Annotated in this window: 41 protein-coding genes, 3 tRNA genes and 1 pseudogene; 15 read left to right on the top strand and 30 right to left on the bottom strand. The window is 41.7% G+C overall.

All coding sequences use genetic code 11. The annotated features are described in order from the left end of the window. Positions 1-28: 28 nt before the first annotated feature. Together BM613_RS11960 and BM613_RS15130 are read left to right on the top strand one after the other, a co-directional pair. Positions 29-1248 (top strand): annotated as a pseudogene (locus BM613_RS11960) (IS256 family transposase). Further along, the gene (locus BM613_RS15130; RefSeq protein WP_181363114.1) at positions 1191-1346 is read left to right on the top strand and encodes a hypothetical protein; all 156 of its coding nucleotides are present in this window, start codon (positions 1191-1193) and stop codon (positions 1344-1346) included. The pseudogene BM613_RS11960 and the gene BM613_RS15130 overlap by 58 nt, the downstream one beginning before the upstream one ends. A 223-nt stretch (positions 1347-1569) precedes the next feature. Here the strand turns inward: BM613_RS15130 and BM613_RS11955 are convergent, their stop codons facing one another. After that, on the bottom strand, positions 1570-4560 hold the full coding sequence (locus BM613_RS11955; RefSeq protein ID WP_109430053.1) for an AAA family ATPase: 2991 nt from the start codon (positions 4558-4560) through the stop codon (positions 1570-1572). 476 nt (positions 4561-5036) lie between these two features. On the opposite strand from BM613_RS11955, the gene BM613_RS11950 reads away from it, so the two are divergent. From BM613_RS11950 to BM613_RS11935, 4 genes are all read left to right on the top strand, one after another. After that, positions 5037-5351: a hypothetical protein gene (locus tag BM613_RS11950; RefSeq protein WP_109430052.1), complete on the top strand. Its 315-nt coding sequence runs from the start codon at positions 5037-5039 to the stop codon at positions 5349-5351. Positions 5352-5389: 38 nt separating this feature from the next. Further along, on the top strand, positions 5390-5572 hold the full coding sequence (locus tag BM613_RS11945) for a hypothetical protein (protein WP_109430051.1): 183 nt from the start codon (positions 5390-5392) through the stop codon (positions 5570-5572). Between the two features lie 7 nt (positions 5573-5579). Beyond that, positions 5580-6218 (top strand): hypothetical protein, encoded by a 639-nt coding sequence (locus tag BM613_RS11940; protein WP_109430050.1) that lies wholly within the window; start codon positions 5580-5582, stop codon positions 6216-6218. Positions 6219-6286: 68 nt separating this feature from the next. Beyond that, positions 6287-7423, top strand: coding sequence for a tyrosine-type recombinase/integrase (locus BM613_RS11935; RefSeq protein WP_109430049.1), 1137 nt, complete (start codon positions 6287-6289; stop codon positions 7421-7423). Positions 7424-7560: 137 nt separating this feature from the next. Here the strand turns inward: BM613_RS11935 and BM613_RS11930 are convergent. The 8 genes from BM613_RS11930 to BM613_RS11895 all read right to left on the bottom strand — a co-directional run bounded on the left by BM613_RS11930 (position 7561) and on the right by BM613_RS11895 (position 12765). After that, positions 7561-7637: transfer RNA gene (locus BM613_RS11930), tRNA-Pro, on the bottom strand. A gap of 23 nt (positions 7638-7660) precedes the next feature. Continuing rightward, a tRNA-Leu gene (locus BM613_RS11925) sits at positions 7661-7743 on the bottom strand. A 9-nt stretch (positions 7744-7752) separates the two neighbouring features. Then, positions 7753-7828, bottom strand: a tRNA-Lys gene (locus BM613_RS11920). Positions 7829-7893: 65 nt separating this feature from the next. Continuing rightward, on the bottom strand, positions 7894-9177 hold the full coding sequence (locus BM613_RS11915; RefSeq protein ID WP_109431413.1) for an adenylosuccinate synthase: 1284 nt from the start codon (positions 9175-9177) through the stop codon (positions 7894-7896). Between the two features lie 143 nt (positions 9178-9320). Then, positions 9321-9917 carry a hypothetical protein gene (locus tag BM613_RS11910; protein WP_109431412.1) on the bottom strand — a complete coding sequence of 199 codons (597 nt, stop codon included), beginning with the start codon at positions 9915-9917 and terminating at the stop codon, positions 9321-9323. 6 nt (positions 9918-9923) lie between these two features. Continuing rightward, positions 9924-11261 (bottom strand): replicative DNA helicase, encoded by a 1338-nt coding sequence (dnaB, locus tag BM613_RS11905; protein ID WP_181363113.1) that lies wholly within the window; start codon positions 11259-11261, stop codon positions 9924-9926. 29 nt (positions 11262-11290) lie between these two features. Then, positions 11291-11743: a 50S ribosomal protein L9 gene (rplI, locus tag BM613_RS11900; protein WP_109431410.1), complete on the bottom strand. Its 453-nt coding sequence runs from the start codon at positions 11741-11743 to the stop codon at positions 11291-11293. A 110-nt stretch (positions 11744-11853) separates the two neighbouring features. Beyond that, the gene (locus BM613_RS11895; RefSeq protein WP_181363112.1) at positions 11854-12765 is read right to left on the bottom strand and encodes a DUF2232 domain-containing protein; all 912 of its coding nucleotides are present in this window, start codon (positions 12763-12765) and stop codon (positions 11854-11856) included. 136 nt (positions 12766-12901) lie between these two features. On the opposite strand from BM613_RS11895, the gene BM613_RS11890 reads away from it, so the two are divergent. After that, a complete protein-coding gene (locus BM613_RS11890; protein WP_109431408.1) occupies positions 12902-14716 on the top strand; it encodes a two-component system sensor histidine kinase NtrB in 1815 nt (604 codons plus the stop codon). A gap of 111 nt (positions 14717-14827) precedes the next feature. Here the strand turns inward: BM613_RS11890 and rpsR are convergent, their stop codons facing one another. The 8 genes from rpsR to BM613_RS11850 all read right to left on the bottom strand — a co-directional run bounded on the left by rpsR (position 14828) and on the right by BM613_RS11850 (position 20627). Next, a complete protein-coding gene (gene rpsR / locus BM613_RS11885; RefSeq protein WP_109431407.1) occupies positions 14828-15058 on the bottom strand; it encodes a 30S ribosomal protein S18 in 231 nt (76 codons plus the stop codon). Between the two features lie 32 nt (positions 15059-15090). After that, complete coding sequence (locus BM613_RS11880) at positions 15091-15579, bottom strand: single-stranded DNA-binding protein (RefSeq protein WP_109431406.1); 489 nt, start codon at positions 15577-15579, stop codon at positions 15091-15093. Positions 15580-15611: 32 nt separating this feature from the next. Further along, positions 15612-15899: a 30S ribosomal protein S6 gene (rpsF, locus tag BM613_RS11875; protein WP_109431405.1), complete on the bottom strand. Its 288-nt coding sequence runs from the start codon at positions 15897-15899 to the stop codon at positions 15612-15614. A gap of 175 nt (positions 15900-16074) precedes the next feature. After that, positions 16075-17172: a redox-regulated ATPase YchF gene (gene ychF / locus BM613_RS11870; protein ID WP_109431404.1), complete on the bottom strand. Its 1098-nt coding sequence runs from the start codon at positions 17170-17172 to the stop codon at positions 16075-16077. Positions 17173-17510: 338 nt separating this feature from the next. Beyond that, a complete protein-coding gene (locus BM613_RS11865) occupies positions 17511-17741 on the bottom strand; it encodes a DUF3892 domain-containing protein (RefSeq protein ID WP_109431403.1) in 231 nt (76 codons plus the stop codon). 31 nt (positions 17742-17772) lie between these two features. After that, positions 17773-19806, bottom strand: coding sequence for a molybdopterin-dependent oxidoreductase (locus BM613_RS11860; protein WP_109431402.1), 2034 nt, complete (start codon positions 19804-19806; stop codon positions 17773-17775). A 1-nt stretch (position 19807) separates the two neighbouring features. Further along, positions 19808-20002, bottom strand: coding sequence for a DUF951 domain-containing protein (locus BM613_RS11855; RefSeq protein WP_109431401.1), 195 nt, complete (start codon positions 20000-20002; stop codon positions 19808-19810). 28 nt (positions 20003-20030) lie between these two features. Beyond that, entirely contained in the window at positions 20031-20627 is a 597-nt protein-coding gene (locus BM613_RS11850; RefSeq protein ID WP_109431400.1) for a hypothetical protein, read from the bottom strand. Between the two features lie 17 nt (positions 20628-20644). Between BM613_RS11850 and yyaC the strand changes: the two genes are divergently transcribed. Continuing rightward, complete coding sequence (yyaC, locus tag BM613_RS11845) at positions 20645-21367, top strand: spore protease YyaC (RefSeq protein WP_109431399.1); 723 nt, start codon at positions 20645-20647, stop codon at positions 21365-21367. Positions 21368-21432: 65 nt separating this feature from the next. Here the strand turns inward: yyaC and BM613_RS11840 are convergent, their stop codons facing one another. The 13 genes from BM613_RS11840 to rpmH form a co-directional block, all read right to left on the bottom strand. Then, entirely contained in the window at positions 21433-21933 is a 501-nt protein-coding gene (locus BM613_RS11840) for a DUF4446 family protein (protein WP_109431398.1), read from the bottom strand. Positions 21934-21948: 15 nt separating this feature from the next. Then, the gene (locus BM613_RS11835) at positions 21949-22674 is read right to left on the bottom strand and encodes a DUF554 domain-containing protein (protein WP_109431397.1); all 726 of its coding nucleotides are present in this window, start codon (positions 22672-22674) and stop codon (positions 21949-21951) included. A 70-nt stretch (positions 22675-22744) separates the two neighbouring features. Next, positions 22745-23605, bottom strand: a complete 861-nt coding sequence (locus tag BM613_RS11830; RefSeq protein WP_109431396.1) for a ParB/RepB/Spo0J family partition protein — start codon at positions 23603-23605, stop codon at positions 22745-22747. After that, positions 23602-24360, bottom strand: a complete 759-nt coding sequence (locus BM613_RS11825) for a ParA family protein (RefSeq protein WP_109431395.1) — start codon at positions 24358-24360, stop codon at positions 23602-23604. The genes BM613_RS11830 and BM613_RS11825 overlap by 4 nt, the downstream gene beginning before the upstream one ends. A 179-nt stretch (positions 24361-24539) precedes the next feature. Next, complete coding sequence (noc, locus tag BM613_RS11820; RefSeq protein WP_109431394.1) at positions 24540-25373, bottom strand: nucleoid occlusion protein; 834 nt, start codon at positions 25371-25373, stop codon at positions 24540-24542. A 150-nt stretch (positions 25374-25523) separates the two neighbouring features. Next, positions 25524-26282 carry a 16S rRNA (guanine(527)-N(7))-methyltransferase RsmG gene (gene rsmG / locus BM613_RS11815; RefSeq protein WP_109431393.1) on the bottom strand — a complete coding sequence of 253 codons (759 nt, stop codon included), beginning with the start codon at positions 26280-26282 and terminating at the stop codon, positions 25524-25526. Then, a complete protein-coding gene (mnmG, locus tag BM613_RS11810) occupies positions 26275-28161 on the bottom strand; it encodes a tRNA uridine-5-carboxymethylaminomethyl(34) synthesis enzyme MnmG (RefSeq protein ID WP_109431392.1) in 1887 nt (628 codons plus the stop codon). Before mnmG ends, rsmG begins: the two co-directional genes overlap by 8 nt. Before the next feature lie 31 nt (positions 28162-28192). After that, positions 28193-29572 carry a tRNA uridine-5-carboxymethylaminomethyl(34) synthesis GTPase MnmE gene (gene mnmE / locus BM613_RS11805; RefSeq protein ID WP_109431391.1) on the bottom strand — a complete coding sequence of 460 codons (1380 nt, stop codon included), beginning with the start codon at positions 29570-29572 and terminating at the stop codon, positions 28193-28195. A 184-nt stretch (positions 29573-29756) separates the two neighbouring features. Next, positions 29757-30413: an RNA-binding cell elongation regulator Jag/EloR gene (gene jag / locus BM613_RS11800; RefSeq protein ID WP_109431390.1), complete on the bottom strand. Its 657-nt coding sequence runs from the start codon at positions 30411-30413 to the stop codon at positions 29757-29759. Further along, the gene (locus tag BM613_RS11795) at positions 30410-31123 is read right to left on the bottom strand and encodes a YidC/Oxa1 family membrane protein insertase (protein ID WP_109431389.1); all 714 of its coding nucleotides are present in this window, start codon (positions 31121-31123) and stop codon (positions 30410-30412) included. Before BM613_RS11795 ends, jag begins: the two co-directional genes overlap by 4 nt. 63 nt (positions 31124-31186) lie before the next feature. After that, positions 31187-31396, bottom strand: coding sequence for a membrane protein insertion efficiency factor YidD (yidD, locus tag BM613_RS11790; RefSeq protein ID WP_109431388.1), 210 nt, complete (start codon positions 31394-31396; stop codon positions 31187-31189). A 46-nt stretch (positions 31397-31442) separates the two neighbouring features. Continuing rightward, positions 31443-31811 carry a ribonuclease P protein component gene (rnpA, locus tag BM613_RS11785; protein ID WP_181363111.1) on the bottom strand — a complete coding sequence of 123 codons (369 nt, stop codon included), beginning with the start codon at positions 31809-31811 and terminating at the stop codon, positions 31443-31445. Between the two features lie 92 nt (positions 31812-31903). Then, a complete protein-coding gene (rpmH, locus tag BM613_RS11780) occupies positions 31904-32038 on the bottom strand; it encodes a 50S ribosomal protein L34 (protein ID WP_109431386.1) in 135 nt (44 codons plus the stop codon). A 512-nt stretch (positions 32039-32550) separates the two neighbouring features. Here rpmH and dnaA point away from each other — a divergent pair. The 7 genes from dnaA (at position 32551) to gyrA (ending at position 41210) form a co-directional block, all read left to right on the top strand. Beyond that, positions 32551-33903, top strand: coding sequence for a chromosomal replication initiator protein DnaA (dnaA, locus tag BM613_RS11775; protein WP_109431415.1), 1353 nt, complete (start codon positions 32551-32553; stop codon positions 33901-33903). A gap of 148 nt (positions 33904-34051) precedes the next feature. Continuing rightward, entirely contained in the window at positions 34052-35194 is a 1143-nt protein-coding gene (gene dnaN, locus BM613_RS11770; RefSeq protein ID WP_109431385.1) for a DNA polymerase III subunit beta, read from the top strand. Next, positions 35191-35415: an RNA-binding S4 domain-containing protein gene (locus BM613_RS11765; protein WP_109431384.1), complete on the top strand. Its 225-nt coding sequence runs from the start codon at positions 35191-35193 to the stop codon at positions 35413-35415. Before dnaN ends, BM613_RS11765 begins: the two co-directional genes overlap by 4 nt. Then, complete coding sequence (gene recF / locus BM613_RS11760; RefSeq protein WP_109431383.1) at positions 35405-36490, top strand: DNA replication/repair protein RecF; 1086 nt, start codon at positions 35405-35407, stop codon at positions 36488-36490. The genes BM613_RS11765 and recF overlap by 11 nt, the downstream gene beginning before the upstream one ends. Positions 36491-36495: 5 nt before the next feature. Further along, positions 36496-36735 carry an extracellular matrix regulator RemB gene (gene remB, locus BM613_RS11755; RefSeq protein WP_181363110.1) on the top strand — a complete coding sequence of 80 codons (240 nt, stop codon included), beginning with the start codon at positions 36496-36498 and terminating at the stop codon, positions 36733-36735. 47 nt (positions 36736-36782) lie between these two features. Continuing rightward, positions 36783-38702, top strand: coding sequence for a DNA topoisomerase (ATP-hydrolyzing) subunit B (gene gyrB / locus BM613_RS11750; protein ID WP_281267859.1), 1920 nt, complete (start codon positions 36783-36785; stop codon positions 38700-38702). A 36-nt stretch (positions 38703-38738) separates the two neighbouring features. Next, the gene (gene gyrA / locus BM613_RS11745; protein WP_109431381.1) at positions 38739-41210 is read left to right on the top strand and encodes a DNA gyrase subunit A; all 2472 of its coding nucleotides are present in this window, start codon (positions 38739-38741) and stop codon (positions 41208-41210) included. The last annotated feature ends 295 nt before the right edge of the window (positions 41211-41505 follow it).

Here is a 41505-nt window from a genome sequence, read left to right as displayed (position 1 = left end):
AGTACTCACTCACAGAAGGAGAATCCAAATGGCTCAACCTCAGTTTACGATAAATCTCGATCTTTTGCAGTCCCTTTTTCAAAGTGATCAGGGATTGCCGCTTCTCTTACAGCATGTATTGAATCAGATCTTGCAGATGCAAGCCAGCGAGCAGCTTCAAGCAGAGCCTTATGAACGTTCGGAGGACCGCACCGATCATCGCAACGGAAGCTATACTCGATCGCTTACGACGCGCGTCGGCACCTTGAAACTTCACGTTCCGCGCCTTCGCAACGGGCAGTTTTCTACCGAACTGTTTTCACGGGATCAGCGTTCCGAACAGGCGCTGATCCTGAGCCTTATGGAGATGGTGGTGCAAGGCGTTTCGACGCGTAAAGTGACAGAAATCACGGAAGAACTGTGTGGCACCTCCTTTTCCAAGTCGCCGGTGTCGGATCTATGCAAGCGCCTTGATCCGGCGGTGCAAAGCTTCAATGAGCGTGACTTGTCAGAGCGAACGTATCCGTTTGTATTGGTGGACGCGATCGTCCTCAAAGTGCGAGAAAATCGACGGATTCGGCAAATGAGCATGATGGTTGCCGTCGGCGTCAATGATCAAGGGTTTCGGGAAATCCTCGGTCTGCGTGTTGGTGATAAGGAGTCGTATGCGAATTGGCATGACTTCTTTGGGTGGCTGAAACAGCGGCAACTGCGAGGTGTCGATCTTGTCGTATCGGACAGTCACGTGGGGCTTGTTCAGGCGGTTCAAACGCAATTCATCGGATGCACCTGGCAACGCTGCCAAACTCATTTTACGCGCAATATCCTTGATCAGGCGCCTAAGACGCTGATGTCTGAAATTCAGCAGCAGGTGCGGGCGATTCTCACGGCGCCTGACGAGGAGACAGCAAGGACGCTGTTAAACCGTGTGCTCGAAGAATACGGCGAGAAGGCACCCAAGGCGGTCAAGGTGTTGGAAGAGGGGTTTGAGGATGCAACGGCAGTATTGGCGTTGCCCGAACCGTTGCGTCGGAAGTTGCGGACGACGAACAGCGTGAACGGTTAAACGAGGAGATTCGCCGTCGTGAGCGAGTCATTCGCATCTTTCCCAATCGAGAGTCTGCGCTTCGTTTGCTAGGAGCGTTGCTGATGGAGATTGATGAGGGATGGTCGTCCCATCGAAAATACCTCGACATGGATGGATATGCTTCGTGGTGCAAAGAGCAGCAGGAGAAATGGAGGCAGAAGGTCGAGGCGGAGGCATCATGAAGAGCTTCCACCTTGCGCTTGGGATGGCCAGGGTTAGGCGAAAAGCGCAGCGTCCCTTGCAGGATGCGGTACGCTGGCTGATCCAGACGGAACCTTAATGAACACGTTGCGCTTGGGTCCCGTCTGGCCGGACAAACCAAACCGCATCCATGCAAGGGCGGAGCCACACGAATCGCAAGATGAACGGAAGAGCTTCAAGTCGTCGGAAGGCGATGAAAAGGCAAGGCACCCCGTCGACAAAGGGAAAACGAAATTACACCACATTTAGGACTTGATCCAAAAACCCCTTGCCCTGACTATCCTCAGCAATCTGCAAAACGCTCATACAACAGTTGCGAATTTTTCTCTCGCAATATAACGAATGGTACGAATCAAGACGGCATGGTCAGAATGGAAATCTTTTTCGTTTAACGTGCGATCATCCAAATAATCATAGCTTGAGCTTTTTCCTGTATATTCCTCAAACTCACCTTCTAGCAAATTTGTAATCACCTTTACCGATGAACGAGCACGACTTATAGCTGTATAATACATTTCTTGACTAGCAAAATATTTGTTTCGCTCTTTTTTCTGTGTACGAGCCAACAACACCATTCCATTCTCATACTCCTTGCCTTGACTTGATTGTATCGTGATTGCATATGCATGTTGGATTGTATCCGTGTATCGAAGTAGCTCAGAATGCCGAAAAAGGCGAATTCCTTTTCCATTTGACAACTCTACAGCAATCATTGCCTCATCATAATACTCATTGACAAACGGCGCATATTGAACGCGCCCCCCCATAAATACTTTCATTGTACCTTCTTCACCATTCAAAGAATTGAACCTTTCGTCATCATTGTGTTTGCGATTTCGCTTAATTACAACTTGATCACCCTCTGCAAAAATATAACCGCCAACACGAATTCTATTGATTCCACGCTTGCCTGTGCGATCTAACTCTTCCAAAACCCATTGATTTACCAGACGGCGGATTTTGTGTACATTGACAAGTACTTTTGTGCCAGATAACACAGCTTGTACAATCTCATCCTTGCGATCCTCAAAATCTTTGACAAAGTCTTCTCCGTGATTTTTAAACCCCTTGCGAACACGAAAATTCTTAGTCAGAAAAAACAATTCCACACCCGGTAAGTTTTCCAAAGCACCAAATTTATGACCAAATGCGCCAATCTGATTTGTATCCCCAAAGTTTAAAATCCGGACATCTTCGGGCAAACTCATATAAAGAAGTGCCTTTTTATCAGGAGTCAAACGTTCGTATTCGTCGATAATCACCAATTCAATCTCTGAAGCAACGTTATGAAAATTATGAGCATAGACTGTTTTTCTAGCACGGCGGCGCATCCCCAAAAAAGCATCTACCGTTTGAACGGATTGACTATACCGCGCATCCAACTCACTACGTAGTTTTTGGGCAACAGACGCTGTATATGAAAGAACTGCAACCTTTTTAGGGTCAAAAGGCGTATAGTTAAGAAAGTTAACTAGCGTGAAAGTCTTTCCAGAACCAGCATCTGCCTTCACCACAATTTCTGAATGGAAAAGCGCATCGTTCATGATTTTCAATTGCTCATTAGTTATCTTGGGTACATGATCATATCGTCCTGAAAGATATTCAACTCCCGCAACCTCTTTGCCCTCTTTAAACCCCTCTTCAGAGAAATATGCATACCACGTCCAATCTAAGCCAGCGCGATAGGCGGCATAACGTTTAATGAACTCTACATATTGCGTTTCTCGCAAAGCAAAAAAAAGTTGTTCTTTTGTAAGATGCGTATACGCAGTTTCACACATGTCTTTAAAGAAAGCATCCTCATATTCCTCCAAAACCTGTTTCCAAATTTCTTTGGCTTTCTCATTTTGGGAAAGCCAAAGAGTATAACTCTCTGTAATCGAATCCACTTCTTCTCTAAATTGCATCTTTATTTCTATTTCACTAGCACCGCGGTCAATCATGCGGGAGAGAACGGGCGTCTCACTCTCTACATCTATCCCACGAACATTGCCAATCCTATCTATGATATTTCGACGTTTGGTGAACCCCGCAAAAACAAATCCACTCTGTTTTTTAATTCTGTGGAAGGCGTGCACTTTGATCTCGTTATCCGAAACGAAATACACAGACTTCCCCCTAACAACCCCTTTTTCGGTATGACGATGACCAAAAATGCCGATCGAAGCGAGACGCTGAATATCCTCTATGTCGGTTTTCGCCTGATATTGCCCCAACTTCACCATATAATCAGAGAGTGCGTTTGCATCAGAACGGTTCACGCTTTTCACATCATACACTTGCATCGTTTCACCAGAAAACCTAGATTTCTCAATAAAATAAGAGAACACAGGGTAATTAACGAGCGCATGCACGTGCAAATGACCGCCTTTTCCCACTTCCCACGTGCCAATATAAGCGAATTTCGTGATCTTCTCGTTGACATGATTTTTTGTCTCGTTCTCAATTTCTAAAGCACGCACCCCTTCTTTGTTCTCGTTGTGAGCTAAAATCAGATCATTCATCACATAACGAGAAATCGCTGAACTAGAAGAAGGAAATTTATACTCGTCATAATCACTCAGACGTGAAAAATAATCAGCAACCTTAAAACGAACGTTTTCCAGCGCTTCCCCCAACTTTTTATAGCCTTTTAAGTACGCATACCGCTCTCGTAATTGGTTTACAATCACATCAGGAGCCGTCTCGTTTTGATAACTCTCATCTAAAAAAGCATCTACCTCTGCATAGGCAGCTTGTACATCCAAAATCAGACGACGCTTATGAATTGCAAACGCAATCGCTGAACGTGCTACACGTCGAAAGTTCGTGATATACTCATATCTGATGACTTGATCGATCCACCGTAACCACTTTAGATAATATTGCTCATCCGTCTTTTTCGCATTCTTATCACGAAACCTTTTTCTTCCAAGGTAATATGAAAATTTCAGATTCTTCATCTGTTCCACAACAGCTTGAAAATGTTCCTTTAGCTCATCATACGCTCGTTCTGCTTCTTCTGGAGATTTTAAGTCTGACGAATGGGTAAGTGTCACAAACTCATACAAATGATACATATTCGCATACATCGTAATGTTTTTTGCAATTTCTGCACGTTCTTCGCCACCATGAACCGGACAAAAGATACTATGGCAATGGCTATCTACAATCGCACCATATTTTTTCTGTACATTCAAAAACGCCAGCGCACGAGGACGACAAGCATATTCATACGCATACTCATCAATTTTACCCATGCGATTCATTTCTTTGATTCTATCATCCTCATGAACGCCTTGCACCTCGTACATATTTGTACACCTCCTTCACTCTATAGGTGTTTTGAGTGTAATAAAAATCAATGCAAGAATACTTTTACTTTTATGGTTTTTGCTTTCTCAATAGTTACACGGTCAACACAACCTGATTTTTGCGTTTTGCATTAAAATGTTTACGGGTTGTTTAATTTTAATCTAGGCCGACGTGTTCCACTCTGGCTTTTAACAAGTTAGCGCCCCCGACGTGGACAGAATCCCCTGCGGTGAGATGTGGGCGCACTTCGAGGCCCCGGCATTCGGCCACCCCGAGTGCACCCACATCTCATTCTGCCACGTCGACCCCACGGAGCATCTTCCAGCTATTCCTAAAAAATTGCACACAAGAAGTATTTGTGTTTAGACAAGCATGTAAAACAACTGATTATTTACTTTTTTTTCGTATACTGCTAGATTATAAAAGGGCACGTAGGATTGGTTTATAATACATTTTGATTGGAGTTGATAAGAAAATGAGTTGGTGGAGTGCTACAGTAAAGGCATTTAATCAAACCAATCGTGATTCTGTAAGTGTTGCTAGCGGTATTGCTGCTGCCGTTACTGGTGGTGGAAAAATAGCAAGTTCAATTAATACAGCTAATAAAGCAGGAGTTTTTGATGCGGCAGTTATTGATGGGGGTACTGCTGCAGTTGGAGAAGTAGGAGCAGGTGTTGTCGCCTATGCTGCTCCTGCAGCGGCGGCAGCAGCAGTTGGAGCAGCAACTTTAGCATATGCGGGTGATTTTATCGACCATTTCGGACAAAATATGGGATGGTGGGGTAATTAGTTTTACACTAACTTACGTGCCCTAGAGGGGGGAGCAAATTGCTTCGGTTAATCGTTGTATCATCAGTATCCACGATTGTTGGATACATTGCAATTAAAATAGGTACTTGGTTATTAGTCAAATTTTTTGGAACTGACAAAACCGACGCATCAAAATCATTGTGGTACGGAATTTCAATCGGTTGGATCGTATTTGAAACACATTTGTTGGGAATTTGGTGAAACAAAGATGGAAATCTATATTCCAAATCTTAAAACTGAAATAGAATCTGTCAGGGTCATTTTTGATGAATTTTCTAATAAGTTAGTTTGTGAGGGTATTCCAACTGATCGGTTAAATATTTACCAAGTTGCACCACCAGAAATTTTTCATTACTATTCCATTGAACTGAATGGGAAATTTAGAGTTTGTGATGCTTGGACGGATGAATCATTTCTGCTTAAGAATGGTGAATATGGGACTGTGTCTGTTCAAAAAGATATCAGTAATCAAATTTTTATCAAGTCCGTTTTATGTACAAAAGTTAATGCTCAAGGAATTGCTGAGGAATTAACAAATATTTTCACTGATGAAAATCCTATGGTCATACTCTCTTTCGAACTTATTTCCCCATCCTCGAACGAGATGTCAGCTGTTGTAACTGTTGAATGGTGTAGCGCTAAGCAAACCCAATGGATTACCTCACGCCCTTATAGATTTAAAGGAAAAAAAGTATCCTTTAATGCATTAAGAATATCCAGGGAAATTCCTGAAGGTTCATGGTCCTGTCATGTCTACGTTAATGATGAATTTGCAAGTATGCATTCTTTCGTAATAGTGCGAGGACAATTAAAGCCAAACGCCGCTTTTTTCGATTCATACGGATAAGAGAAAAAACCTTTCTGATACAATCTAGCTAGGAGGAATACAAAATAGCCACCTTCACTTACCGAGGTGTGGACAACCAAGGAAAAGAAATTTGGTATATTCGCATATTTGTGGATGGCCGACAGAAAGGTTTCACTTTTCACGGCACAAGACGTAAAGCCGAATTGGAAGCCGCCAAGCTTGAGAATGCAAAATCCCACGGCGAAACAATCACAGCCAGCAAAACAAAAGTCGAGGACTATTTGAGAGATTGGCTCGCAACTTATCAGAAGCCGGAAGTCACGAAAAACACTTATTATGAGGATGAGTTGCGCTTGACCAATCATGTTATTCCATTCATTGGTCAAAAACGCATGAATACCCTAAACGCAATGGACTGTCAAAAGGTGATCAATCGTTTGGCCATCGAGCAACGTAAAACCAGAACCGCCGTTATGGTCTATAATCTCATGAAAAAAGCTTTTCGTAAGGCAGTGGATCTAGGCTATTTAATCAAAAATCCAATGGATGCTGTCACTAAGCTAAAAGATCGAGCAGAGCAACGCCCATTTCTAACCATTGAACAAGCAGTCGTATTTCTTGACCACGCTCAACACGATTCCTATTATCCCATTCTTGCATTTCTTTTACTTACAGGAACTAGACCAGAGGAAGTGTTTGGACTTAAATGGGAGGATGTTGACTTAAATCACGGAACTGTTTCCATTGTACGATCTGTCAAACACTTACCTGGTGGTGGATGGGAATTTGCCGACCTAAAAACCACAACGAGCCGCCGCAACCTTGATCTACCCAATGATCTACTCACCATCCTTCGTAATCTCAAACAAGAACAATCACGGGCACGTTCGATGCTTGGCGCCGAATGGATCAACAACGATTTAGTATTCACCAATCAAATTGGCAATCCAATCGACGTTTCAAGAGTGAGGAAACACCTGACCAATGTTCTGCAAGCTGCCGAACTGCCCAAAATTCGCTTGTACGATCTTCGCCACACTCACGGCTCAATGCTCATGGCAGAAGGCGCAACGATCAAGGAAATATCAGATCGACTAGGCCACGCGAACACCAGCATGACCGTCAATCGCTATTTGCACACCACACCATCACGTACAAAAGCAAGTGTAAATCGGTTATCACAGGCAATGGCCGATGAACGAAAAAAGATGAGCAAAACGCATAACGAACAGAGTGTTAATTAACGGTATATATGGTAGCAGAATCGACGATTTTGGATCACATACTCGTTCACTAGATCAAAACTAGATCATCGGCAAACAAAAATGGTAGGCTGTATCCAGCTTACCATTCGTTTTCCTTGATATATCAGGCTTTTTTGTGGTCGGAGTTACAGGATTTGAACCTGTGACCTCCTGCTCCCAAGGCAGGCGCGCTACCAAACTGCGCTAAACTCCGTCGAGATAGTAAAATGAGTTGCATGGTGCGGGTGAAGGGACTCGAACCCCCACGGTTACCCGCCAGATCCTAAGTCTGGTGCGTCTGCCAATTCCGCCACACCCGCAAACGTATCTGGTGAGCCATGCTGGACTCGAACCAGCGACACCCTGATTAAAAGTCAGGTGCTCTACCGACTGAGCTAATGGCTCAAAAAGAGCACGTGAATTAATATAACAGATTCACGTTCATTATGCAACTGCAAAATCATCAATTCCTAAAAAACTTGCTGAACTTCTACAATCCGATCTCTATCTGCCCCAGTTCCAAATAGCACAATTTTTGCACCAGTCAATTCTTCAATACGCCGCAAATATTGCTGTGCCGCATTAGGCAACTCCGCAAAAGAACGCACGTCTGAGATGTCCTCTTTCCAACCTGGTAAGATCTCGTATTCCGGTTTGCATTCGCGCAGCGCCGAGATACTAGCCGGTACATGGGTGATTAATTCACCGCGCAATCGATAGCCAATACAGATCTTCAGTTCATCCAACCCTGTTAAAATATCGAGTTTTGTCACTGCGATTCCATTGATCCCACTTACCCGACGCGCATGTCTCGTAACCACACTGTCAAACCAACCAATTCTTCGCGGCCTGCCTGTAGTTACTCCGTACTCATGACCAACCTCACGAATGTGCTGACCCAATTCATTGTCGAGCTCAGTCACAAACGGTCCTTCTCCAACACGTGTTGTATACGCCTTTACTACTCCAATTACAGTATTAATTTTCGAAGGTCCAATCCCTGTGCCGATACTTGCCCCCCCTGCAACCGGGCTTGATGCCGTCACATATGGGTATGTTCCATGATCTTGATCCAACATTGTCGCCTGTGCGCCTTCAAACAGAATATTTTCACCACGCGCCAACGCCTCATCAAGTACTACAGACGTGTCAGTTACATATGAACGCAGACGTTCCCCATACGCAGAGTACTCTTCAAAAATTTGTTCGAGCGCAAAACCTTCTGTCCCATAATACTGACGAAACAACTGATTTTTTTCTTCTAAATTTTGCTTTAATTTCTCCCTAAAATCCTCTGGTTCAAGGAGATCCGCCATTCGAATTCCAATGCGGGCAGCCTTATCCATATAAGCTGGACCGATACCCTTACGCGTTGTACCGATCTTACCAAGCCCTTTGCGTTCCTCATCTAACTCATCAATGCGAATATGGTAAGGGAGAACTACATGCGCCCGATCACTTATCGCCAATTTCCCCATCTTCACGCCAAGCGTTTGGAGGTAATCAATCTCTTCCAACAGCGCCCTAGGATCGATAACCATACCATTCCCTAAAATACAATGCTTATCTTGATAAAGAATACCAGAAGGAAGTAAGTGCAAGTCGAATTTTTGACCATTCAGACGAATCTGATGCCCCGCGTTGTTCCCCCCCTGATAGCGAGCGACAACGGATGACTTTTCCGCCAAGTAGTCCGTAACTTTCCCCTTACCTTCATCTCCCCATTGCGTACCAATCACAACAACCGTTGCCACTTTGCATCTCTCCTAAGAATCCTCAATCGATCTCTTGAGACAACTGGCACAGACAAAATCCTTTATGAGTGTAGCAATGCAAGAACCATGTGTCAATGATAAATTACGAACAAATAACACCAAAACCACATATAACGTTCGTGTTATTCATGATGTTGCATAAATACATATACCACAAAAGGATCAGTCACGATATCCTTATAACGTTGAAGTTGCATAACGAGAGATTGTTCTGGATGAGCCGGGTCGAGAATGGGGTATTTTTCTAGATCGAATATAGGGGGTCCAAACCACCATGATTTATATACAATATATGCTTGGACCTGAGCAAACTGACCTACTTGCAAGTACTCTGGCACATTGTAAACTACAGCGAATTTAGCCCAAAACAATATCGTTATAGCTAATATGGAAAATAGTAGACTATAAGCAATTCGTTTGCTCCATTTGACAAAACGCAGCCAGTACATTCTGCGGAGTCTGCGCCGTCGTCGTCGAGTGCTTTGACGCCCCAGATATTGTCTTTGATATGGGCGTTTCTTGGTTCGCGCCTGCATCGACTCCACCACTCGCGGAGCAGGTTGCAAGGGTGACAGCATATAAGCTAAGAGCCACCGCAGAGTAAGGCGCGGCTTAGGATGAGCCATTCGCCGCGGCACATAATTGCGTTCCCACTCATTTACTACAGGTTCACCGGATGAGTTCTCTGTGTCTGGCTTTTCTGCCGAATTCGTTGCCATAGTCTCTCACCGCACCGTTTTTTCGAGTGAAACGAATTTGTTGTAGTTCTTCAAAAAAACTAGTTCAACCTTTCCTGTTGGACCGTTACGTTGCTTACCAATAATGACTTCTACAATATTTTTTTTCTCTGATTCGGGATCATAATAATCATCTCGATAAAGAAATCCCACCACATCTGCGTCTTGTTCGATACTTCCAGATTCACGAATATCGGATAACATAGGTCGTTTATCCTGGCGTTGTTCAACAGAGCGACTCAACTGTGATAAGGCAATAATGGGGACATTTAATTCTCTTGCAAGTCCTTTTAGCGAACGAGAAATCTCTGAAATTTCCTGTTGACGATTATCTGATTTCCCTCTTCCGTGAATTAACTGTAAATAATCAACCACAACTAGACCTAATCCCATATCTAATTTTAATCTCCGCAATCGCGAGCGCATTTCAGCAAGGTTTATGCCAGGACTATCATCGATAAAGATAGGTGCTTCAGAGAGAGAGGCGATTCCCATCGATAACTTCGTCCAGTCTTCATCGCTGAGTTGTCCTGTACGCAAGACTGTTGCATCAATGTTCGCTTCAGCGCAGATCATCCGTTGCACGAGTTGTTCCTTAGACATTTCGAGACTAAAAATGGCAACGGTCTCCCCTGAACGCACGGCGACATTTTGTGCAATATTCAACGCAAAAGCAGTCTTACCTACTGAAGGCCGAGCAGCGAGAATAATCAAATCTGACTTTTGGAAACCAGAAGTCATTCGATCTAGTTCTGCGTACCCTGACGAAATTCCTGTTAGAGCCCCTTTGTGATGATAAAGATGTTCCACCCGCTCATACGCCTGCATTAAAACATCGCGAATGGGAACAAAACCCCGTTCAGAGCGCGTCTGTGATAGCGCTAAAATACGCCGTTCTGCTTGATCAAGTAACTCTCCTACATCCTCTGTTCCCGCATAACTAGTGGCCGCTATCTCTGTTGTGACGCTTATCAAGCGCCGCAACATGGAGCGTTGTGTGATAATCTCTGCGTGATATTCTGCGTTCGCTGCAGTCGGCACCGACTGCGCGAGTTGAATAATATATTCTATGCCGCCCGCTTCTTCTAGTTTTCCTTGCGATTGGAGCTTTGCAGTGAGAGTGACAATGTCAACTGGCTCCCCATGCTCAGCAAGATCAAGCGCGGCGGCATATAAAACCCGATGACCTTGTCTATAGAAATCATCTGGATGAAGGCGTTCAGCAAGCGTCCCTAAAAGGTCTGGCGCAAGGAAAATAGCACCTAAAACCGCTTGCTCCGCCTCAATATTTTGAGGAGGCAGACGATCAAATGGCACTTCTGCCATCATTTGTACACCTCCAATTTACAGATATCTCATGCCTGTTCTTCCGATTTTACGTGAACTTTTAACTGAGCTGTAACATCGTGATAAAGTTTTACTGCTACTGTTGTAAACCCTAAGGAGCGAATCGCATCATGAAGTACAATTTTCTTTTTATCAACCGGATAGCCAGCGGCTGCTAGTCCATCAGCAACTTGCTTTGAAGTAACAGCACCAAAAACACGTCCATTTTCCCCTGTTTTTACATGTAGTTCTAAAGTGAATTGATTCAATTTACTTGCTAGCTCACGTGCAGCTGCAATTTGTTGCTCCTCTTTTTTCTTTTCGAGCTCGCGAGCATGCGCAATCTCCTTTAATACATCAGGTGTAGCTGGTTTAGCCAATTGCCGTGGAAACAAGAAGTTGCGGGCATATCCTTCAGAGACGTTTTTAACGTCCCCCTTTTTCCCTTGACTTGGCACATCTTGCATGAAAACAACTTTCATAATTTACCTCCTTCAAGTCCGAAAAAAGGGTTGTCATGTCTACAAATTCATTATAGGTACCAGTGTCAAATTTACAATCAGAAAAGCCTACCTTCAAATCAAGAATAGCTTTAGCCTTTTTTACTTAATCGTTCGCGAAAATCCATAACCATATCAAGAACACCTAACAACAAATAGATCTGGCTAATATAGGGAATCAAGCTTACTATAAAGAGAAATAGAAAAGCAATGAATCCCCACGCTCTTTGGCGCAAGTACCACCAGAGAAATGACAGTGCCTGAAGCTCTAATAAAAAGCCTGCAATCAGAAATACATTATTGGCTAGTGACCATACAAGTGAAACGTTAGTAAACAGCTGAAATGCCAAAATCACTAAACTAGCGCCAAAAATGACTAAAAGCATCGGAGGAAACCTCAGAAATCGAAAAACCGGTTGAAACTGATCCCCATGACGCCGGAGTAAGAATCGTACAAGCGCTGCATCAAGCAATGTCGAAGCAATCGCAAAAAGCACGATAAAGCTCGGAAAATAGAGACTGACCTGCTTAATCAATTGTGCAATAGTTTGAGATGCATGGGCACCGCCCAACAATCCAATGTTTGGATTTTGTGTGATTGCTTTTTTCACTTCAGCCATAAGAAGTGGTAAGATCTCTATACCGGACCATTTTAGTAAAGCAAGGCCTAACACAATAAAAGCTATAAAAATGAGCACAGAGTTAACCATGGCGCGGTCAACGCGTCCTGTTTGAAATCCCTTCCCAAGTACATAAGAAAAACTCCCAACAAATATAAGCAAGAGAAGTGCCTGTACGAAGGAACCTAAGAAGGACAAGACAACAAGAGCCACCACTAAATGGATCGCAGCTCGTTGCCAAAGCCCTCTAGCAACTAACAAGATTAATGGAACTGGCAGCAACACCATGGCAAGGGTGCTAAGTGGCGTAGAAACCGCAAAGGTCAATAAGATAAAAAAGGCGATTCCCGAACCCCATGCGGTATCAATCATTCGCTTCAGCATGATCACCTTTTTCCTGATAAATTTAACCTTACTATTGTACATCAAGTGATCCCTTCATGTGTGACACAAGACTGGGAGTTCTATATCTACTTTTTATATTCTCGGCATTGCATGAGTAATCTTGGAGGTTACATCCGTGAGATTAAACCATTCAACCATTGGTATTGCAGCTGTTATTATTCTCTCCGCCAGTCTGTTGATCGGACTTATCTATAATGATTATAAAAATGGTTGTAAAATTATCGAAAGAGCATATAATGTTTCGCTTGAAGAAAGCGGTCAACTCCTTGTAAATGAAATCTCTAAATCTTATTTGCATCGCGAGCATTTTGATCGAGGCACTCTACAAACAATGTTGCAGCACCAGTTGCGCCGACTTTCTGCACCTCCGCTACAAGTTGAGCAAATCGGGCTCATCGATTATCCTGCTAAAACTATGATTGCTAAAGTGACTGTGCCCGCGTTTACAAGCGACCGCTCGCTGGATAACCCCATTTCATTGGCTCCCCGCTTGAAAAATGGTCACATCATGTCTACTTCATTCCCTAACATGGATCAGCATACATTTGAAGTTGAACTTGCATTCCCTGTCATTCAAAACCACGTACTTGTAGGGGTAGTTTATTTCATTGCCTCTGAAATGACGATTGAACAGACCCTCAAATCTATGTTTTATCATCAACTTTTGATTGGACTGCTTATCGCATTGTTAGCTCTTTTAGTAACCCAATTTATTTATCGATTTATACATACTGTAAATACCGAACCCACTGAATTAGTCGGATGGATTAATCGCTTAGTTGAAGATCCTTTTGTAACCCCACCATCCACACTACACTTGCTCAATCCGTTAACGCAAACCATTCTCAAAATGAGAAAGAAGCTGTATCAACAAGAGGATTTAATCCATCAAGTCATTAAACATGCGCCATTAGCCATCATCAGTATTTCCCATACAGGTGCAATTGAAATCATAAACGATACTTTTCTTGCGATAACTGGGTTCTCGGAAGGTGACGTCCTTGGCAAGCCCATTCTTAAGATAGTTAGTCGACTCGAAATCTCGCGACAGAGTATTCAAGACGTCATACAAAAGATCCACTCAGGCGCTAATATCCGCAGTCTCGAAATCTCATTTATTCATACAATCACACGCGAACCTAAAGTTGTAGAGTGCTCTATTGTAGCAAACGCGCTGACTACACAAAATACAACTGGAATTATTGTATTTGCAGAAGATTTAACAACCCGTAAACAATGGGAGGCATTTACTGCAAAAATTGACCGTTTAAATCTTATCGCTGAACTAGCCGCCTCTACCGCACATGAAATACGTAATCCCTTGACAACTGTTCGAGGCTTTTTACAGTTGCAAAGGCGTCGTAATCAGGATCTAAATGGCAAAGATCACTACCATATTATGATCGAAGAAATTGATCGTGTAGATGACCTCATCTCTGAATATTTGACACTTGCTAGGAACTCAGTACAATCTGGACGTGAACCTGTAGAAATTAGAAGTGTTATTGAAGACCTTTTGCCATTAATTACTGCTGAAGCTAATATGAAAGGGGTAATTATGCTCGTTCCCGATCTCCCCTCTGGTTTTTGCCTCGCTAATAAAAGTGAACTAAAGCAAGTTTTTTTAAACTTGGGGAAGAACGCTCTCGATGCAATGCCAAACGGAGGTACACTTAGCATTTTCGGGAAGATAGAACAAAATTTCTATATCCTCATCATCTCTGATACTGGAATTGGCATATCGCAGGCCCATTTACAAAAGATTTTTGATCCTTTTTTTACTACAAAATCTACTGGTTCAGGACTCGGACTTGCCATTTCGAAGAAGATTATTGAGGCACATCATGGATTAATCCAGGTAGAATCCGAAATAAATAGAGGTACACGCTTCTCAATTGAACTCCCACTCTATCGATCAGATGACCTATAGACTACTTTACTAAATAGAAGCAAAATGATATGAGCTGTTTGCATATTGCAAATAACCCATATCATTTTGCTTTGCTTATTGGATCTCAAAAACTCACAAATCCATTTCCACTTATTCCATTGTATATGGCAATAACGCGACTTGGCGTGCACGTTTGATTGCCACTGTTACCTGCCGTTGATGTCTAGCACAGTTACCTGAAATGCGGCGCGGCAATATTTTTCCACGTTCTGTCAAATATTTCGTGAGACGATTTGACTCTTTGTAGTCAACAACTGCAATCTTATCGACACAAAACTGACATACGCGTTTTCTTTTCCCCCCACGGCCTTTACGCGGCATACCATTCACCCCTTTGTCGTTTAATGATCGAGCTAAAAGGGGAGATCATCATCTACGATGTCAATTGACCGACCATCATCTGCAAAGGGATCATCCTGATAACGAGGAGAGGAAAAACTACGGTCAGATTCAGAGCGATTCGAACCATGCCCAGATCCTGGGGATAAACTGGACGAACCACTAGATCCTCCTGTTCCTTCCGTACCTCGATCCAGAAAGCGAACATTGTCGGCAACCACTTCTGCAACGCGAACACGTTGGCCCTCTTTATTTTCATACTGGCGAATTTGGAGTCTTCCTTCTACCGCAGCAAGCCTGCCCTTGCGTAGATATTGGGCACATAGTTCACCAAGCTTTTGCCATACGACAATGTTAATAAAGTCTGTTTCCCGATCACCCGCTTGATTTGCCCGTTGGCGATCTACTGCTAAGGTGAACGATGCTACAGCCGTTCCAGACTGTGTATACCGCAATTCCGGATCTTGTGTCAGACGCCCAATCAAGATGATTCGGTTTAACATCGAGCGAGCCCCCTATACCCTCGAACTCCCACTTACTCCTCAATATGCAGTGTTAAATATCTCAGCACGTCATCGCTTATCTTAAATAAGCGTTCCAATTCTTTTGTAAAATCAGTAGCCGCTTGATACTTCATCAGCACATAGTAACCTTCACGATAGTCATCGATTTCATAAGCGAGTCGGCGTTTTCCCCACTCGTTTACTTCTCCGAGTTCTCCTTCGTGATTTGTTACTACGCCTTTAAAGCGCTCTACAAGTTCTTGCGTTTTCTCCGTTTCTAGATCAGGACGAAGAATATAAAGCGTTTCGTATTGGCGCATTTCTTTCACCTCCTTTTGGACGTAAGGCCCCTTTACGGAGCAAGGACGGCAGGTTGTCCTGTCTGCAAAACCTCGTGTAGAACAAAAAGTTCTCACATCCTGCAACTATATCACAGGTAGTGGGTAAATGCCACTAGCAATCGTCAGAACCTCGAGTTGATCCGTGTTTAGTACCCTATACATTAAATCGAAAATGCATGACATCCCCATCACAGACTACATAGTCCTTTCCTTCAAGACGAAGTTTCCCTGCATCACGAACATTTGCAAGTGACCCTGCACTTATAAAATCTTCATAACCAATCACTTCTGCTCGTATAAATCCGCGTTCAAAATCAGAATGAATGACTCCAGCCGCTTGAGGAGCCTTTGTTCCTTTGCGAATCGTCCAAGCTCGTACCTCTTGTGGCCCTGCAGTAAAATAGGTGATTAATCCTAACAAATCATAAGAGGCCCTGATCAAACGATCTAATCCAGATTCCTTTAGACCTAACTCCTCCAGAAAAACTTTTCGATCCTCCTCATCAAGTTCTGCAATTTCAGATTCAACTTTTGCACTGATCATCACTACTTGTGTCCCCTCAGTCTGCGCTAATTCACGAACTTTTGTAACGAGTGGATGATCAAGTTGTACAACTTCCGTTTCTCCGACATTCGCTGCATATAGTACTGGCTTTTGCGTAAGTAAATGCAAGTCACGCAAATAATCCCTCTGTTCCATCGTGAGATTTATCCGCCGAATCGGAGTGCCAGATTCCAGGAACTGCAGAATCTCCTCGAGCACTGAAACTTCTTCCCGCACCTTCGGATCACCACTTTTGGATTGCTTTCGTTGTCTATCAAGGCGCCGACCGATTGTCTCCATATCTGCAAAAATGAGTTCGAGATCAATTGTCTCAATGTCTGAAAGTGGGTCTACTTTCCCAGAGACATGAGTGATGTCATCATCTGTGAAACACCGTACGACATGTACAATCGCATCTACCTCGCGAATATGCGCTAGGAATTGATTTCCAAGCCCTTCACCTCTGCTCGCACCCTTTACAAGTCCTGCAATGTCGACAAACTCGAAGGTTGTTGGTACAATTCTTTGTGGATGGACAATATCCGCCAAACGAGTAAGTCGCTCGTCAGGAACTTCAACCACGCCGACATTTGGTTCAATCGTACAAAAAGGATAATTCGCCGCTTCCGCCCCTGCTTTTGTAATCGCGTTAAACAAGGTTGACTTCCCTACATTTGGCAAACCTACAATTCCTGCCTTTAACGGCATTAACTTCACTCCTCATTTTACGTGTTTATCGATTGATTACCATTATGAATTGTACAAATCCTGCGTAGTATTGGATAAGCGGTAGTGTAAAAAGCCAAACTACATTGACCCTAATTTGAAAGGAGGTGTCCTTATGCGCAAAAGATGGAGAGCGCTTCGCAATAAATTAAGAAAGGCACGAGGCTTATTGGCTATAGACCCATATCATCATATCCAATAACTATGATAACCCTTTTGGCACGTATCATTAAGAATAAGCTTTATCTGCTTTTCTTGCAACGAGCAAGGGAAAGCAGATAAAGCTTATTTTTTGTCATTATTTTAGTTTGCCATGACCGTTAAAATTCAGGAAGAACATCCAGATTATTTCCTGATTCTGAAATAGCATCATCAAAATCATTTGCAATGATCCAGTTTCCATTCTCATCTAAATCAGTTAGAGAATCTAATCTTCCTTCTCTCGCAAGTTTACGAGCGGTTTCTAATGACACCATGGTTCCATTATTCAACTTTAGCATCGCAATTTCCCCACGTTCATTTTTTCGCACACCGACAATTTTTTCCCCCATTTGTGCTCACCTCTTTACAAACCATGATCTGTCATTTTATAGCATCTCCCACCTTTTCTTTGTCATTCATTCCCTGCTTTTCTTTCTCATTTACTAATCGACAGTTCATATCATATTGGGCACTACCTCTGCCAAAATCCGAACTTATTGTCTCTGTCAACAGATTGACATTCAACATACCAAAAGTGAAGCCTTGCTCGATTTTCACAACATCAGCCCGCATTTCATTTACTACTTTCACTTCGCAACGCAAACGCCCAACCTCAGTTTCTACCCATATTTTATCCAGTTCACTGACTCCATGTTTCTTCGCTAACTGCGGAGCAATTTCCACGATGGGATATTGTAGCGGATCTTGATCAAGTGGAAACTGGGAGTTTTCTTGCTTGCGAGGATGCACAGTTAAAAGTTTATATGGGAAATTTCGATCGTTTTCAAACTGCAAAAAATCAGGTTCTGCCATCGGACTATGTCCATCTTGTTTTGCTCGTTCTGAATATAATTCAATTTTCCCTGATGAGGTTGCGAACACTTTATTATGATATGCTACTGAATGAATCGGTAAACGAATAAAACCTTCTGACTTACAGGTCGCTATCGATCCCCCTTTTTTATGAAGAGGTTCAAATATCTCTTTAATGAGCTGTTCAGGCGATATCTCCAATTCATCCCCCAATTGCAATTCCCTCGCCAAATCGCGAAATATCATCCAATCAGGTCGTGCTTCTCCGCTTGGTGGTACCACCTGATTCGCATAGGCCAAATAAGAACTCCACATTGAAATGAGCATGACGTCTTCTTCTTCAAAAAATGTGGTTGCTGGCAAAATATAATCTACTTCATCAGCTGTTTGTGTCATAAAAGATTCAAGCAAGATTTTTACACGTACTTTCTGTAGTGCCTGTCGTGTAAGCGATGCATTGGGAACTTGAGCTACTAAGTTTGTCCGCGAGATAAACAGTACATCAATAGGCGGGTCCGCATCTAGTATCTCTCTTGCCTGTGTAACACGGGAAAATTCTCGTACAGGAACTGTCTTGTCTCTCTGTGTCAAGTGATCCCAATCGACCATATCCGCAACTTCACGTTGTGCATAATTAACTCCACCGCCAGCCATACCAATATTTCCACTGATCGCTCCTAATGCATCGATCGCCCGAATCGTATTCCCACCATTACGATAACGTTGCATACCTATCCCTAATAATGTACTTGTGGGACCATCAGCGTAAATATTTGTTAGATATGCAACTTCATTCTTTGTAATTCCGCATAAATCCATTGCTCGTGTTACATCATACGCCGCAACGTGATCTTTGAATTTATCAAAACCTACTGTGTATTGATTAACAAAAGATTGGTCATAACGTCCATTTGAAATCAACTCATTACAAACCGCAAGTGCCAATATCCCATCTGTTCCAGGTTTGGGTCGAATGATAAGATCGGCAGAAGCATCAAGATCTGTTTTCAATGGATTGATCACTACAAGGGTTGCTCCGCGCTTTTTGGCTTGACGTATATATTTAACCATGTGCATATTGGTCACGCTGACATTTCGTCCCCAAACTACGATATGCTTTGCATGTTGAGCAATATCCTCTGGGTCATTACTTTGTGCTTGGCCAAAATCGTATTCCTGAGCTGTAATCCCTGCAGCCCAACATAAACTTCCTGTGACATCTGTAAATCCACCTAACATTCTAAAAAAACGATCGGTTGCTAACTTTAATATACCGCTTGAACCATAGTCATACGTATGCATTATGGATAAGGGTCCGTATGTTCTAATTGCAAGTTGTACTTCATTAGCAATCTCCTTAAGAACCTCTTCCCAAGTAATGCGCTGCCATTTTCCGTCAACTTTTTTCATTGGCCATAAAATTCTGCGATCACTTCGGTAACGGTCAAGCAGCTTATACCCTTTACCGCATAAGCGCCCTTCCGTAATGGGATGTCTGTCATTCCCTTCTATTCTAACGAGTGTTTCGTTAGAATCTACTTCTGCCACAATTGAACAGCTATCATAGCAATCCATCGGGCATGCTGTCTTAACAAATTTCATCCTAATCCTCCACTGCTCCTAAAATCTTTTTTAAAGATCTCTCAAATTCCCGTCGAGTCAAGAGTACACTTCTGCCACATTGCACACATTTTATTCGAATATCCATCCCCATGCGGATAATTTGCCACTCATTCGCACCACAGGGATGGGGTTTTTTCATCGTCACAAAATCCCCTAATTTATATGATTTCTCCAATGGTACTTCCTCCGCTCAACTACTTTTTCTATCTGACTATACCATGCAGCCGAATATGCGTCCACGTTCGAACAAGAAGAGAATGGTAGAGCCAGAAGCGTGGTGTACTGTCCGTGAGTCCAAAGAGTATCGAACTCACCACTTCAAACGTAAGGGCAGCTATATATAGACCCGTAACTCCCCCCATTAACGCACCGAGACTATTCATCCGTTGCTTTCCCAGTACATCTGACCACAAATTATCAAATGTACGAACCCCTAATAAAAGTCCTATCAACACTGCAAAACCCGTCCCATATGCAACCAATTCGCGAAATCCTTCGCGTATGGAAGGAAGCCACCTGTTCATTGAAAAAACATACACTGACTCAACATTTGGCATGCGTAACCATGTTACTGGATATATTGGTTCTAACATTCTGTTTAACCATTGAAGGTACTCCATTTTAATGGTTATATCTGAATTCATAAAATGTAACCAAGGGACCACCGAATTTAAAATATAGGCACTACCTCCTATGACCGATACATAAATTAAGACTCTACCCGCCCCTGCAAGATATCCCATTAATCCCGTCCACACCACGATGTTCACAATCAAGAGATCGATGATCACTTGAGTCATCCCGCCTGTCCTCTGTAATGATTCGATTCTATGCATTTTGTGGGTATATTTTGCCGGTTTTCGGTCACATACTGTACTATCAACCTTCTAAGGGGCGTGGTGGTCGCTTGCTAAACCTCCATAAAGATAAAGAGCCTGTTCGTATTTCCTATAATCATCCGAGTGCTGCTTCTGAATTAGGAAGTTCTATTGCTGAGCTACTTTCGGAACGGCCTGCAGGCTCAAACATTGTCGTGATGTGCATTGGAACTGATCGCTCGACTGGAGACGCGCTCGGTCCTCTTGTTGGTTCTGAGCTAACAGAACGCACTCATGATTTTGTTTTATATGGCACACTTGATCTTCCTGTTCATGCCGTGAATTTAGAACAAACAATTGCAAGAGTACAACGAAGTATCGAACAACCTTATATCATTGCAATTGATGCGTGTCTAGGCCAGGTAGCAAACATTGGCCAAATATCTGTCGCCCGCGGCGCGCTCCAACCTGGCGCTGGAGTCCATAAACAATTGCCATCCGTCGGTGATATTCACATTACTGGCATCGTTAATGTAGGCGGTTTTATGGAGTATTTTGTTTTACAAAATACTCGTTTATCTATTGTTTTTCGCATGGCTAACGTCATTGCAGATGCACTTTCCTATGCTTCTGAACTTCACAATTTACACTTAAGCCACAATGCAAATATCACCTCCAGATCGACCATCCCACGTTTTTCTTCGTTATTTAAAAGCAAATAAAAAAGGGGACGGTCCTCGCCCAATATCTTGGGTGCGACTGTCACCTTTCGTTTGTATTTAACTTTTTATTTGATCTGTTTTAAAATTACTTCTTGTTCTTCATTGGTCAATGCATAATTCGATTTCTTTTCAACAATCGGTTTTGCGTAAACCCGCGACTCATCCCTGCCAAAAATACTGCTAATTACGGCGCCAGTCCCCTTTTCATCTAAAAATGCAACCGAAAAACTTAAGTCATTTCCTTTTTCTCCAAAAGCATTATAACGCAATACTTGAGCTGTCTCCACTTTTTGAGTAATTCGCAAATCGTGGTTTTTTATTAATCCCGCCATTCTCTCAATCTCTTGTTCTAGTGCAATCACTCGATCATTATACCGATGTATTAAAGACTCAATATCAATCCCAGATTCTCCTTTCATCAAACTGCGATATCTATTCCGCAGTTTTTTTGTTCGTACGGCCGCAACACTAGACAGAATCAAAGAAATAATCGCAACAATAAACGAAACTCCCGCACTAAGTATTAGTGCCTGATCCTTTAAACTTAACATCAAAAAATTTTGCATCTACATACACTCCATTCAAAAGTGAATCCACGATGCCAACAATGGAGTGGCATGCGTCGCTAGCCAACGGACCAAGGCAACAACCCCCATGGCTGGTAGTAAATTTGCTACTCTGATCCGTTTTATTTCTAATATATTGACACCAATCCCCATGATCAATAATCCACCGACAGCTGTTACATCTGCAATTATGGATGCGGAACGCAGATCCGCGCCCATAAAGTGCGCAATCAGAGCAAGCCCGCCTTCATAAATAAGGATTGGAATCGCCGATAGACCAACTCCTGGTCCCATGACTGTAGTAAAAATCACTGCCGAGAAACCATCTAATATACTCTTTGTATAGAGAATTGTATTTTGCCCATCCAAACCACTTTGTAATGCACCAAGCACAGCCATCGACCCAACCCCAAAAACTAAGCTCGCAAAAACAAAAGCTTCTGACACACCACCCATATTCCCTTTAAATGTAGTTTCCGCGAATTTCCCAAATCGCTCAAGTGCACCTTCGAGATCCCACCAGGCTCCCAGTACACCTCCTAGCACTACCGAAAGAACAATATAAATAATATCCCCTGATGGAGCAGCAATAGCCATCGTAATCCCGAGTGTGATAACAAATAACGCCATGCCCTGTAATACTGTAGTTCGCATGCGTTCAGGAATTTCTTTCAAACTCACTCCAATTATTGTACCCATGATAATAGCTATCGTATTAACGATAGGCCCGACTAAAAACAAATGTAGTTCCTCCTAAACTGCCAATATGCATTTAACTTTTTCTTCTATTCAAAGATTGATTGCAATCCAATTAGGCATGAGTGTTTAAAAGTTGCAAGATTCTTTCCAAATCCTCTTGTGAAAAGTATTCAATTTCTATCTTCCCTCGTTTTTTCCCCATGTGAATACGTACGGAGGTTCCGAGAATATTTCGCAATTGTTCTTCATATGCTTTTACAACAGGTGCCACTTTCGTAGTAGTGTTTTTAGGTTTTGTTTCACGTGAAACAACTTGTAACCGATGTACTAATTGTTCTACAGCACGAACCGTTAATCCATCCTCAATAATTTTCTTCGCAATCGTTGCCTGCGACTGTGGTTCATCGATAGCAAGTAGTGCACGCGCATGACCCATAGAAATTGTTCCACGTGAAACATTATCACGAATTTCAATGGGTAACGTCAGGAGACGCAACAAATTAGCCACATGAGATCTGCTCTGTCCCACTCGAGCCGCTAACTGCTCTTGCGTCAACGAAAAATGTTGCATAATCTTTGAATACGCCTCGGCAACTTCAATAGGAGTCAAATCTTCTCTTTGTAAATTCTCAATTAAAGCAATCTCCATTGCTTCGCGGTCTGAAATTTGACGTACAATTGACGGGATCGTTTCCCCCTGAAGCATTTGCATTGCGCGAAATCGACGTTCACCAGCAATAATCTCATAATGCCGACCTTGGCCTTGACGAACAACAATTGGTTGTAAAATTCCGTGTTCTCTAATAGATTCCATCAACTCAAGCAGCTTATCTTCATTAAATTCTCTCCGTGGCTGATACGGGTTGGGACGTAAATCCTCTAAACGAAGAAGGACAACTTCCTCTGTGGCATCAGAACTTATTTGAGGAAGCAAAGCTTCAAGCCCTTTACCAAGTCCACTCTTTGCTTTCAAATCCCAATCACTTCCTTCGCCAAATCGAGATACACTTCTGCCCCGCGGGACTTGGGGTCATACTGCAAAATTGGTTTGCCATGGCTCGGAGCTTCACTTAACCGAACGTTGCGAGGAATAATCGTATGATAGACTTTCTCACGAAAATACTTTTTTACGTCCTCTATCACTTGAATTCCTAAATTCGTTCGAGCGTCTAACATTGTAAGTAAAACTCCCTCAATTTCAAGAGAGGTGTTCAAATGTTTTTGAACTAATCGAATTGTGCTTAATAATTGACTTAGTCCTTCCAATGCATAGTATTCGCACTGAATGGGAATCACCACAGAATCAGAACCAGTAAGTGCATTAATCGTGAGCAATCCCAAAGAAGGAGGACAATCAATCAAAATATAATCGTAATTTGCTCGGATAGCCGCAATGGCTCGACGCAAACGAACTTCTCTTGAAATTGTTGGAACAAGTTCAATCTCCGCACCTGCCAACTGTATAGTCGCAGGAATGATGTCAAGGTTTTGAACAGAAGTATGAAGAATGGCATCTGTTGAATTAACATCATTAATGATGACATCATATATGCAATATCTAACATCTGCTTTGTTGATTCCAACGCCAGACGTGGTGTTGCCTTGAGGATCAATATCAATAAGCAGCACTTTCTTCCCTAGTTCTGCTAGACAAGCCCCTAAATTCACGGAGGTTGTCGTTTTTCCCACCCCGCCTTTTTGATTGGCTACCGCCATCACTCGTGCCATTATACCTACCTCCGAATATAAAACACCCCAAAAGATCCACCATCCATTGTACTCGAAAAAAAAAGAACACACCATGGAATTGTGTGTCCTATGTCAAAGCAGAAGATTGAAAAAGAAACATTGAACGAGAACCCACTTAGGCGAAGCGAAGACATAAGCAGTTCATCAAGAAGTGATTCCTAACTTGATTTTTTTTTAGGAAGACGAATAATAAACTCGAAAAACTCTTCATCCTCGTGTTCCTCAGTCTGTACTGTAAATCCGCTATTTTGAATTAATTTAACAGATTCACGCACCGTGTTCATCGCAATGCGAAAATCACGACTCACTCCAGCCCGCTGTGCTCGAGGCTTTTGCGCTGGTTGCGCAAGATAATCTTCTACCCTTTTCTCAGTTTGACGAACATTTAAGTCCTTCGCAAGAATTTCAGCTAATATCTTACCCTGAGCCTCTTGAGATAATGACAATAAAGCACGGGCATGACGTTCACTAATCGTTCTCATCTTTACTGCCTCTTGAACTTCTGGAGCTAAATTCAAAAGACGCAATTTATTGGCAATCGTAGATTGCCCCTTCCCAAGACGTTGAGCTAAACTCTCCTGGGTTAAATGATGCAATTCAATCAATTTTTGATAGGCTAGTGCTTCTTCAATTGCGGTTAGTCCTTCACGTTGCAAATTTTCGATCAGTGCGAGAGAAGCAGCTTGAGAATCTGAAAGGTCCTTCACAATCGCGGGAATATAATCAAGACCAACTCGTTGAGCTGCTCGCCATCTTCTTTCACCTGCAACTAACTCAAAAAAACCGTCATCTTGTGGTCTCACCACAATCGGTTGAATCATCCCGTGTGTGCGGATCGTCGCTCCTAGCTCATCTAACTTCCCTTCATCGAAAACAGACCGCGGCTGATATCGATTTGCACGCACAGAAGTGATAGGAATCTGTTGTAGCAAGCTGTTCGATCCATGACCGCGTTCTACAGCCCCTAAAAACCGAGACCAACGCTCCTTCACCTTGGCCACCACCCACTCAGTCTACATGCTCTATACGTTCTGCAGACCATCGACAAATTCCTTCTCTCCGTACGATGATCGACAAATGAAGTGCTTGATCGACAAAACAACTCAAAGTTTGACATAGTCACAACAAAAATTAAAATTTGATCACAAAATCGGATTGCGCTGTGCTTCACCAGGTCTTCTTGGAAATGAGCGAGGTGTTGGCCTCCCCTTATAAGCACATACAATCGTATGATCCCCAGCGCCCAATGGCAGTTCATAGGGTGTAACATCAAATCGCAAAAAACCAACGCGTTCTGCAATTCGGTTGGCCTCAAGCAATTCACTTTGGGGATGAGGACCCTTCATTGCATAGAAGTATCCTTCAACTTGTACAAGCGGTCCAGCCCACTCTATAAGCACAGGCATGCGAGCAACAGCACGAGCAAGTACATAAGCAAAACGCTCGCGATAGTCCCCTAACTTTGCAATTTCTTCCGTGCGCGCATGAAGTACCTGTACATCCGTAAGATTTAGTTGATCTACAATAAACGAGAGGAAATCAGTGCGTTTTCGCAGTGAATCGCAAAGAGTCATAGAAAGTTCCGGCATCGCTAATTTTAAAACAAGCCCAGGAAATCCTGCGCCAGTACCAAAATCAAGTACCTTACTGTGCGTAGAACCTTTTGATTTCTCCATGCCACGCTGTAGAACAGGAACTAATTCTAAACAATCAAGAAAATGCTTGAGCAAGATGCTATCAAAATCAGAGATCGCCGTGAGATTCATCTTCTGATTCCATTCTTGAAGCCAATTTGCATAGTGAATAAATTGATCAATTTGCTTCAAAGAAAGAGGAAACCCACGCTGCTCACATTCACGAGCAAAATCCTCGATAGAAAATTGAATTTTTGTGTCAACCATTCGCTGTTTGCCGCCTCGACTTAGTTTCAAGCCAAATTAATAACACTGAAATATCCGCTGGTGAAACCCCTTCAATACGAGACGCTTGTCCAATACTGCGAGGGCGAATCTTCGAAAGTTTTTCCTTTGCCTCATTAGCAAGACCAGAAATTGCTGTATAATCAATTTGATCCGGTAATCGACGATCTTCTAACCGTTTTTGACGTTCAATCTCCTGTGTTTGTCGAACCACATACCCTTGATATTTCGTGTCAATCTCCACCTGTTTCGCAACTTCTGTAGAAATCTTTTCTGGTGCAGGAGATAAATCAGCAACCATCTCATACGTAATTTCTGGTCTGCGCAACAACTGTTCTAAAGTAACTGAACTCGATGGAGCAGAGATTCCTTGATCAGCAAACCGCTCTGTAACAGTTGAAGGGGAAATACGAATAGAACGCAATCTTTCTTTCTCTCTCGCAATACCCTCTTGTTTTTCTAAAAATCTCTCATATCGTTGATCAGAGAGAAGACCAATGCGATGTCCAATCTCCATAAGACGTGCATCCGCATTGTCGTTTCTTAATAACAATCGATATTCTGCACGAGAAGTCAATAAACGGTAAGGCTCAGTGGTTCCTTTCGTTACCAAATCATCAATCATTACACCTATATAAGCATCAGATCGGGATAAAATCACGGGTTCACGATTCATTGCATGTAACGCTGCATTAATTCCAGCGATGATCCCCTGCCCCGCGGCTTCTTCATATCCAGAAGTACCATTAATTTGACCTGCCGTAAATAACCCAGATACAGTCTTTGTCTCAAGTGAAGGCCACAATTGAGTTGGCACCATTGCATCGTACTCGATTGCATAGCCAGGGCGCAACATCTCCACTTGCTCAAGTCCAGGAATCGTCCGCAACATTTGAATCTGCACATCTTCAGGCAAACTAGTCGACATCCCCTGAACATACCATTCTTCAGTATGTTTACCCTCAGGTTCAAGAAAAATCTGGTGTGCAGGTCGATCTTTAAAGCGCACAACTTTATCCTCGATACTTGGACAATAACGGGGACCTCTTCCTTCTATTTCCCCGGAAAACATCGGAGCTCGATGTAAATTCTCTCCAATAATCTCATGTGTAGCTGCAGATGTATAGGTTAACCAACAATTCATCTGCTCACGTGGCACAATATCATCACGATAAGAAAAATGCAAAGGTTCAGGATCACCCGGTTGAGCAAGCAAGTGATCAAAATTAATAGTTTTTCGATTAATACGGGGAGGAGTCCCGGTTTTAAAGCGAACAAGATCAAAGCCCAAGTCAAGCAAACTATCCGTTAATTTCATCGCAGGCAACTGACCATTAGGCCCTCCCTGATAAGAAACATCGCCGATAATGATACGCCCACGCAGATAAGTTCCAGTTGTCAAGACCACAGAGCGTGCAAAATATTGGGCACCTGTTTGCGTTTGTACTCCCGTTACATGACCATTGCGTGTTAAAATGCGCTCTACCATCCCTTGACGCAAGGTTAGATTTTCTTGACTCTCTAAAGTCCATTTCATCATTCTCCCATAGAGAGCTTTATCTGACTGAGCTCGCAACGCTTGTACAGCTGGACCTTTCCCAGTGTTCAAAAGACGCATTTGAATATAGGTTAAGTCTGTGTTATAGGCCATTTGTCCCCCGAGTGCATCAATTTCACGCACCACAATCCCTTTTGCCGGTCCTCCAATCGAAGGATTACACGGCATGAACGCTATGGCATCTAAATTTATCGTAACAAGTAACGTCTTACAGCCCATACGAGCAGCAGCTAAGGCAGCCTCTGAGCCAGCATGACCAGCCCCAATCACAATCACATCATATTCGCCGCCTAGATATTCCATAACAGAAACGCTCCTTTCCTACGTTCTAAATCTATTTCCCCAAACAAAATTGTGTAAAAATCTGATCAAGCAAATCTTCTCTCGGTGTTTCTCCTATAATCTCACCGAGAGTAACCCATGCTTGATATAAATCAACAGCTACCAAATCCAAGGTTTGACCTTCATTTGCAGAATGTAAGACTTGCTCTAATAACTCTTTTGTCTGTTCAAGCAATCGGACATGTCTCGCATTAGCGATAAAAGTAGCATCCCGTGGCTTCATTTGTCCTCTTGAGATTTTATCCACCATTGCATGTTCGAGATCCTGTAGTAACCGAGGATCTTTAACAGAAAAAGGAACACAAATACTGTCAGGTGCTCTCTGCTTCACATCTTCAACTGAAACAACACGATCTAAATCACTCTTACTCAATATGACGATCGTCGATTGTTTCTGGGATAACTCCAACAAGCGTTCATCTTCTTCAGAGAGTTTACGACTACTATCAATGACAAGTAACAATAAATCTGCTTCAGCCATTGCCTTTCTACTTCGATCGACTCCAATTTTTTCAACCACATCGCTCGTTTCACGAATCCCAGCCGTATCGAGAATATGAAAAGGCACTCCTTCAACCTGTATAAACTCTTCCAAAACATCTCTAGTTGTCCCGGGAATATCAGTAACAATCGCTCGTTCTTTGCGAACCAATAAATTCAGTAAAGAAGATTTACCAACATTCGGGCGCCCGATAATTGCTGTCTGGATGCCATCACGCAAAATTCTCCCTTGATCAGCGGTTTCTAACATCTGAGAAACATCCTCTAACACAGAAGTACATCCTTCAAATACCCGTTCCGTTGTAGCCTCTTCCTCATCATGCTCAGGATAATCAATTGTAACCTCAACATGAGCCATTAGTTGCAAAAGACGTTCACGAAGTTCTTTTACTCGAAAACTAAGACTCCCTTCAACTTGTTTTAATGCAGCTTGCCTAGCTGCAGCAGTATGTGCACCGATCAATTCCATAACACCTTCTGCCTGTGACAAATCAATGCGTCCACCTAAAAATGCACGTTTTGTAAATTCTCCAGGACTAGCTAAACGAGCTCCAGCACGTAACAATTCGAGTAATACCGCTTGAACAGTTTGCGTTCCCCCATGAGTACTAATCTCAACTACATCTTCAGTCGTATAACTTCGAGGAGAACGCATAACAGTCACTAAAACCTCATCTAATGGGGTATGATCATGGAAAGACACGATATGCCCATAATGCACAGTATGGCTATCCACATGTTGTAAAGATTGTTTCCCAGAAAATACACGATCTACAATGTCTAAAGCATGATCCCCGCTGACGCGAATCACAGCAATGCTCGCTTCACCAAGGGCTGTGGCAATAGCAGCAATTGTGTCTTGAGAATCCACTTGATCATTCTCCTCTCTCTTCAAATTTACTTTCCTAGTGCTAAACCAGCATAATCATACAAGTAAAAAAACATTTATAGACACCAAAATAGTTGGCGCACTCAACCCGACACCAACTATATACAGAAAGACAACTATACCTCTTGCCAATTATGCATAAGGAGCTACTTCAAATCAGCCACATTTATTGAACCCGCTCTTTAATCACACGATTAGCTCTTTTTAATGTCTTTGGCACAATGACAATCGCACGATTCGGTTCTTCTCCTCGACTCTCTGTTTTTACATCATTGCGCTCTTGCAACGCATTGTGAATAATTTTTCGGTCACTTGCAACCATGGGTTCCATCGAAATTTCGCGGCCTAATAATACTGCTTTATCCGCTAATTTTTTTGCCTGATAAACCAGTTTTTGACGATGCCGCTCTCGATACCCTTCTGCATCCACGATAAAACGAAAAGGTTTCTTTGCATATTTATTACCAACCGCATTTACAAGAAGCTGAATAGCATCCAGAGTTCTTCCTTGTTTGCCAATTAATAAAGCAACACGATCCCCACTCAGATCAAACGTTACTTCTCTGCCTTTAACCTGTTTATTTACCTTAATCGCCAAACGCATAGTGACAAACATTTCACGTAGAAACAATTCAGCATCTGCAACTGGATCTTCTATAATCGAAACTTCAACTACTGCAGGTCGGGCGCCAAAACCGAAAAAACCTTTAGAAGGCGCCGTCTTCACAACTACCTCCGCACGTTCACGCCCGACGTTTAATTGCCTTAATCCCTCTGCAACTGCCAGTTCAACTGTTGTGGCAGATACAGAAACCATTCTCATTTTTTGCCCACCTCTTGGGTTGACGTTTTCACACGCACAAAGTACATTTGCGCGATTGTAAATATATTACTAAAAACCCAATATAACGAAAGTGCTGCAAAGACACGCAGAGCGAAAAAGAAAATCATCAACGGAAAAACGATCTGCATAATTTTTTGTTGAGTAGGATCCATTTGAACCATCGTTACACGTTGCTGAAAATAACTCGTTACTCCAGCAAGAACCGGCAAAATAAATGTATGATCCGGTTGACCAAGCGGTAATAATCCTAGAAACTTCGAATACAACATCGCATGATCCGTATAAATCGCCCGATACAATAAGGTTAGTACCACAAACTGAATAATCATCGGCATACATCCACTCAATGGATTAACACCTTCAGCTTTGTACAACGCCATCGTCTCTTCTTGAAATCTACGCGGGTCACTGCCATGTTCTTTTTTCAATTCATCTAACTGCGGTTTTAACGCTTGCATCTTCTTTGAATTCTGAAGACTTTTAAGCATCAACGGCATTGTAATTAAGCGGATGAAAATAGTGACAATAATTAACGCAATTCCATAGTCACCAACATAATGCGCCACCCAGTTTATCAGATCAGCAAATGCATTAACTGCTTGATCCCAAATGCTTGGACTCGGTGACGCCTTTGCAGAAGAACTTGTAGCTGCATAAGCAACAGAACCACTTGTTAAAAGGAAACCCATGCTCAGGTACAATGCTATTATCCTAGACGAACGCGCTCGCAACTGTTACCAACCTCCGAATCTTCAGGGCACTGGATCATATCCGCCAGGATGCCACGGACCACAACGAACCACACGCTTCACACACAACCAAAGACCACGAAAAACACCATATTTTTTAATCGACTCCAAACAATAATGAGAACATGTCGGATAAAACCGACACGTAGAGGGTGTTAAAGGAGAAACAACCATTTGATACAAACGAATAAAGCCGATAAAAATCCATCTCATTGCGCGATCACATCCATCCGTGACACGATCTTAAAAATTCATATCCTTAGAGCAATTTTGCTCTCACAAGCAACTTAAGAATCTCCTTAGAAACTTTTGCATAATTGAGATTAGCAGCTTCTTTACGCGCAATAATCGCAAGATCATAGCCTGTTGTAAAGTTTTGAATTTGTACTCTCATAATTTCACGCAATAAACGCTTTACTCGATTGCGCACTACTGCATTACCAACTTTTTTGCTGACTGAAAAACCTACTCGAGTTGACTTCGTCCTGTCTTTTTTCAAAACATATAGTACATAATACCGATTGGCCACAGAACTACCTCGAGCAAAAACATAACGAAAGTCTCCATTGCGCCTCAGGCGATGTCCCTTTAATGTCAGCTTTATTGTCGCGCGCGCGCAAAGAATCATGCGCTTTTCCTCGCTCAGAAATAAAACCTCCCGACACATCCATTCTAAAACACAAGGCGCACAATTGAAAAAAAGACCACCCGTAAAGTGGCCTATGCAGAAATCACTCTTCTTCCTTTACGCCTACGCGCCGCCAAAACGCGCCGACCGTTTTTCGTCGACATGCGCTGACGAAACCCATGTACTTTTTTACGTCTGCGAACATTCGGATTAAAAGTCGGTTTCATATGGAGTTACACCTCCTCAAAGCCACCAATCGGTAAAATACCTATAGATTATAGTAAACCGTACGCCAGCATGTCAAGTTTTGTCCGTCACTTCTGTGGATAAATCTTCGATAATAAATGTACACACCGAACTTATGCACATGTGGATAAGTTCGGTGGATAACTTTTTTTCACAGCACCTATAATGTTGAATTGTACACACCCCTCATTGCATTTTAGCCATCTGATGAAGATTTTTATCCACAATCCAAGAATCATAACGATCCTTGTCTCTCTAGGAGTTTTCTGATATGATTGGTCAGCGCTATTTATCCTTTTACTGTTTATCCACAATCTTATCCACAGCTGTGGATAAGATATAAACTTCACCTTGTATATGTGGATTATTCACATCTCAATCTACCTGTGTATATCTTATTTCGGCGTTTAGCACAAGCGTACTTACTACATTCTTGTGTCGATTATGCCCTGTGGATAACTGAAATTAGCCTAGGGGGCTCTAGTAAGTCATGATGAACGATGGACACCAGATCTGGGAGCAAACTGTTCGCGTACTCCAAGGAATACTTGAAAAATCTGTTTTTGAAACATGGATTCATCTAACTGATGCTCACTCATTTGATGGTCATCACTTAATCATCCGCGTTCCCTCTCCAATGGCATTAGATCATATTAATAAGTACCTTTTAGACACCATTCAAGAGGCCATTAGTGTTGTAACACCTGAACCCGTAACCGTTTCTTTTGTATTAGAGGAAAATCAAGCCCATCGCTCTCAAAAACACAAAGATTATCGTGAGCATCCTTTTGAAGATGAATTTACTAATCAAACACCGTTTAATCCAAAATATACATTCGATACGTTTGTCATTGGAGAACGCAATCGTTTAGCCCATGCTGCAAGTATTGCAGTAGCTGAAAGACCTGCGCAAAATTACAATCCTTTTTTCCTTTACGGTGGAGTAGGTCTAGGAAAGACACACCTGATGCATGCGATTGGCCAACATGCATTACGCATGAATGCAAATGCAAAAGTGGTCTACATTTCGTGTGAAACATTCGTAAATGAATTTGTAACTGCGCTCCAAACACGAACGATTGACGATTTTCGAAACAAATACCGGAGGGCAGACATCCTGTTAATCGACGATATTCAATTTATTGCTGGTAAAGAATCTACCCAAGAAGAGTTTTTTCATACCTTCAATACTTTACACAATGATCATAAGCAAATTGTCATCACAAGCGATCGTCCGCCAAAAGACATTGAACGTCTTGAAAATCGCTTGCGCTCCCGTTTTTCTGGCGGTCTAATCATCGATGTAAAACCGCCAGAATTTGAAACACGAGTTGCTATTTTACGAAAAAAAGCTAAAGCAGAAGGTTTTTCAATTGACAATGAGGCTTTAAATCTCATTGCCACAAAGGTCGAAACCAATGTGCGTGAATTAGAAGGTGCTCTAATTCGTGTAATCGCCTATTCATCAATGATGAATCGCGACATTGATGCATTATTAGTCGAGGAAGCACTCACTGACATTCTTCCAGCAGATGCAAAAAGACCTCTCACTGTTGCAGATATTCAAAGAGTTGTCTGTTCTCATTTCCAAATTCAACTTGAAGATATGGTGAGCCGTGGACGACAAAAAGAAATCGCTTATCCACGACAACTCGCAATGTATCTAACACGAACTCTCACCGATTTATCTCTTCCTAAAATCGGACGAGAATTTGGCGGTCGCGACCATACTACAGTTTTGCATGCCTGTGAAAAAATATCTGAAGATCTAAAGAATGACGCAAAATTACAGTTGCTCATCCACCAACTGACTGACCAATTAGTTATACACAATGCCAAAGCGTAAGTTAAGTGATTTATCCACAGATCGTCAACATGTGAATTAGCATAAAAAAAAACATCTATCGGAGTTATCAACAGATTGCACAGGCATTATTATAATAACTATCTTCTTTATTAATCCTAATGATCTATATGCCAAGGAGAGATCGTTCATGCGCATCGTAATCTTAAAATCGCTTTTATCCCAAGCTTTGCAGACGATTTCAAAAGCGATCCCTACGCGAACAACGAAGCCAATTCTTTATGGAGTGTACTTAGAAGTTTTTGCAACTCATATTCAACTTACCGCGTATGATCAAGAAATCGGAATTCAAACCATTGTTCATCCTACAGATGATCCAGAACCCACCTTACAAATTGAACAAACAGGAAGTATTGTACTTCACGCAAAATACCTTCTTGATATTGTTAGAAAACTACCTCACAAATTAGTACGAATTGATGTTACAGACTTAACTGCAACCATTCGCTCTGGCTCAGCCACGTATACCTTAAATGGAATGGATCCTCGCGAATATCCACATCTTCCTTCCGTAACAGAAGAAATGAGTTTATCCATGCCTTCTAATGTTTTAATTTCCCTTATTGAACAAACTGCATTTGCAACTGCAACTTCTGAAATTCGCCCTACACTCACAGGGGTTCTCTTTTCATTTGTAGAGCCACAGTTGCGATTTATAGCAAGTGATAGTCACAGATTATCCATACACAGTATTTATGCGGAGACAAAATATTCATATGATAAATTAGAGGCAATTATTCCAGGGAAAAGTTTAAATGAACTACTTAAAATATTACCGGACTCTGAAGAATTCACAGATATTTATATTGCAGACAATCAACTACTTGTTACTTTTGGTGCGACTAAATTTTATTCCCGCTTAATTGAGGGACAATATCCGGATATTTCACGTATTATTCCAACTACATGGCGTACAGCAATTGAAGTAGATCCTAAACAATTTACTGAATCCATAGAACGAGCAGCACTATTGGCAAGAGAAAATGAAAATCAGGTGATTCGTTTATATTTAAGACGTACACATATCGAGGTCACTTCAAACTCTCCTGACATAGGTAAGGTTACAGAGACTATCGATCCAATCTCATTTGAAGGAGATGATTTACAAATAGCATGTAATGCAAAATTTTTATTAGACGCACTAAAAGCATTAAATAATTATCAGGTCCGTATTGAATTTACGAGTCCAGGCAGTGCTTTTATACTGAAACCAACGAATAGCGACCGTCCTTTACATCTAATTTTGCCGGTTCGCTTTGGACCCAATACATGATAACGATCCACACGAAAACAACCTATATCACTTTACAGCAAGCTCTCAAATTATCTGGAATGATTGATTCTGGAGGCAGTGCAAAAGTCATTCTCCAAGATAATAAAGTTTTTGTTAATGGAATTCATGAACAAAGACGAGGAAGGAAACTATATCCTGGTGATCTTATCTCCGTTTTTAATCAAACGATCCTGATTGCAGAGAGTGAACATGAAGATTGAGCGACTAGATTTACAAAACTTCAGAACATACAGTTATACAAGTCTTCAATTTGGTCCAACCTTAAATGTGTTATTAGGTCAAAATGCTGAAGGGAAGACAACTATACTCGAAGCAATATCAATGTTTGCTTATGGTCGTTCCACACGAGCAAAACATGAAAAGGAACTTATACAATTTGGTGAAACACAATCACAATTACGGATCTTATTTCACCGTAATGGGAAACAAATGGATATGGCAATGAAAATTCTGGAGAAAGGGAAACAAATTAAAGTAAATGGTGTTTCAAAGAAAAATTTAAGTGAATTTCTTGGTCAATTGCATATTGTATTTTTTACACCAGATGACCTTCAAATGATCAAACTAGGTCCTGACGAGCGCAGAAAATTTTTGAATTTAAATATGGGACAATTCATTTCAGGTTTTGTCCATCATCTAAGAACTTATAATCAATTGTTACTGCAAAGGAACTCTCTGTTACGTATGCGCCAATTCGATCCGCTTCCCGTATGGGATGAACAGTTAAGCACGGTCGGGGGTGTAATTTTATCTCAACGTGATCAATTTATTCAAGAATTAAGTTTTCATGCAACACGAATTTACAAAGAACTTTCCAACCAAAAAGAAACATTATCAATCAGTTATAAAACAGGAGTAAAAGGATCAAATGAAATCTCTTATCGTGAAAATTTATTTGAACAATTAAGACAATCTGCACACCATGATGTAGAAAAAGGTTTTACAACAGTAGGACCCCATCGAGATGATCTCTTATTTTATTTAGATGGCAAACCAGTTTCGCGTTTTGCCTCACAAGGTCAAGTGAGAACTGTTGTGTTATCATTAAAATTTGCACTTTTTGAGTATATTCGAGAGAAAACAAAAGAATTACCCATTGTTTTATTAGACGATGTCTTTTCTGAACTTGACCTTTCTAGACAAAAACACTTACTAGAAAATTTGCATGGAGCACAAACTATTTTGACGACAACAGATCTAGAGAATCGACTGAAAGCAAATTTAAATGGGAAGGTATTTAAAATTGCTCATGGTATAATAACTGTAGAGAGGTGAGATCGTTGTATTTAGATATCGGCGGAGATGTCATCTTGCATTGGGATGACATCATTGTCATTATTGATGTTAAACCTTGGCAACTCTCTCCTCACAATCACTCCTTTCTCGCTTCAATTGCACAGCAAGAAAAAGTAAACGACCTAGCAAACGGGGAACCTAAATCTTATGTTGTGACAAAAGACCAAGTATATATTTCTCCCATTTCCTCTTCTACATTAAAGAAGCGAATCAATATTTACTAAAATTATCTACAAAATTAATTTATGGAGTATTTTTGGAGGGAATTTGATTGGCTAATGAAATTGAAAACACAAATGGAAATTATGGGGCAGCACAAATCGTTGTACTTGAAGGATTAGAAGCTGTTCGTAAACGTCCGGGTATGTACATAGGTTCTACGAGTCCTCGAGGATTGCATCATTTGGTGTGGGAAATTGTGGATAATGCAATTGATGAAGCCTTAGCCGGATACTGCGATACCATAACTGTAACCGTTCATAAAGATCAATCGGTAACAGTTCAAGATAATGGTCGAGGATTTCCTGTAGATATTCATGAAAAAACTGGTTTGCCAGCAGTTACTGTTGCTCTCACAGTTCTTCATGCTGGTGGAAAGTTTAACGGGGAAGGTTATAAGGTCTCGGGAGGATTGCATGGCGTTGGCGCTTCTGTAGTCAATGCTTTATCTGAACGACTAGAAGTTCTTGTCAAGCGAAACCATAAACTTTATCGTCAAACGTTCGCTCGTGGAATTGCAACCTCAGAGTTAGAAGTCATAGGTGAATCTTCGGAAACAGGATCAACTATAACTTTTTTACCGGACAAGGAAATTTTCACAGAGACGATTGAATTAAATTTTGAAACCTTACAGACTCGTCTTCGTGAATTGGCATTTCTTAATAAAGGAATTAAAATTACGCTGATTGATGAACGAATTGATCGTACACAAGTGTTCCAATATGAAGGCGGAGTTAAATCATTTGTCGACTATCTAAATCGAGGGAAAGATGTACTTCATGAAGAACCTGTATATATTCAAGGAGAGCGTGATACGGTAACTGTTGAAATCGCATTACAATATAATGACAGTTATACAAGTAACATTTTCTCTTTTGCAAATAATATTCATACGGTTGAAGGCGGTACACATGAATCAGGATTTAAGTCTGCTTTGACGCGCATTTTGAATGACTATGCAAAACGCAACAATATCTTAAAAGATTCAGATCAAAATTTAACTGGGGATGATGTTAGAGAAGGCCTTACAGCAATTGTGAGTGTAAAAATTCGGGAACCCCAATTCGAAGGACAAACTAAGACAAAATTAGGGAACAGTGAAGTAAAAGGAATTGTGGAGAGTCTATTTGGAGAAAAGCTAGCTACATTTTTAGATGAAAATCCCAGTGTTGCAAAACGAATTATTGATAAAGCAGTAACAGCTGCACGTGCAAGAGAAGCTGCTCGTAAAGCGAGAGAATTAACACGTCGCAAAAGCGCCTTAGAAGTAAGTTCATTACCAGGCAAATTAGCAGATTGTTCAAGTCGAGATGCCTCAATTAGTGAATTGTATATTGTTGAAGGAGATTCGGCTGGAGGATCTGCAAAACAGGGAAGAGATCGACATTTTCAAGCGATACTTCCATTGCGAGGAAAAATTTTAAATGTCGAAAAGGCAAGATTAGATAAGATTCTTTCAAATGCGGAAATTCGAGCGATCATTACTGCACTTGGAACGGGGATCTCAAATGATTTTGATATCACGAAGGCAAGATATCACAAGTGTATCATTATGACAGACGCTGATGTCGATGGAAGCCATATCCGAATTTTGTTACTTACATTTTTCTATCGATATATGCGTGAATTAATCGATGCGGGATATGTGTATATCGCACAACCCCCATTGTATAAAGTAACGAAAAATAAACAAGTGCATTACGCTTACAATGATACCGAATTACAGCGCTTATATGAACAAATTGGACAGAGTGGCGTCGAAGTCCAGCGCTATAAAGGTCTTGGTGAAATGAATGCAGAACAACTTTGGGATACGACGATGGATCCCAATACGAGAACAATTTTGCAAGTCACGCTAGAAGATGCAATCGATGCTGATGCTATTTTTAGTGTATTAATGGGTGATCGTGTGGAACCACGGCGTGAATTTATTGAAGAACACGCACAGTTTGTGCGGAACTTAGACATTTAAATTTTTTACTGCGAATGTGGGTAAGGGAGGATTTATGTGGCTGAAAATGGTAAGGTTTTGCCGATAGATATTACCTCAGAACTAAGACATTCTTTTATTGACTATGCAATGAGCGTAATTGTGAGCCGTGCAATTCCTGATGTAAGAGATGGTTTAAAACCAGTACATCGGAGAATTATCTATGCAATGTTAGAACTAGGAATGACCCCTGATAAGCCATATAAAAAGTCAGCGAGAATTGTTGGTGATGTTCTAGCAAAGTACCATCCACATGGGGATACAGCTGTATACGATGCATTAGTTCGACTGGCTCAAGATTTTTCAACACGCTATTTATTGGTTGATGGACATGGAAATTTTGGGAGTGTCGATGGAGATGCTGCTGCAGCAATGCGTTATACAGAATCTCGTATGACTTCACTTGCTTTAGAAATGGTACGTGATATCAATAAAGAAACCGTTGATTTCCAACCGAATTATGATGGCAGTGAAAAGGAACCCACTGTTTTACCCTCACGTTTTCCTAATTTACTCGTAAATGGTTCTTCAGGAATTGCTGTCGGCATGGCAACAAATATGCCTCCTCACAATTTAACTGAAATTATTGATGGTGTCGTTATGCTTATTGATAGACCGGATGCAACAATAGATGATCTCATGACAGTAATTAAAGGTCCTGATTTCCCAACATACGGTGTAATTCTTGGGCGAGATGGCATTCGAAAGGCATATCATACCGGACATGGAAGTCTTACGATACGCGCAGTTCACATGATTGAAGAAGCATCAAATGGAAAAGTTCGCATTGTGATTACAGAGTTGCCTTATCAAGTAAATAAGGCACGCTTGATTGAAAAAATTGCAGAATTAGCAAGGGAAAAGAAGATTGATGGCATTACTGACTTGCGTGATGAAAGTGATCGAAAAGGGATGCGTATCGTCATAGAATTACGCAGAGATGTACGACCTCAAGTAATCTTAAACAATCTTTATAAACATACACCATTACAAACAACATTTGGTGTCAATGCATTAGCGCTCGTTAATGGCCAACCAAGAGTGCTTTCGTTACGCGAGCTATTATTTTACTATCTTGAACATCAAAAAGAAGTGATTGTACGTCGTACGCGTTATGATTTGCGAAAAGCAGAAGCCCGTGCACATATTTTAGAGGGGTTGCGAATTGCACTAGATCATTTGGATGAGGTTATTCAACTTATTCGCTCCTCAGCAACAGTTGATCTTGCAAGAACAGGTTTGATCACTACTTTTTCCTTATCTGAAGAACAGGCACAAGCAATTCTAGATATGCGCTTGCAACGTTTGACTGGTTTAGAACGTGAGAAAATCGAAAATGAATATCGGGAATTGCAACGTTTAATTGCTGAATATCGTGCGATTCTAGCGGATGAAGCCAAGGTACTTGCTGTTGTTCGCAAAGAGATTCTAGATCTGCGCAATAAGTTTGGTGATGCGAGACGCACACGTATAGTCGCTGCCGAAGGAGAAGAATTCGATGAGGGAGACCTCATCCAAGAACAAGATGTGGTGATTACGATTACTCATGCAGGGTATATTAAACGCGCACCATCAAGTACTTATCGTAGTCAGCGACGTGGTGGACGTGGAGTTACAGCTATGGGGACAAAAGATGAGGATTTTGTTGAACATATGTTTATTACATCCTCTCACAACAATTTGCTTATTTTTACTAATCGAGCAAAAGTGTATCGCTTAATGGCATATGAAGTTCCTGAATTAGGTAGAACAGCAAAAGGTGTACCGATTATCAATCTGTTGAACATCGAACAAGGAGAAAAGATCTCGGCTGTTATTCCGGTTAGTAAAGAAGATTTGCTATCTGATGATTTTTATCTCTTCACAGCAACTCGTGATGGAATTATTAAAAAAACATCACTTAGTGCCTTTTCTAACATCCGCAAAGTCGGACTTATCGCACTTAGCATTCGTGAAGATGACGAACTAATTGGTGTTCGCTTAACTGATGGGAAAAGAGAAATTATTATGGGGACGAAATACGGGATGTCTATTCGTTTTCCGGAATCTGATGTTCGGCCAATGGGACGGACTGCTGCAGGAGTTAAGGGGATTACACTAGAAAAAGATGATGAAATTGTAGGGATGGACGTCGTTCAACCTAATACTACGGTGCTTGTTGTGAGTACAAAGGGATATGGAAAGCGAACTTCCATTGACGATTACCGCACACAAACGCGTGGTGGAAAAGGAATTAAAACACTTAATGTTACAGAGAAAAACGGAAATATTGTTGCACTTAAAGTCGTTCATGCGCATGAAGATCTAATGATCATTACCAATACAGGGGTTGCTATTCGTTTACCAATCGATGAAATATCCGTTAGAAGTAGAAACACTCAAGGGATCAGATTAATTAATTTGAGTGATGATTCCGAAGTGAGTTCTGTAGCTCGGGTAGCCTCTTCTGTTGCGGATGGAACGGATGATTCTGAAGAAACAAAGGAGTAGAATTGGATTATTTAATTTTGTTAGCGGGCAGCTGAAACTCGAGGCATAAAAAATATACTCGAGTTTCTAGGTTCTCTTTTTGTGTGATTTTTTAAGAGTGGGAGTGATTGAAATGCAATTTGTTGTTGAACAAGGAGCAATGTTAATCGCGTTAATTGTATTGCTTATGATGGTTGGTCTTATAGCACATCTTGTACTTCCAAAAAATCTAAAATAAAACAGATAAAAACGCATTGACAGAGCAAAACAGGGTATGCTATATTACTCGATGTCGCCGCGAGCGGCGGCGCAAGAA

This window comes from Sulfoacidibacillus thermotolerans (assembly GCF_003144315.1).
Classification (GTDB): Bacteria; Bacillota; Bacilli; order Alicyclobacillales; family SLC66; genus Sulfoacidibacillus; species Sulfoacidibacillus thermotolerans.
Note: the sequence above shows the minus strand (reverse complement) of the source record. Positions and strands in the feature narration are given on the sequence as shown.

Coding starts and splice junctions, on each gene's coding strand:
- BM613_RS11955 (WP_109430053.1), bottom strand. CDS start 4,560: ATGTACGAGGTGCAAGGCGTTCATGAGGATGATAGAATCAAAGAAATG.
- BM613_RS11950 (WP_109430052.1), top strand. CDS start 5,037: ATGAGTTGGTGGAGTGCTACAGTAAAGGCATTTAATCAAACCAATCGT.
- BM613_RS11940 (WP_109430050.1), top strand. CDS start 5,580: ATGGAAATCTATATTCCAAATCTTAAAACTGAAATAGAATCTGTCAGG.
- BM613_RS11910 (WP_109431412.1), bottom strand. CDS start 9,917: ATGGCAACGAATTCGGCAGAAAAGCCAGACACAGAGAACTCATCCGGT.
- dnaB (WP_181363113.1), bottom strand. CDS start 11,261: ATGGCAGAAGTGCCATTTGATCGTCTGCCTCCTCAAAATATTGAGGCG.
- rplI (WP_109431410.1), bottom strand. CDS start 11,743: ATGAAAGTTGTTTTCATGCAAGATGTGCCAAGTCAAGGGAAAAAGGGG.
- BM613_RS11895 (WP_181363112.1), bottom strand. CDS start 12,765: ATGCTGAAGCGAATGATTGATACCGCATGGGGTTCGGGAATCGCCTTT.
- rpsR (WP_109431407.1), bottom strand. CDS start 15,058: ATGCCGCGTAAAGGCCGTGGGGGGAAAAGAAAACGCGTATGTCAGTTT.
- BM613_RS11880 (WP_109431406.1), bottom strand. CDS start 15,579: ATGTTAAACCGAATCATCTTGATTGGGCGTCTGACACAAGATCCGGAA.
- rpsF (WP_109431405.1), bottom strand. CDS start 15,899: ATGCGCCAATACGAAACGCTTTATATTCTTCGTCCTGATCTAGAAACG.
- ychF (WP_109431404.1), bottom strand. CDS start 17,172: ATGCCGTTAAAGGCAGGAATTGTAGGTTTGCCAAATGTAGGGAAGTCA.
- BM613_RS11865 (WP_109431403.1), bottom strand. CDS start 17,741: ATGGGGGAAAAAATTGTCGGTGTGCGAAAAAATGAACGTGGGGAAATT.
- BM613_RS11860 (WP_109431402.1), bottom strand. CDS start 19,806: ATGAAATTTGTTAAGACAGCATGCCCGATGGATTGCTATGATAGCTGT.
- BM613_RS11850 (WP_109431400.1), bottom strand. CDS start 20,627: ATGACTCAAGTGATCATCGATCTCTTGATTGTGAACATCGTGGTGTGG.
- yyaC (WP_109431399.1), top strand. CDS start 20,645: ATGATTCGATTCTATGCATTTTGTGGGTATATTTTGCCGGTTTTCGGT.
- BM613_RS11840 (WP_109431398.1), bottom strand. CDS start 21,933: ATGCAAAATTTTTTGATGTTAAGTTTAAAGGATCAGGCACTAATACTT.
- BM613_RS11825 (WP_109431395.1), bottom strand. CDS start 24,360: ATGGCACGAGTGATGGCGGTAGCCAATCAAAAAGGCGGGGTGGGAAAA.
- rsmG (WP_109431393.1), bottom strand. CDS start 26,282: ATGGTTGACACAAAAATTCAATTTTCTATCGAGGATTTTGCTCGTGAA.
- mnmG (WP_109431392.1), bottom strand. CDS start 28,161: ATGGAATATCTAGGCGGCGAATATGATGTGATTGTGATTGGGGCTGGT.
- jag (WP_109431390.1), bottom strand. CDS start 30,413: ATGAGAATGGTTTCTGTATCTGCCACAACAGTTGAACTGGCAGTTGCA.
- BM613_RS11795 (WP_109431389.1), bottom strand. CDS start 31,123: ATGGGTTTCCTTTTAACAAGTGGTTCTGTTGCTTATGCAGCTACAAGT.
- yidD (WP_109431388.1), bottom strand. CDS start 31,396: ATGAGATGGATTTTTATCGGCTTTATTCGTTTGTATCAAATGGTTGTT.
- rnpA (WP_181363111.1), bottom strand. CDS start 31,811: ATGATTCTTTGCGCGCGCGCGACAATAAAGCTGACATTAAAGGGACAT.
- rpmH (WP_109431386.1), bottom strand. CDS start 32,038: ATGAAACCGACTTTTAATCCGAATGTTCGCAGACGTAAAAAAGTACAT.
- dnaA (WP_109431415.1), top strand. CDS start 32,551: ATGAACGATGGACACCAGATCTGGGAGCAAACTGTTCGCGTACTCCAA.
- dnaN (WP_109431385.1), top strand. CDS start 34,052: ATGCGCATCGTAATCTTAAAATCGCTTTTATCCCAAGCTTTGCAGACG.
- BM613_RS11765 (WP_109431384.1), top strand. CDS start 35,191: ATGATAACGATCCACACGAAAACAACCTATATCACTTTACAGCAAGCT.
- recF (WP_109431383.1), top strand. CDS start 35,405: ATGAAGATTGAGCGACTAGATTTACAAAACTTCAGAACATACAGTTAT.